Raw genomic sequence first — 57,005 nt, 5'->3', positions numbered from 1 at the left:
GGGGCGTCCCGCAGCTCCGTGGCGGCGGGGTGGTCCGCCGGGGCGAGGTGGCGCAGCGCCCCGTAGCCGATACCGCGCGCGGGCACCGCCCGCAGCTGCTCCTTGACGGACTTCAGGGTCTCGCCCCAGCCGCCCGCCGGAACGTCCAGGGCCACCGGGAACATGGTGGTGAACCAGCCGACCGTACGCGACAGGTCGGTGCCGTCGAGCAGATGCTCCTCCCGGCCGTGGCCCTCCAGGTCCACGGCGACCCGGCGGCGTCCGGTCCAGTCGGCCAGGACCCGGCCGAGCGCCGCGAGCAGCACATCGTCGATCCGGGTGCGGTAGACCTCGGGCACCTCCTGGAGCAGCGCGGTGGTCAGCTCGCGGTCCAGCCGCACGGTGACCGACTCCATGGCCGCCACGGTGTTCTCCCCGGCGCCGTCCACCGGCAGCCCGGTGGCGCAGTCCGCCACCACCGCCGTCCAGTGGGGGAGTTCGGCGTCGAAGCCGCCCGCTGCGGTGTGTTCGGCCAGCCGCAGCGACCAGTCGCGCAGCGAGGTGGTCCGGGCGCCGAGGGCGATCGGCTCACGCCGGGCCGCCTGGCGGTACGCGGTGTCCAGGTCCTCCAGCAGCACCCGCCAGGACACCCCGTCCACCACCAGGTGATGCACGGTAAGGAAGAGGGTGAGGGGTTCGCCGGGCGCCCCCCGTGAGACCACAGCGGCCAGCAGTGGTCCGTCCGCCAGCTCGAATCCGGCGTTGGCCGCGGCCACGGCCACGTCCCCGGCGGTCCGTCGCTCCGCCGCGTCCAGGCCCGACAGATCCACCTCGCGCAGCGGCACCGCGTCCGCCGGGTCCGGCGGCGGGCAGTACTGCCGTACGCCGCCGTCGGCCCGCCGCTCGAAGCGCATCCGCAGCGCGTCATGGTGGACCAGCAGCGCGGCCAGCGCCGCGCGCAGCGCGGGGAGATCGGTGTCCGGGGCGAGTTCGGCCGTCACGGACTGGTTGAAGTGGTCGGGCCGGGCGGTCTGGGTGGTGAAGAACCAGTGCTGGATCGGGGTGAGCGGCAGCTCTCCCGAGACCGGTCCGGTGTCGGTCACCGGACGGGTGTCGGCGTGCGCCACGGTGGCGAGCGACGCGATCGTGGGATGCCGGAACAGCTCCCGGGGGGTCAGCGAAAGTCCCGCCTGCCGGGCGCGGGAGGCCACCTGGATGCTGAGGATCGAATCCCCGCCCAGCATGAAGAAGTTGTCCTCGACCCCGATCCGGTCGCGGCCCAGCAGGGTGCCCCAGATCTCCGCGAGCGCCCGCTCGGCGTCGGTGCGGGGCGCCACATATCCGGCGCCGGTCGCCGCCGTCCAGTCCGGCGCGGGCAGCCGCCGGCGGTCCACCTTGCCGTTGCCGGTCAGCGGCAGTTCGTCCAGGGCGGTGAAGACCGCGGGCACCATGTAGTCCGGCAGTGTGGCGCCCAGGAAGGACCGCAGCTCCCCGGCCGCGGGCAGAGCGCCGCCGCGGACCGGGACCGCGTAGGCCACCAGCAGGGCGCGCTCGCCGTCCCGGGCGAGGGCCACCACCGCCTCCGCCACGGCCTCGTGGCGGACCAGCGCGGCCTCGACCTCGCCCGGTTCGATCCGGAAGCCACGGATCTTCAGCTGGTCGTCGGCCCGCCCCACGAAGGTCAGTTCGCCGTCGTCACTCCACGCCACGATGTCGCCGGTGCGGTACATCCGGGACCCGGGCGGGCCGAACGGATCGGCCACATACCGCTCGGCCGTGGCGCCGGGACGGTTGCGGTAGCCCCGCGCCAGACCGGCGCCCGCGATGTACAACTCACCCGGGATGCCCGGCGGCTGGGGCTGGAGGGCGGTGTCCAGGACATGCACCCGGGTGTTGTCCAGCGGCCGTCCGATGGGCAGTGCGCGCGGCAGCTCCTCCCCGGCATGGAAGGCCCGCCGGGTGGCGAAGGTGGTGGTCTCGGTGGGCCCGTAGCCGTCGACGACCGTCAGCCCCGGGCAGGCGTCGAGCACCCGGCGCACCGCCGCCGCGGGCACCACATCACCGCCGGTCCACACCTCCCGGGCGCCCCGCAGACACTCCGGCGCGTCCTGCGCCAGCAGCCGGAACAGCCCGGCGGTCAGCCACAGACAGCGCACGTCATGGGTGTCGATCGCCCGGCGCACGGTGTCCGCGTCCACGTCCCCCTCGGGTGCGAGGACGGCGGTGCCGCCCCGCAGCAGCGGCACCCACACCTCGTACGTGGAGGCGTCGAACGCCTGCGGGGAGTGCACCAGCACCCGGTCGTGCCCGGCGAAGGCACGGTCGGCCGCGAGCGCCGCCACATCCCGGTGGCGCACCGCGACCCCCTTGGGCCGCCCGGTGGAGCCGGAGGTGAACATCAGATACGCGGTGGAGTCGGGGAACACCGCCACCCGCGGCGGATCGCAGGGACCCTCCCCGTCGTCGCCGGGCGTCACCATCACGGTCCGCCCGCCGTGCGGGACCTCCCCGGCGGTGCGCTCCCAGGCGCGGTCGGTCAGCAGGACGTCCGCCGACGCCTCGGCCAGCACCGTGCGCAGCCGGTCCTCGGGCGCCCGGACGTCCAGCGGGACATACACCCCGCCCGCCTTGACCACGGCCAGCTGCGCCACGATCAGCTCCACCGAACGGTCCATCAGCACCGCCACCGGGTGCTCGGGCCGGACACCGAGCCCGGTCAGCCGGTGGGCCAGCCGGTTGGCGCGGACGTCCAGCTCCCGGTAGGTCACCGGGCCGCGGTCGCCGTCCAGCGCCACGGCGTCCGGGGCCTCGCGGACCCGCGCGGCGAACAGTTCGGGGAGGGCGGCCTCGGCCACCGGGACCGCGGTGTCGTTCCACTCCTGGAGCACCCGGCGGCGCTCCGGGGTGAGCATCGGCAGCCGGGCCGGTGCCCGGTCCGGGCTCTCCGCCATCCCGGCGAGCAGCACCGACAGATACTCCGCCATCCGCTCCACGGTGGCCGGGTCGAACAGCGCCGGGTCGTAGCCGAGCCGCAGCGTCAGCTCCTCGCCCGGGTAGACCACCAGGTTCAGCGGGTAGTTGGTGGTCTCGACGCCGTCGAGCTCCCGCAGCGCCAGCCCGTGCGCGGCGGCGAGATCGCCGCCCACCGGATAGTTCTCGAACACCACGATGCTGTCGAAGAGGTTGACCCGCTCGGCAAGCCCGGTCCACGAGCGCAGCCGGGGCAGCGGTACGAAGTCGAACCGCCGGTCCTCGGTCTGTGCCGACTGCACCTCGCGCAGCCAGCTCAGCAGGGTGGCGCCGGAGGGCACCCGCACCCGGGTGGGCAGGGTGGCGATGAAGAGCCCGTTCATCTCCGGCGCGCCCGGGAGTTCGGCCGGACGCCCGGACACCGTCGTGCCGAACACCACATCGTCGCGGCCGGTCTGCCGGGCCAGCAGCAGCGCCCACGCCCCCTGGAGGAAGGTGTTGACCGTCAGCCCCTCGTTCCGGGCCAGCTCCTCCAGCCGCCGTGAGACCTCGGCGGGCACCGTCGTCAGCACCGCCTCGGTGGACTCCGCGTGATGGGTCTCGGTGGGCTCCCGGTCGAAGGGCAGCGCGGTGGGTTCCGACAGCCCGGCGAGCCGCCCCCGCCAGTGCTGCTCGGCGCGCTCCCCGTCCTGCTCGCGCAGCCAGGCCACATAGTCGCGGAAGGGACGGCGGCTGGGCAGCCCGTCGGCCACGGCCGCACCGCGCGCGCCGTCCCGGGCCCGCGCATGGCAGTGGAAGACGTCCGACAGCACCTGGAACAGGCTCCAGCCGTCCAGGATCAGATGGTCGAAGGTCCACACCACCTGGACCTCGGTGGCCGACAGCCGGGCGAGCGCCAGCCGGGTCAGCGGCGCGGTGCCCGGGTCCAGACCGCGTTCCCGGTCCTCGGCGAGGAAACGCCGCAGCTCCTCCCGGCGGGCCTCCTCGGCCAGCCCCCGCCAGTCGAGGTGGACGACCGGCATCCGCACCGCGCGCTCCACCACCTGGAGCGGTTCGGCCACTCCGTCCCACACCGCGCGGCACCGTAGGACCTGCGTACGGTCGGCCACCCGCTGCCACGCCGCGGCCAGCGCCTCCGGGTCGGGCACCCCGTCGAGGACGAAGGCCAACTGCTGGAAGTAGACGCGCCCGTCGTCCTGGGACAGCCGGTGGAACAGCATGCCCGCCTGGGTGGGGGTGAGCGGGAAGATGTCCTCCACCGCACCGCCGTCGCCCGCCAGTTGGTCCACCATGGCCTGGTCGAGCGTGGCGAGCGGGAAGTCCGACGGGGTGCGGCCCCCGGCGCCGGGCGCGCTGCCGTACCGGGCGATCTCCACCAGCGCCCGGCGGAACTCCCCGGCCAGCCCGGCCACGGTCTCCTCGTCGTGCAGCTGGGCCGAGTAGAACCAGGTGAACTCCAGGGTCCGCCCCTCGACCCGGCCGACCACCTCCAGGGGGTGCGGCCGCTCACTCTCGGGGTCGGCGTCCAGGGACAGTTCGCGATGGGTGTCCCGGAACAGCCCGTCGCCACCGCCCGGCAGCTCGAACTGGCCCAGGTAGTTGAAGCTGATCCCCGCCGTGGGTCCGTCCGGGACGCCCCCGGACGGGCCGGACGCCGGCAGATGGCGCCGCACCCCATAGCCCAGACCGCGCCGCGGCACCGCCCGCAGCTGCTCCTTCACGGACTTGAGCACCGCGCCCCAGTCGCCGTCGGGCAGTTCGAGCGCCACCGGGAAACGGGTGGTGAACCAGCCGACCGTACGGGAGAGGTCCACCTCCTCGAAGAGCTCCTCGCGGCCGTGGCCCTCCAGGTCCACCGGGACCCGGGCCCGGCCGGTCCAGTCGGTCAGCACCCGTGCGAGCGCGCTCAGCAGCACATCGTTGACCTGGGTCCGGTACGCCTCGGGCAGGGTCTGGAGCAGTGCGGTGGTCTCGTCCTCGCCGAGCCGTATGGTGACCGAGCGGGCCGAGGCGTAGGTGTTGGCGCCCTGACGGTCCGTCGGCAGCGCCGGATCGCATCCGGCCGCCACCCCGGCCCAGTACGCCGTCTCGTCGTCGAACCCCCCGGACTCCGCGTGCCGGGTCAGCCGCAGCGCCCAGTGGCGCAGCGAGGACGACTTCGCGGGCAGCCGGACCGCGCCGCCCCGGGCCAGGGCGCGGTAGGCGGTGTCCAGGTCCTCCAGCAGGATGCGCCAGGAGACCCCGTCCACCACCGCGTGGTGCACGGTGAGATGGAGCACCGGCGGCCGTCCGCCGCCACTCTCCTCGAACACCGCGCGCAGCGGTGTTTCCGCCGCCAGGTCGAAACCGCCGAGGTGGCCGGTGTCGCCCCCGGCGGCACGGCGCAGCACCTCCGTGGACCCGACGCCCTCGATCCACTGGCTCCGGCCCGTGCCGCCCTCGCGCAGCGGGAAGCGGGAGCGCAGCGCGTCGTGGTGGGCCAGCAGCTCCGCCAGCGCGCCGCGCAGCGCTTCCTCGTCCACGTCCTCGCCCAGCACCATGGACACGGTCTGGTTGAAGTGTCCGGCCCGCCCCGGGTCGTGTGCGAAGAGCCAGTGCTGAATGGGCGTCAGCGGCAGTTCCCCGGTGGCCTCCGGCTCCGCCGACCCGCTCGGCCGCCCGGCGGGGGCGGAGGTGTCCAGATGCAGGGCGAGTGCGGAGATCGTCTGATGGCGGTAGACATCGCGCGAGGTGAGCGGCAGCCCGGCCTGCCGCGCCTGGGACACCACCTGGATACTGAGGATCGAATCGCCGCCGAGGGAGAAGAAGTTGTCCTCCACGCCGACCCGCTCCACCCGCAGGATCCCCGCCCACACCGCCGCGAGGGTCCGCTCGGTCGCCGTCCGCGGCGCCACATAGCCACCCGCCGCGGTGGCGCTCCAGTCCGGGTCGGGCAACCTGCCGCGGTCCAGCTTGCCGTTGGGGCTGAGCGGCATCCGGTCCAGCACCAGGACGGTGGCGGGCACCATGTAGTCGGGCAGTCCGCGACGCAGGAACCGGCGCAGCCCGGCCGGGTCCGGGGAGGCTCCCGGCGCCGCCACCACATAGGCGATCAGCCGTTTGACGTCGCCGGACTCCTTGGCCACGGCGGCCGCCCCGGCCACTTCGGGGTGGCGCAGCAGCGCCGTCTCCACCTCGCCCAGCTCGATGCGGAAACCACGGATCTTGACCTGGTCGTCGGCCCGGCCCATGTACTCCAGCTGGCCGTCGCCGGTCCACCGCACCAGATCGCCGGTGCGGTACATCCGGCTGCCCACGGTGCCGAAGGGGTCCGCCACGAACCGCCGGGCGGTCAGCGCGGGCCGGTTGAGATAGCCGCGCGCCAGGCTCTGGCCGCCGAGGTACAGCTCCCCGGTCACCCCGGGCGGCACCAGCCGCAGGGTCGGATCCAGGACATACGCGCGGGTGTCCGCCACCGGCCGGCCGATCGGCGGGGCCTGCTCGGGCGCCGCGCCGTCGCAGAACCACGCGGTGGCGTACACCGTGGCCTCGGTCGGCCCGTACAGATTGGCGATCCGGCACGAGGGCATGGCGGCCCGGACGTCCCGTACGGTCTGGGCGGGCAGCGCCTCGCCCGCCAGCACCACCGTCCCGGCGGCCCCCTCCGTCCAGCGCGCCGGATCCGCGCCCAGGACCCGGGCGAACACCGACGGCACCCCGCTGATCAGCCCGGGGGTGCGCGGCCGCTCCCGCGGATCGACGAGCGCGGGCAGATCCCGGACCACCTCGACACTGCCCCCGGCCAGCAGCGGGCACAGCAGCTCGAACACCGACACATCGAAGTTGAGCGAGGTGGAGGCCACCACATCGGTCAGCCTCTCCCGCCCCAGCTCCGCCTCGGCCCAGGCCGCGAGAGCCGCCACGCTGCGATGGGTGACCACCACGCCCTTGGGCCTGCCGGTGGAGCCGGAGGTGTAGATGACATACGCGGGGTGCGCCGGGTCCAGCGGCCGGACGCGCTCGGCGTCGGTGATGTCGCCGTCCTCGCGGGAGCCCAGATCGGCGCCGACCGCGGGATCGTCCAGGACCAGGATGTCCGCGCCCGGGGGCAGCGAACCGGCCGCCTCACCGGTGGTCAGCACCACCGCGGGCGCCGCGTCGTCCAGCATCAGCGCGATGCGCTGCGCCGGATAGCCGGGGTCCACCGGCAGATAGCCCGCGCCCGCCTTGAGCACCGCGAGCACCACCACGACCAGCTCGGCGGTGCGCGGCAGGGCCAGCGCCACCAGCTGCTCCGGCCCGATACCACGGGCGATCAGCAGCCGGGCCAGCCGGTTGGCGCGCCGGTTCACCTCTCCGTAGCCCAGCCGGACGTCCCTGTGGGCCACCGCCGGGGCCGAGGGACGGCGGGCCGCCTGGGCCTCGAACAGCTCGGGCAGTGTGGTGTCCGGCGCCGGACGCCCCCGCCCGTTCCAGGAGTCGAGCAGCGTGTGCCACTCGGTGTCGGTGAGCATCTGGAGCTCGATCAGGGGCGTTTCCGGGGCCGTCGCCATGCCCGTCAGCAGCCGGTGCAGATGGGTGGCCATCCGCTCCATCGTCCCGGCGTCGAACAGATCGGAGTTGTACTCCACCGTCAGACCCAGCGAACCGCTCTCCCGCGGCAGGAACTCCAGCACCAGGTCGAACCGCGCGGCGGGCCGCGGCAGCGCGTGCTCGGTGATCCGCAGGCCACCGGCATCGCGGGTCGGCACCATCGCGCCCTGCTGCACGACCAGCGCTTGCACCAGCGGATTGCGGCTGGGGTCGCGCTGCGGGGCCAGCTCCTCCACGACCCGCTCGAACGGCAGCTCGTCATGGCCGAACGCGTCCAGCACCGTTTCGCGCATGGTGTCGAGGAACTGCTCGACCGTGGTGTCCCCGTCCACCTCGGAGCGCAGCACCAGGGTGTTGACGAAGAACCCGGCGACGGACTCCAGTTCGCTGCGGTGGCGGCCGTTGGTGACCGTGCCGAAGGAGATGTCCCGCTGCCCCGAATAGCGCGCGAACAGCACCGACACGGCCGCCGCGAGCAGGGTGAACAGCGTGCTGGAACGCTCCCGGCCGAGCCGGACCAGCTCGGCCACCAGATCGGCGGGCAGCTCATGGCGGTGGACCGCGCCCGCGGTGGTGCGCACCGGCGGCCGGGGGCGGTCGGTGGGCAGCTCCAGCGTCTGCATCCCGGCGAGCCTGGTCCGCCAGTACTTCAGATCCGTCTCCTGCCGTGGCGGGGCCGGGCGGCTCCGCTCCCACACCGCGTAGTCCGGGTACTGGACGGGCAGCGGCGGCAGTCCTGCGTCCGCGCCCGTCGTCTGCGCCCCGTAGAGCGCGGCCAGTTCGGCCACCAGCACCCCGACCGACCAGCCGTCGGTGACGATGTGGTGCTGGGCCAGCAGCAGGACGTGGTCGTCGTCGGCGAGCCGGATCAGCAGCGCCCGGGTCAGCGGCCCCCGCTCCAGGTCGTAGGGGCGGTTGAGCTCCTCGGTCAGCAACCGGTCGACGGCCTCGGCGCGCCCCGCGGCGGGCAGCCCGCTCAGATCGGTGCGCTCCAGCGGTACGGTGCCCCGCTCGGCCACCCGCTGCACCCCGTGGCCGTCCACCGTGGCGAAGGTGGTCCGCAGCGCGTCATGGCGGGCGGCGAGCGCGTCCAGCGCACGGCACAGCGCCGCCGCGTCCAGCGGGCCGCTCAGCCGCAGCCCGGCCCCGGTGTTGTACTCGGTGCCGCCGGAGGTCAGATCGTCCAGGAACCACAGCCGCCGCTGGGCGGCGGACAGCGGCAGCGGGCGGTCCCGCGGCGCGGCCGGGATCGGCGGGTCCGCGGCCGGGGGCTCGGCGGGCAGCGCCCGCGCCAGCCGCGCCACCGTACGGGCGTCCAGCAGCTCACGGAGGGTCAGTTCGGCGCCCAGTTCCGCGCGGACCCGCGACAGCAGCCGGACCCCCAGGATCGAGTCGCCGCCGAGCCCGAGGAAGTCGTCCTCGACGCCCACGGTGTCCACCGGAAGCACCTCGGCCCAGATCCGGGCGAGGGCGGCCTCGGCCGGGGTGCGCGGGGCGATGTGCCGGGCGTCGCCGTCGGGGGCGGAACGCGGTGCGGGCAGCGCCGCGCGGTCGATCTTGCGGTGCGGGGTGAGCGGGAACGCGTCCAGCACCACATAGGCGGACGGCACCATATGGGCGGGCAGCGACCGGCCCACCGCGGCCCGCAGTTCGGCGGCGGTCGGCCGGGTCCCGCCACCGGCGGGCACCACATACGCCACCAGCCGCCGCTGCCCCGGCTCGTCCTCCCGGACGGTGACCACGGCGGCTCCGACCTCCGGATGGCGGGCCAGCGCGGCCTCCACCTCACCCAGCTCGATCCGGAACCCGCGCACCTTGACCTGGTGGTCGGTCCGGCCGAGGAACTCCAGCTGCCCGTCGGCGGTCCAGCGCGCCAGATCGCCGGTGCGGTACATCCGGGCGCCCGGTGGACCGGAGGGGGCGGCGAGGAAGCGCTCCGCCGTGAGCCCCGGCCGGTCCAGATAGCCGCGCGCCACTCCCACACCGGTCAGGTACAACTCCCCGGTGCTGCCGACCGGCACCGGCCGCATCGCCCCGTCCAGGACGTACACCCGGGTGTTGGGCAGCGGACGGCCGATCGGCGGGGTGCCGGAGCCCGCTTCCAGCGCACCGGTCCAGGTGGCCACCACGGTGGCCTCGGTCGGACCGTAGGAGTTGACCAGCCGCCTGCCGGGCGCCCACAGGTCCACCAGACCGGCCGGGCACGCCTCGGCGCCCACGATCAGGGTGCGCAAGCCCGGCAGCCCCCGGCGCACCTCCTCCGCGGGCACCGTCGCCAGCGCCGCCGGGGGGATCAGCGCGTGGGTCACCGCGTGCTCCCGCAGCACGGTGGACAACTCGGCGCCCAGCAGCGGCCCTTCCGGAGGCACCACCAGCGCGGCCCCCGCCAGCAGCGAGGAACACAGCTCCAGCACCGAGGCGTCGAAGCTGGGCGAGGAGAACTGGAGCACCCGGTCGCCGGGTCGTACGGCGTAGTGTTCGGCGGCCGCGGCCGAGAAGTTCCCCAGTCCGGCGTGGGCCACCAGCACCCCCTTGGGCACACCGGTGGAGCCCGAGGTGTAGATGACATACGCGGGGTGCTCCGGCAGCAGTGGCGCGAGCCGGTCCGCGTCGCCCGGCGCGTGACCCGGACCGGTCACGGAGCGGATGGCCACCGGATCGTCCAGCACCACGGCGGGCCGGGCGTCGGCCAGCATCATGGCCCGGCGCTCCCCGGGGTGGGCCGGGTCCACCGGGAGGAACGCGCCCCCGGCCTTGGCCACCGCCAGCTCCGCCACCACCAGTTCGGCCGAGCGCGGCAGCACCAGCGCCACCACCCGCTCCGGCCCCACCCCCTGCCCGATCAGCCGGTGGGCCAGCCGGTTCGCCCACTCCTCGACCTCACCGAAGGACCAGGTCCGGTCCTGCGCCACCAGCGCCGGGGCGTCCGGGGTGCGCGCCGCCCACACCGCGAACAGCGCGTCCAGCGGGGCGCGGGAGGCGTCCCGGCCGGTGGCGTTCCACTCCGCGGGAGGCAGGCCCGGTGCCTCCCGGGATGCGGCAGCCGAACCGGCGGTTGCCTGACCGGATGACGTCTCGTGGCGGTCCATCATGATGGGGCGGCCCTTCGGAGCGGTATGGGGCGGGGACGGTGTGGTGCGGTGCATACCGTGCGACCTGGAGTGAGCGTGGGGAGTTCGCCGCGGTGGGGAGTCCGGAGGCGGAGCTCAGACCAGGGCGCTCTTACGGGCCATCCGGCCCGAGAGCTGGATGCGGTCGACCGCGCCGGTCCGCGGATCGCGCACGAAACGGCCACCGGCGATCCGGCGCCCGGAGGACGGGTCCACCAGGTCACAGCTGAGGTCCTCGTGGCAGACCAGGGGCGCGGGCAGATCGCCGTCCACGGACAGGGCGAGACTGCCGCTGTCGTTCATCGTCACCTGGTACTCGATGTCGCCGTTCAGATAGATCCCGGTGCACTGGGCCGTCGCGGCCATGGGGGTGGCCGCGGCCGGGCGGGCCGGTGTCGCCGGCACCCGGATCCCGGTGATGTCCTCGAGCCCGTCGGCCAGTTCATACCACAGCTCGGTGCCACCGCTGGCGTTGCTGGTGAAGGCGACCACGGCACCGCTGACCGGATCGGCCCGCAGATGGCAGGAGGTCCCCTGGGCGTTGCCGTCGTGGCCGAACCACAGGGTGTCGTCCCGCCGGAAGAGCGCGAGCCCCAGGCCCCAGCCGTCGGCGAGCACACCGGGGTCCGCGCCGGGCACCGGGCGGCGCGCCCGCGCCGCGAGCTCCGGCGGCAGCAGCCCCGGCGGGCCGTCGCCGGTGTGCATCCGGGCCAGCGCCACCAGATCGAGCGCGCTGCACGCGAGGGCCCCGGCCGCGGCCTCCGCCGGGGCGAGGTTCTGGCGCACCGGCCGGGTTCTGCCGGTGGCCGTGTTCCCCGCGTGGCCGTGTGCCACCGGACGGCGTGGGGTGGCCGCGGTGGCGCCGACGAGACACGGCACGGTGCCCAGCGGGTCCAGCAGAACCGACCGTACGGCCTCCGGCCAGCTCATCCCGGTGACCGTCTCGATCAGCCGCCCCGCCGCCACGTAACCGGCGTTGGAGTAGGAGAAGTCGGTGCCGGGCGGCATCACCAGACTGCGGTCGGTGCAGTGGTCCAGCAGATAGCGCGACGCGGTCACCGCGGCCACCTGGTCGGAGTCGGGGCCGGACGGCAGCCCGGCGGTGTGGCTGAGCACCTGGCCCACCGTGCACCCGGACCGCCGCAGCTCCGGGACATGGTCGCCGAGCCGGTCGTCGAGTTCCACATCGCCGTCGGCCACCAGCAGCATCACCACCGTCGCGGTGTAGCACTTGGTGATCGAGCCGATGGGCACGGCCGCCCCGGCGGTGAACGGCTCTCCGGTGTCCGCGTCCAGCACACCGGTCTCGACGGCGAGCGTGGATCCGCCGGTGTGCACGGCGAGTTGGGCACCCGGCACCCGGTGGGCGCGGGCCAGGGCGGTCAGACGGTCTTCGAGGAGGCGGCGCTCCTTGGGGCGCCGCTCCTCTCTGGGAGCGGTCTCGGACCGGTCGGACACGGTGTACTCCTTGACGCAACGGGGACGGACGGCGTGCCGGGGGTTACGGCAGCCGGCTGGTGGCGGTCACATCGCGGGGGACGATCCGGAAGCCCTGCCAGTGGGTGGGCATGGGGTCCTCGTCCTCGTCCCGGGGCACATGGTGGAAGTCGACGCTGACCCAGGCGACCGGGTCGGTGAGCTTCTCGCCGCCTGTGTACTTGTCCACCGAGGCGGCGCAGCCGGAGGCGGCGGTGCCATACGCGTTCGCGGTGTTGCCGTAGGCAAGCCGCTCACACGCCCGGTACTGCGTGAAGTACATGTCGTGATGGGTGAAGTCCTCGGTGTGGTCCGGCCCCCGGTACTGGTCGCTCTCGTGGTTGTCGATCTCCCACGACTTCGGGTGGCCGTCGGCGTTCTCGGCGGTCGGGTTCACCACCCGCCAGAAGCGGCTGGGGGCGATGTCCGCCGCCGTCTCATGGGTGAGCACGGTGCGTTTGGTGGTGCGCTTCGCGGTACCGCTGCCGGGGAAGTCGTACTGCTCGACGACGTTCTTCCGCTCCCCGTCCACATCGAAGTCCAGCCGCCAGAAGATGTTGTGCGTGTGGTTCTCACTGAACCGGGTGGAGCCCACCCCGGTCGGCCAGCCACGGGCCGCGTCGGCGAACTGGAACGGCGACAGGGACCCGGTGGCGCCCGCCCTCGGGGTGATCGAACCGTCGTCGGCGAAACGCCACTCGACGATGTAGTCGTACCAGCCGATCTCCGAGACCGAGAAGACGGTCAGATCGCTGCCGTGCAACACCCCCTTCTCCACCGCGCTCTTGTACGCGAAGGGCCTCGGCTGCTCCTCGGCGCACACGACGGCGGTGTCCCGGAGGCTCCCGAGCCGCCCGGTGGGGCAGTCCTTCTTGGTGAGCGCGGTGAGGGTGCCCTGCTCCAGATCGCCGAAGCCGATGGAGGACACGTCGTAGAAGCGCGGCTGGCCACTGTCGTAGGGCACATGCACCTCGGCGAGCGCCGCGCTCTTCAGCACCCGGGTGGCGGTGCCGCGCAGCGGGGTGTACGTCACATCGCTCAGCACCACACCGGTGTTGCGGTCGACGTCCCAGCACATCTGCCAACGGGCGCCGTTCTTCAGGGTCTTGTCGATGCGGTTGGCCGCGGGGCACTCGGCGGCCGCCGAGCGCTCCCGGGGAGCGGCGGACACCGGACCCGGCGTCCCCAGCACCAGCAGAACCACGACGGCCACGAGCACACGGGCACGCCAAAGGACACGGAACACGAACGGGGCTCCCCTCAGAGGCCGATGACGGCGGCGCGCCGGGCCGACAGATCGATGACGATGCGGCTGGTGTCGATCCATGTGCCGCCGTCGCGGCCCCGCTCGCCCGGAACGCGGACGAAGAGCTGCACACACCGGTGGACTCCGCACCGGGACACCTGCCGGGCTCCCTCGACACCGTCGGCGCGGGCGGCCAGGAACGCCATTCCCTGGACCTTGAGTTGACTGGGCGAGGTCAGCTTCTTCTTCGTCGCGGACGCGTAGGACGCGCGCATCCCCGGGCCGAGGCGGCGGTCGGCGAGGAGGATCTTCACCGCCTGCCGGACCTCCGCGAGGCTGGGCGGCGGCTGCACACCGTGGCGGCGGATCGAGGCCAGCACCTTCCCGGAGCGCAGATCGACCCGACGGGTGATCAGGCTGTCCGAGGCGTAGTCGTAGAGCTGGACCTCGGCCTCACCGTCCGGCGCGGCCGACTTCGCCTTGGGCCGCGGCGGGCGGTGGGTGTCCAGCGGTTCGGCCCCGGCGGCGCCCGCGGCGTTCCGCTCGCGGGTGGTGCCGGTGTCCCCCCGGCGGGAGGTGGTGTGGCCGACGGCGATCCGGGCGGCCTCGCGGGACTCCTCGGAGGTCAGCGGGGTGTTATGGGAGGCGATCACGGCGGCGGGGGAGCTGCTGGGGGCGGATGACCCGGTGGCTTTCAGCACCGCCGTACCCCCGGCCGCCAGCAGGGCCGTCAGACCCAGGGCCATGGGTATTCGCCATCGTCGTGTGCGGCCGCCCTTCGCGTCGGCCGCACCCTTGTGCGTGGCGTCGCTTGTCATCAACCCAGCCGTTCCCGTCGTTTCGGTCGGTCGAGCCCGGGTCGGGCTCGGGAGGACAGCACGGCGATGGCCGTCCCACCGGAGCGATTCGAGACGCTTTCCGACGGCTCGCCCGGACACCTCCGAGGCTCTCCGCTGTCCACTGTCGGCTCACGTTTTCACCACTCCGGGCGGCATAACAGTTGCTTTTGTAATCAAGCGACTGTGAGAAACGCATGTTCCGGCCGGAAAGCGACCCCGACGGGGGAGACTTCAAAGCGACTACGAAGACGGTCCGCCCGCAACCTGTCTGCCATCATGCGCACATGAGCCATTGGATCATCATTCGATGTGACCTCTGTGGCGCCACCCATTCATCCCACGCGGCCGACAGCGTGAGCGCGGTACGGGAGGTGATGGCCCTCATGAGCTGGGCGCTGGCGCGACAGGACGGCCGAATGATCGATGTGTGCTCGGCGTGCACCACCCCGCGGAACTCACCGGAGAGCGCCGGTGGGAAACGCCGTTGCTCCTGTGAGGGCGGTGAACTCTTCGACGCTCTCGGCCACGACAGAATCGGGCACCGCCTCGCCAATACCCTGCTGCGGGCGGGCGTTGACAATCTTGAACTCCTGTCCAGCCTGTCCACGCGCCAACTCCTCAGCCTGGACGGTATCGGCGCCGCCGGGGCCCATCACGCGCTCAGCCGTCTGCGTCCCGAACCGGAACGGGACGAGGCGCGTTGAGGCGTTCTCCGAGCGGCCCCCGAGCGCGATCGGGAGCACGCCCCGAGCACGTTCCGCACACGCCGAGCACACCGCCTAGCACACCCCCGAGGGGCCGACGGCCGAGAGGTGACCGATGACCGATGTCCCCGCCCGCACGACCGCCACCTTCTACAGCACCCGCCGCGGCCGGGTGCTGTGGACGCTGGGCGTGGTGTTCTCCGCCGGGCTGCTCGGCCCGCCACTGTTTCTCGCCGCCGCCCGGAAGGGTGTCGTCCGCCCGGCCGTCCCCGCGGTGTACGCGGTGCTCGTCTACCCCATCGCGCTCGGCCGGAGCCGGCTGCCCAACCCCGGCGACTGGATCCCATGGGTGCTCGCGGCGGTGGTGCTGACGGCGGCGGCGCACGCCGCGCTGCTGGAGGCGGGGGAGCGGCGGGGCTGACGAACGGCCGGGAGCCGGGCCGGACCCCGCGGCGTGGCGGTGGCCCATACTGGTGCCATGAGCACCCGCGAGTTCGTGCGGGCCGCTCCCGGGCTCGGCGGCATGGTCGTGTCCGCGGTCGGCTACCGCTCCGCCGGGGTCCCTCCGGCGCTGCACCGCGGGCTGCCCTCGCCCTATCTGACGCTGATCTTCTCCTTCGGCGGCCCGGTGATCACCGGCCGTACCCCCGAGCAGGCGTACGGGGCCGATGCCGTGCGGACCGACATCGTGGTCGGCGGACTGCACCAGGACCCCGCGTACGTGGCCCAGGGCAGCCACGAGGCAGGTGTCCAGCTCGCGCTGCACCCCCTCGCCGCCCGTGCGCTCCTCGGAGTGCCCGCCGGTGAGCTCACCTCCCCGCCGGTCGTCTGCGGCACGGATCTCCTCGGCGCCCGGGCCGCCGAGGTGCGCGAGCGGATGTGTGCCCAGGACACCTGGGACGAACGGTTCGCCACGCTCGGCGGCTATCTGCGGCAGCGCGCGGCGTCGGTCCGGTACCCCGCGGTGCGCCCCGAGGTGGCAGGGGCGTGGGCCTGGCTGGCCCGCCACCGCGGGACCGGCACGCTGTCCGGGCTCGCGGACCACGTGGCACTCAGCCCGCGCCGGCTGACCACCCTGTTCCGCGCCGAGACGGGGCTCGGCCCCAAGCAGGCCGCCCGGCTGATGCGCTTCCAGCACGCCAGGTCGGCGGTGACGCGCGCCGTCGCCGCGGACCGGCCACCGGAGCTGTCCCGTATCGCCGCCGAGTGCGGTTACTGCGACCACTCCCACCTCGTCCGGGAGTTCCGCCAGTACACCGGCCTCAGCCCGACGGCCTGGCTCGCCGAAGAGTGCCGGAATATCCAAGCCGGGGCGCACCGCTACGGCGAAGAGTGGGAGGCATGAACACCACCCACACCACGGACAGTGCGCACACCACGCACACCACTGAGAAGCAACGGCTCCGGGCCCCCGATGTCTGGCCCACCTTCCAGGCGCATGACGCCCCCGCTCTGATCGACTTCCTGGTCGACACGGTCGGCTTCGAGCGCACGGTCGTCTATCGGGACGGCGACCGTGTCGCCCATGCCCAGCTCGACTGGCCCGAGGGCGGTGGCATCATGCTCGGCTCCCACGACCCGTCCGGCGAGAAGGGCTGCCTCCAGCCGGGCAGCTCCGGCGCGTACATCGTCACCGCACACATCGACGCGCTCCACGCACGGCTGACCGCCGCCGGGGCGACGATCGTCCGCGCCATCGAGGACCAGCCCTACGGAAGCCGGGAGTTCGCCATCGCGGACCCGGAGGGCAACACCTGGTCCTTCGGTACCTACCCCGGCGAACCCCGCGGCCAGGACTGACGGCTCCCCGACGGCTCCACGACGCCTCCTGGCGCCCCGGCGCCGGGAGGCTACGCGATGGGGCCGGTCCAGTGCGGGTCTTCGGCGAGGACCTCCGCGTCCTCGGTCATCCGGGTGACGGTGACGAGCAGCTGGGATCCGTACTGCTTGTCGAGCACACCGTCGCTGTTCTTGGTGTCGGACATACCGGGGGCGAGACGTCCGGCGATCTCCTTGGAGCCGGTGTCCCAGGTGGTGAACTCGCTGTCGCCACCCTTGGTGGCGCCCTGCCCGTTGACGCTGAACTCGTCGAGGTCGACGGGGTTCTCGCTCCGGTTGTCGAACGTGATGTTGATGCGGAAGGCGGTCTCGTCACCGCTGGGCGGGCTGTCGTACTCGGCGAACGTGGTCACCTTCTCGATCCCGGTGACGGTGACCTTGAGGCCGTCGTCGTAGCGGAAGGTGTCGCCGACCGCGAGCTCGGTCCCGGGCCGCTTGTCCTCCGGACCGGACTCGTCGACCGTGGCGTCCTCCTCGTCCTCGTCGACGCAGGTGTCCATCCACTCGTCCTGGGTGAGGTCCGAGTCGGGCCCGCATTCGGCCTTGCCGACCTTGCCGGCCTTGGTGGCGTCGGCCTTGTCCCGCTTCTCCGCGGCGTCGCCGCTCTTCCCCCGTTCGGCAGTGCCCTGCTCCTGACTGCCGCATCCGGCGGTGAGCGGCAGGAGCACGGCGGCGAGGACCGCGGCGGTGGTGAGACGGACGTGCATATGGCCCCCCAGGTTGACTCTGGTGTGTGAAGGACTTGTAAGAGGCCGGAATGGTTGCGTACTAAAGGAAGCTCTCTCCGGCGGAGGGTAAAGGGGATCACGGCGGAGGCCCATGGTTGGGGTCCCCGGCGCGGACGCGGATACTGGGCGGCATGCGTATCGACTTTGATCCCGAGGCCATGGACCGGACCCCCTTCTACAAGCTGCTGACCTCCGTCGTGGTGCCCCGGCCGATCGCCTGGGTGTCGACGATGTCGGCGGATGGGACGGCCAACCTCGCGCCGCACTCGTTCTACTCCGTCTCCTGTGTGTCCCCGCCGATCGTGCAGTTCACCTCCGTCGGGCGGAAGGACTCGCTGCGCAATGTCGAGGAGACCGGGGAGTTCGTCGTGAACTTCGCCCCCGAGCGGCTCTTCGAGCAGATCAACGCGACCGCGACGGACTTTCCGCACGGGGTCAGCGAGTTCGAGAAGGTGGGGATCGAGCAGGAGACGAGCCTGCGGGTGAAGCCGCCGCGGGTGGCGGCGTCGCCGGTGGCGCTGGAGTGCGTGCTGCACGGCACGCTGGGGCTGGGGGACTCCACGGTGGTGTTCGGCCGGGTGGTGCACGCCGTGGTCGACGACGCGGTGATGACCGACGGGCACCCCGAGATCGACCGGCTCAAGCCCCTGGCCCGGCTCGGCAAGAACGAGTGGGGCACGACGGGTGAGGTGCTGGACCGCGCCCGGATCCGATACCCGGACTGGCAGGACGGTCAGATCGGCTGATCCGGGCCAGCGGGGCAGCCGGGCCAGCGGGGCTAGCCGGGCAGCCGGGCCAGGGCGAGGGCTGACGGAGCGCCCACCGGGCGGAAGGGCCATGGGGCCGTAGGGTGCTACCGGTGATGGAGACCTTCGTGTTCGACGTCGGCTCGACCCTCATCCGTGAGGACCGCCACTGGGCCGCGTGGGCGGACTGGCTCGGCGCCCCGCGACACACCCTCTCCGCCCTGGTGGGCGCCGTCGTCGCGCAGGGGCGCGCGGACACGGACGCGCTCGGTCTGCTGAAGCCGGGGCTGGACATCGCCGCGGAGTGGCGGGCGCGCGAGGCGGCCGGGCACGGCGAACGGCTCGACGAGGCGGATCTGTATCCGGACGTCCGGACCGCGCTCGGCCGGTTGCGCGGTGCCGGGGCGCGGATCCTCGTCGCGGGGAACCAGACGGTCCGCATGGGCGAGCTGCTGCGGGCGCTGGAGCTGCCCGTCGATGCCGTCGCCACGTCCGGGGGATGGGGCGTGGCCAAGCCCGAGGCCGGATTCTTCCGACGGGTGCTGGAGCTCGCGGGCGGCGCCCCCGACCGCACCGTGTACGTGGGGGACCGTCCGGCGTTCGACATCCGTCCGGCCAGGGCCGCCGGTCTGCGGGCCGCGCATATCCGGCGCGGGCCGTGGGGACACCTCTGGTCCGGGACGTCCGACGCCGCCCTCGCGGACTGGCGGATCGACTCGCTGGACGAGCTGCTCGGCATCGCCACCGGATGACCTCGAGGGCGGGAAGAAGAGCGCAGCTCAGGGCAGGGATTCACGGTGTGTGATGCATTCACACCCCGTGTGACGAGAGCGCTTGCATATATCTACCGCACACCCTTCCCGGTCCGTACCGGGGGGCGATTGACTCTTCCCATGCCGCTCAGGGGGCGCCAGACCTGAGCGAAGGGGCCGCCGGACTCCTCCCTCCTCGGCCGGCGGCCCATCTTCCTGCCCGTGGCGCGGGTCCCCGCTCGCGTCACGGGTCCCCGTCCGCGTCGTGGGCGCCGGGCGGGAGGGGGTCAGCCCGAGGACTCGGCCGCGTGCGCGCTCAGCACGTCAAAGCCGACCAGGGCGAAGAGCAGCAGGCCCAGCGCGATCCGGTAGATCACGAACGGCATGAAGCTCTTGGTGGAGATGAACTTCATGAACCATGCGATGACCGCGTATCCGACCACGAAGGCGATCACGGTCGCGAAGATGGTGGGGCCCCAGGAGGTGTGTCCCTCGGACGCGTCCTTCAGCTCGAAGAGCCCGGACGCCAGGACCGCCGGTACGGCGAGGAGGAAGGAGTAGCGGGCGGCGGCCTCGCGGGTGTAGCCCATCAGCAGTCCGCCGCTGATGGTCGCTCCCGACCGGGAGACGCCCGGCACCAGGGCCATCGCCTGGCAGAGGCCGTAGATGAGCCCGTCCTTGGCCCGCAGCTCCTGGAGCGTCTTGCGCTGCTTGGCGACACGGTGCTTACCGCCCGTCTCGTCGCGCGCCGCCCGCCGGTCCGCGAAGCCCAGCACCAGGCCCATGACCACGAGGGTGGTGGCGATGAGGCGCAGATCACGGAACGGGCCCTCGATCTGGTCCTGGAGCGTGAGGCCGAGCACGCCGATGGGTATGGAGCCGACGATCACCAGCCAGCCCATCTGCGCGTCGTGGTCGGAGCGCGCCGCCTTGCTGTAGAGCGAGCGGAACCAGGCCGAGACGATCCGCGCGATGTCCTTGCGGAAGTAGATGAGCACCGCGAGCTCGGTGCCGATCTGGGTGATCGCGGTGAAGGCGGGCCCCGGGTCGTTCCAGCCCGCGAAGGCGGCCGTGAGCCGGAGATGGGCACTGGAGGAAATCGGAAGGAACTCGGTCAGCCCCTGGACAAGCCCAAGGATGAAAGATTCAAACCACGACATTGCGTCTACGCTATCCAGGCTGATCATGCCCTGGCCGGTACATGATGGGCACGACCGGGTCAGGCGGGGGTGGCCGACGGGAAGAAGCCGGTGGTCGACGATCAACCACCGGTCTCGTGGGGCAGCGTAGCGTCCCCGGGCGAGCGACGACCAAGGACCCGGTCCGCTCACCCGTTAATCGCATTGATCATGGGGTACCCGGCGGCTCGGCACACCACGTGCGCACACCACGTGCACACATCACGTTCGCACCCCGCGTCCGTACTCCGCGTGCGCGAGGCCGGGGACCTGCCGAGGAGCCGACCGTATGACCGTGACCGGGCAAGGAACACCAGGGGGCGGAAACGGCCGTGCGGCGGCCGGGACGGTGACGACCGAGGTTCCGGCGCGGCTGGACCGGCTGCCCTGGTCCCGCTGGCACTGGATGATCGTCATAGGACTGGGCACGGTGTGGATCCTCGACGGTCTGGAAGTGACCGTCGTCGGCAATATCGCCAGCCGCCTCTCCGAACCGGGCAGTGGGCTGCCCATCACCGATTCCCAGGTCACGGGCATGGCCGCGGCCCTCTACGTCGCCGGAGCGTGCTGCGGCGCCCTGTTCTTCGGCTGGCTCACCGACCGGTACGGCCGGAAGAGACTGTTCATGATCACGCTCGTGGTCTATCTCGCGGCGACGGCCCTGACCGCGATCTCCTTCTCCGTCTGGTGGTTCTTCCTCTGCCGCTTTGTCACCGGTCTGGGCATCGGTGGGGAGTACGCGGCCATCAACTCCGCCATCGACGAACTGATCCCGAGCCGGTACCGGGGCCGGGTCGACCTGATCATCAACGGCAGCTTCTGGCTGGGCGCGATGGGCGGCTCACTGCTGTCCGTCCTGATGCTGAACACCAGCTTCTTCCCGCGGGACATCGGATGGCGGCTCACCTTCGCCCTCGGAGTGGTCCTGGGCCTGGTGATCCTCCTGGTGCGCCGCCATGTCCCGGAGAGCCCGCGCTGGATGTTCATCCACGGCAGGTCGGAGGGGGCCGAGCAACTGGTCGCGGAGGTGGAACGGGGCATCGAGGAGGAGACCGGCCGCCCTCTCCCCGAGGCGGGCCGGTCCCTCACCATCCGAACCCGCAAGAGCACCGGCTTCCTCGACATCGGCCGGACGCTGTTCCGCTCCTACCCCCGGCGCGCGGTGCTGGGGCTGGCCCTCTTCGTCGGACAGGCGTTCCTCTACAACGCCATCACCTTCGGCTTCGGCTCGATCCTGGTGAAGTTCTTCCACGTGTCCAGCGGTGTCACCGGCTACTTCTTCGCGGTCATCGCCTTCGGCAACTTCCTCGGTCCGCTGCTGCTCGGCAGGCTCTTCGACACGGTCGGTCGGCGGCCGATGATCGCGGGGACGTATGTCCTCTCCGGGGCCCTGTTGTTCGTCACCGCCTGGTTCTTCGGTCAGGGATGGCTCACCGCGACGACCATGACCGCGTGCTGGTGCGTGGTCCTCTTCTTCGCCTCGGCCGGGGCCAGCTCCGCCTATCTGACGGTGAGCGAGATCTTCCCGATGGAGACGCGCGCGCTGGCCATCGCCTTCTTCTACGCGATCGGTACGGCGGCCGGAGGGATCACCGGCCCGCTGATCTTCGCGGATCTCACGGCGAGCGGTGTGGTCGCCGACACCGTGCTGGCCTTCTGTATCGGGGCGTCGCTGATGGTGGTGGCCGGACTGATCGCCGCGTTCCTGGCGGTACCCGCGGAGCGCCGCTCCCTCGAGGACATCGCCGAGCCCCTGTCCGTCCGCGCCGCGGCGGTGTCCCCGGCTCCCGGGGCGGGCGACGGCTGACCGTCCCGCCCCGCGCCACGGGTGCCCGGGCCCGGGATCAGAGGTGGGGCGCGGCGCCCTCGGCGGTCCGCGGGGTCCGGACGCCGCCGCGCTTGCGCCAGGCCACCACGACCCCGGCCAGGGCCGGAACGGCGACGCACGCCATCGCGATGAGGAAGACGGGTGAGGTGGGTGTGGTCGCGTGGCTGCCCGCCACGGCGTACGCGGCGGTGTTCGGCACACAGCCGGTACCGGTCGCCAGCAGGAACGAGGGCCAGCTCATCCGGGAGACCGCGGCACAGTAGTTGGCGGCCGCGAACGGTATGCCGGGGAAGAGCCGGATCGCGAGCATCGACCGGAAGCCGTGGTGGCTGAGCTGCCGGTCGGCCGAGGTCAGCCAGCGGCCCCGGAGAAGCGGACGGAGCGCGTCCTGGCCCAGCAGCCGGCCCAGACCGAAGGAGACTCCGGCGCCGATCACCGTACCGGCGACCGCCGCGGCCAGTCCGGCCTGCCAGCCGAAGAGCGCACCCGCCGCCAGGTTCAGCAGCGGTCGCGGCACCAGCGCCGCCGTGCACAGGCCGTATGCGACCGTAAACAGCACCACGGCCGCCGGGCCCGCCAGCTGGGGCGGCCAGCCGTGGGCGAGCAAGCGGTGCGGCTGCCACATCCAGACCGACGCCGCGGAGCCGACCAGCAGTGCGGCGAGCAGCCCCAGCCGCGACCACGGCGACAGCAGCACCGCGCGGGCGCGGCGCACGGCCGGTTTCGAGGCGGGGGCGGCGATATCGAGCATCGGTGGAGCCTAACCGACCGGCCCTGGCGTCCGCTGTGACGTCATCCTCTCGTCGCAGGACTGTCGGCCGATCGTCGGTTGGCCGTTGGCCGTTGGCCGTTGGACTTTGGCCGTCGGCAGCGGCCCTCTGTCGGCCGACCCGAACGGTGGGCCTTCGGCTGTCGCTCGTCACCAGGCAGAACAACCCCCGTGACACCAGAAGTTCGCTCGCGACGCACTGGCCCCACCCGCCCCGAAAACCATTCGACGCGGATCGTACGGTGCGCGATGATCAACGACATGTTCCGGTCCGCCTTCCTCCCGCCGACGTCCGCCTTCGCGGACGCGCCGAAGGCTGCCGCCGTTCCCCCGCCCGTGACCACGGCCACCGCCGCGACGGCCCCGGCCGCGAAGGCCCTCGCCGTCGTCACCGCCACCGCCTGCCTCGACGGCACCCGAAGCTGACCCTCCTCGGACAACTCCGACGGATCCCGAGAGGGGAGGGTCGGACAGGCCCGGGGGTCCGCGCTTCCACTGCTGTTCCGAGGAGGAACCGTCCGCATGTCCAAGCAGATGTATGTGCGCACCAAGCCGCATCTGAACATCGGCACCATGGGCCACGTCGACCACGGCAAGACCACCCTGACCGCCGCCATCACCAAGGTGCTCAGCGAGCGCGGCTCCGGCGGCACCTATGTGCCCTTCGACCGCATCGACCGGGCGCCGGAGGAGGCCGAGCGCGGTATCACCATCAACATCGCCCATGTCGAGTACGAGACCGACACCCGGCACTACGCCCATGTCGACATGCCCGGCCACGCCGACTTCATCAAGAACATGGTGACCGGCGCCGCCCAACTCGACGGCGCGATCCTCGTGGTCTCCGCGCTCGACGGCGTCATGCCGCAGACCGCCGAGCATGTGCTGCTCGCCCGGCAGGTGGGCGTGGACCACATCGTCGTCGCCCTCAACAAGGCCGACGCGGGCGATCCCGAGCTCACCGACCTGGTCGAGCTGGAGGTGCGCGATCTGCTGTCGGCGCACGGCTACCCCGGTGAGAGCACACCCGTCGTACGGGTCTCCGGGCTGCGGGCACTGGACGGTGACCCGCGCTGGACCGGTGCGATCGAGGCGCTGCTGGACGCCGTGGACATCTATGTCCCGACGCCCGTGCGCTACACGGACGCCCCGTTCCTGCTACCGGTGGAGAACGTGCTGACCATCACCGGGCGCGGCACCGTGGTCACCGGTGCCATCGAGCGCGGCACGGTGCGCGTCGGCGACCGGGTGGAGGTGCTCGGCGCGGAGGTGACGACCGTCGTCACGGGCGTCGAGACCTTCGGCAAACCGATGGAGGTCGCGGAGGCGGGTGACAACGTCGCGCTGCTGCTGCGCGGTGTGCCGCGCGACGCGGTGCGCCGTGGCCATGTGGTCGCGGAGCCCGGCAGCGTGGTGCCCCGGCGCCACTTCACCGCGCGCGTCTACGTCCTGTCCACGGACGAGGGCGGGCGGCGCACACCGGTCGCCACCGGCTACCGGCCGCAGTTCTACATCCGGACGGCGGACGTGGTCGGCGATGTCGACCTCGGGCTCACGGGGGTGGCGCGCCCCGGCGACACCGTCACCATGGCGGTCGAGCTGGGTCGCGCCCTTCCGCTGGAGCCGGGGCTCGGCTTCGCGATCCGCGAGGGCGGCCGTACGGTCGGCGCGGGCACGGTGACCACCGTTTCCGACCGGCCGTGACACCTTGGTGAACGATCTGCCCGCGTCCCGTGTGCTTCAGGGGGCGCGGGCAGATCAGTAGGAGGCAGGACCGGACAGGGACGGTCGAGAAGCGGTCGGGGGCGGTCGCGCACCGGGCCGGGCCGTGGCAGGTCGTCCCTCCCGGCACAATGGAGACCGTGGACGAGCCCATACCCGTGATCCGCGCCGTGGACGGCGGCACCGCCAGGCTGATGCCCGACCTCGACCGGCCGCACGCCTGGCTGCTCACGGTGGACGACGCCCCTCAGTCGTACGTCGACCTGGACGACCCCACCCATCTCGAGTTCGAGTACGCGCGACGGCTCGCGCACGTCCTCGACACGGCCGCCGAACCCGGGATCCCGCTCGATGTCCTGCACCTCGGCGGCGGGGCGCTCACCCTGCCGCGCTATCTGGTCTCGACCCGGCCCGGTTCACATCAGGAAGTGATCGAAGCCGATCGCGGGCTGCTGGAGCTCGTCGACGAACATCTGCCGCTGCCGCCCGACTCGGGAATCACGGTGCGCCGTGCGGACGCGCGGACCGCCCTGGAGTCCGCGCCCGAAGCCTCCGCCGACATCGTCATCGCCGATGTCTTCGGCGGCTCCCGGGTGCCCGCGCACCTCACCTCGGTCGAGTACGCGCGCGCCGCCGCCCGTGTGCTGCGGCCGGGCGGCCGGTACGCGGCCAATCTGGCCGACGGAGCGCCCTTCACCTTCCTCCGCTCGCAACTGGCCTCGCTGCGCGTCGCGTTCGCGCATCTGTGCCTGATCGCCGAGCCCGCGGTCCTGCGCGGCCGCCGGTTCGGCAACGCGGTGCTGGTGGCCTCGCAGGGCGAGCTGCCGGTCGCCGCGCTGGCCCGCCGCGCGGCGGCCGACGCCTTTCCCGCCCGGGTGGAGTACGCGGCGGCGCTGGAGCGCTTCACGGGCGGGGCGGCGCCGGTGGCGGACACCGACGCGGTGCCGTCGCCCGAGCCGCCGGGCGGGGCCTTCAGCGTGGGCTGACCCTTCCCCCGGCCGGAGTCCGTGGCAGCGGGACCCCCGAGCCACCGCGCTACCTAAGTCGCTTTCCGCGAGGGCGGATTCATCCCTTGGTCAGCGGGGCGCAGACCTTCGGCTGACGACAGCGCGCACCGCCGCTTGCCAGAGTGGAGTCATGCCGCGGCGCCGAGCGTGGGCCGCGGCCGACGGGACCACACGCAAGGCACGGCGGGGGAGAGATGGCGCGCAGCAAGGAGATCAGCCGGGCCGGATTTCTGGCCAGGGCGGGGGTGGTCGGTGTCGCGGGAGCGATGGGGGCGCCGCTGCTGGGAGGCCGGGCGAGCGCGGTGGGGGCGCCCGGACCTGGAGCGGCCGGAGCGCCGGACGGCACAGGCGGTCGGCCGGGGCTGACGTACCGCGGGGTGTCCTATGAGGTCATCGACGGGGAGACACCGTTCACCGGCTGGGACGCCACACGGATGCGCCGTGACATCCGGGCGATCAGGGATGAGTTGCATGCCGACTCGGTCTCGGTCTTCGGCACCGGTGTCGAGCGGCTCGCGGCCACCGCGTCGGAGGTGGCCGAGCGCGGGCTGCATGTGTGGCTCCAGCCGCGGCTGGCGGATGTTCCGCAGCGGGAGATACTCGACCATCTGGCCGAAACGGGCAGATACGCCGAGCGGTTGCGGCGGCAGGGGGCCGAGGTGCACCTCAGTGTCGGCGCCGAGTTCGTGCTGTTCGTGCCGGGCATCGTGCCCGGTGACTCGGCGGTGGAGCGCATCAAGAACCTGACAAGCGGAAACTACGATCCGAAGACGCTGATGCGGGAGCTGCGCTCCTTCACCGAGCGCGCCGCCAAGGTCGCCAGGTCCGTCTTCCAGGGCGGGATCACCTATGGTGCCGCGCAGGACGAGGAGGTGGACTGGAATCTCTTCGACCTGGTCGGCGTCAATTACTACGCGTCGTTCGCGCGGCGGTCCGAGCACATTCGTGAGCTGGCGAAGTACCGGCGATGGGGTAAGCCGGTGGTCGTCTCCGAGTTCGGCAGCTGCACCTACCGGGGAGCTCCGGCGCAGGGTGGGATGGGCTGGGACACGGTGGACTATGACAAACAGCCTCCCGAGATCATCGGCGATCTGGTCCGCAGCGAGCGCACCCAGGCCGCCTATCTCGCCGATCTGGTGGATGTCTTCGAGTCGATGGATCTGTACGCGGCCCTGGTGTACCAATTCGTCACTCCCGACGCGCCGCATCGCCATCAGCCGCGCTACGACCTGGATATGGCGAGCTACAGCCTGGTGAAGGCGGTCTGGAAGACGCCCGAGGAGCCGACCGCTCATTGGCACTGGGAGCCGAAGGAGGCGTTCCACGCACTGGCACGGCACTACGGCAGGGCGCGGTGCTGACCCTCGTCCGCCGTCGGTCCGGGGGTGGCGGGCCCCTCGCCGAGTGGCCCGTCCGCGACCGGCCCCTTGGCGGTGGGCCCGGGTTCACGCCGCCGCAGTCGACGGACGTCCGGCACGGTCAGCACCGCCAGGGTCAGCAGCAGGATCAGCGTCGAGCAGCCCCACAGCGAGGCCGTCCGGCCGAAGGCGTTCTCGGCGGGGCCCGCGAGGGACATGGCGAGGGGGAGGAGGGCGATCGAGCCGAGCATGTCGTAGGCCGCCACCCGCGAGAGCTTGTCCTCGGGGATCTCCTGGTGCAGCGCGGTCATCCAGGACACGCCGAACACCTCGATCGACACCCCGCTGACGAACATCACCACGGCCAGCAGCGGCACCGGAAGCGGAAGGGCGAGCGCGGCCGACGGCATGGCGATGGGCAGGACGCACAGGGTGCCCGCGAGCAGCAGACGACGTGGCCGCCAGCGCGTCATCAGAAGCCCGCCGAGGACGGTGCCCGCGCCGAACGCCGCCAGGGCAAGGCCCCAGGGGCGGGCCCCGCCCAGATGCTCTTCGGCGACCAGCGGACCGTAGACCGCCTCGGCCGCGCCTATCACGGCGTTCACGACGGCGAATTGGAGCACGATGCTCCAGAGCCAGGGCCGGGTGGCGAACTCCCGCCAGCCGTCGCGCAGATCGGCGAGCATCCCGCCGCCCGGCTCCCGCGGGGTCACGTCACGGACATCGAGGAAAGCCCGCAGCGAGCCCGCGACGGCGAAGGCGGCGGCGTCCACGGCCAGCATCCACCCCGGGCCCACGACCGCGATCAGGGCGCCACCCAGTGCGGCGCCGCCGATCTGCGAGCCGTTCACTCCCATCCGGAAGAACGCGAAGGCACGGCCCGCCTGTTCGCTGGTGACGGTGGACAGCAGCATCCCCTCGGCGGCGGGGGAGAAGAAGGCGTGCCCGGTGCCGCCGATCGCCGAGAGCAGGGCCATCTGCCACAGCTGTGCCTCACCGGACAGCACCAGCGCCGCGAAGGCCGCCTGCGACAGGCAGTTGGCGGCGTTGGCCGCCACCATCACCCGATGCCGGGGCAGCCGGTCCGCCAGCGCCCCGCCGATCAGCAGGAACACCACGAGCGGCACCGTGCGGGCCGCGGCCACCAGACCGACATCGCCGCTGTCCCCGCCCGCGTCGAGCACCGCGAACGCGGCCGCGATGAGGGCCCCGGCGTTTCCGAGGCCGGTCGCCACGGCGGCGGCGGTCAGCAGTGTGTAGTTGCGTCCGGCCCACGAGGGGCGGCCCGGTCGGGAACGCCGGGGCGGGGGAGTGGTCACCAGCGGACTATCCCCGGGCGCGGGCCCCGGCGTCCAACCGGATATCGGCCACGGCGATCAGAACCCGGACTCGGACTTCAGCGGACGCAGGGTGCTCATGATCTTCTTGATGGTCGTGTCCGGGACCTCGTTCTTGGTGCCCTTGACCGAGTAGAGCACCCAGGTGGCGAAGTCGCCGTTGGTGTCGGTGTAGGAGACGGTCACCGCCTTGCCGTCCGTGCTGCACTTGTCGGTCTTCTTGACCCCGGTGACGGTGGCCGAGGCGGTGTAGCCCTTGAGCCCGTGGTCACTGGTGAACTTCTTGGACTGGCCCACCTTGAGGTGGCCGGTCTTCTCCTGGTCGAAGGCGGCGAAGGCCCAGTTGCCCGCCTCGATCCTGGCGGCGGAGGCCTCGCTCTTGGCCCCCTGGGCGCCCTTGGAGCCCGCGGCGGCGGCATCGCTCTTGTTCTCGTAGCCGCCCTCGCGTTTCACCGAGCAGTAGTCCTTCTTGTAGATCCCCGGGGCGGACATGATGACCAGCGGCTTGCCCTTGTCGTCCTCGAAGCCGACGCTCAGGCCGGAGGACTCGACCACCCAGTTCCCGGGCACATCAAAGGCGTTGTGCCGCTTGGAGCTGACCACCGTCTTCCAGCCGGGTATGACGGGCTTGATGTCCTCGCCCCCGCTGCGCGGGTTGTCATCCCCCCGGCCGCCGTCCGCCGGATCCTCGGAGGGCTTGGAGGAGGACGGGGCGGGCGAGGAGGCGGCGGGCTTCTTACCGCTCGACGTGTCGTCCTCGCCGTCGTTCTTGTCGAGCACCAGCACGGCGGCGACCGTGGCGGCCGCCACGACCGCCACCGCCGTGACGATCGCGATGGTGGCCGTGTGCTTCTTGCGCGGCGGCTCGGGCGCCCCGGGTGGCGCGGAGGGGTTGCCCCACCCCTGCTGCTGATGCGGCCCGCCGTACCCCGGCTGCTGCTGCGGCGGCTGGCCGGGGTGACCGGGCTGGCCCGGCTGCGGCTGCTGCTGCGGTGGCTGCTGATACGGATTCGGCTGCTGATAGCCAGGTTGCTGATAGCCCGGCTGCTGATAGGGGTTGGGCTGTTGATACCCCGGCTGATGGTACGGGTTCTGATCCTGCGGGTTCGGCTCGCCACCGGGCGGCTGCTGTCCTGGCCACATGGCCAGTAACCATAAGGGTGGGTGCCGGTGGGGGCTACGGCTGCCCCTTTCCTCACTAGCTACTCGGTGGTAACTTCCGGGGTATGTCAGAGACCATGCCGTCCATCGGCGAGATGCTCGCCGCCACCGTGCCCATGGTGCGCACCCTGAACCTGGAGATCGTCGAAGCGACGGCCGAGAGCGCCGTGCTGCGCCTGCCGGACCAGCCCGACTTCCACAACCATGTCGGTGGGCCGCACGCGGGAGCGATGTTCACCCTCGCCGAGTCGGCGAGCGGCGCGATCGTGATCGCCGCGTTCGGCGACCAGCTCGGCCGTGCCGTACCGCTGGCCGTGCGCTCCGAGATCGGCTTCAAGAAGCTGGCCATGGGACCCGTCACCGCGACGGCCCGGCTCGGCCGCCCGGTCGCCGATGTGATCGCCGAGCTGGACGCCGGAGAGCGTCCCGAATTTCCGGTGAACATCGAGATCACTCGCGAGGACGGGGCGGTGACCGGCGAGATGTCGATCACATGGACCCTGCGGCCACAGGGCTGAGGCCCCCTGCGGTAGTACGCCGACGCGCCTCGGAGCACGACCTGGGGATGATGGCGACCGCTCGCTGATTGAGTAGGCTTCCCGGGCGTGTGCCGAAAGTGGTGCGCGCCCGGGATGGATCGGCACACGGGGAGGAACCGGCGTTGCACATCGAGGAATGGCTCGAGAGCGTACCCGCGGTCAGCGTCTACCTTCTTGTGGGTCTTGTCATCGGCCTGGAGAGCCTGGGCATCCCGCTTCCGGGAGAGATCATCCTCGTCAGCGCGACACTGCTGGCGGCCTCGCAGGACCACATCAACCCCTACATCCTGGGGGCCTCCGCCATCGCGGGCGCCGTGATCGGTGACTCCATCGGCTATCTGATCGGCCGCAAGGGCGGCGAACCACTTCTGGCGTGGCTGGGCCGCAAGTTCCCCAAACACTTCAGTGCCGAGCATGTGGCCACCGCCGAGCGCTCCTTCCAGAAGTGGGGCATGTGGGCGGTCTTCTTCGGCCGCTTCATCGCCCTGCTGCGGATCTTCGCGGGCCCGCTCGCCGGTGTGCTGCGCATGCCGTACTGGAAGTTCTTCATCGCCAATGTGCTCGGCGGCATCATCTGGGCGGGCGGCACCACCGCGGTCATCTACTCCGTCGGCAAGGTCGCGGAGGACTGGCTCAAGCGCTTCTCCTGGCTCGGCCTCGTCGTCGCCCTGCTCTTCGGCCTCGGCTCGATGCTCGTCATGAAGTGGCGGTCGAAGAGGGCCAAGGCGGCGAAGACCGCCGACGCCGGACCCGAGACGGCCGAGCCGGAGCCCGTCGCGGCCGGCGACTGACGCCGCCGACGAGATCGGTGGCAGGACGGCCTCCGATCCCGTGGCCGCCCCGGGCGCGCCGGTCTTCGGCCCTACCGGTCCTCCAGCCCTGCCGGTCGTCTGGCCGTACGGTCGTCCAGCCCTGCCGGTCTGCTAGCTCTGCCGGTCTGCTAGCCCTGCCGGTCTTCCTGCCGCGTCCACGTCCGCGCGGCCGCCTGGTGCTGGTGGGCCAGTTCGACATAGCCCGTCGCGTTGAACCGGATCGACTCGCGCTCCTCCTCGGTGAGCTCGCGCCGTACCTTCGCCGGGACGCCCGCCACCAGTGAGTTCGGCGGCACCCGCATGCCCTGCGGCACCAGCGCCTGGGCGGCCACCAGGGAGCTCGCGCCGATATGCGCGCCGTTGAGGACGGTCGCGCCCATGCCGATCAGCACATCGTCCTCGACGGTGCAGCCGTGCAGCACCGCGTTATGGCCCACCGACACCCGCTCACCGACGATGGCCGGGAAACCGGGGTCCGCATGCACGGTGCAGTTGTCCTGGATATTGCTCTGCGCTCCGACACTGATCGACTCGGCGTCCCCACGGAGCACGGCGTGGTACCAGACGCTCGCCTCCGCCCCCACCGACACCTCACCGATCACCACGGATGTCGGGGCGGTGAACGCCTCCGGGTCGACCTTCGGCTCTCTGTCGCCCACCCCGGCGATCAACGCCCGCTCCGTCACAGCATGTCTCCCTCGGTCCGTCCGGCCATGTCCCCGGCACGGTACCCCCGTACCGCATCGCCGCAACCGGCGGACCAGCGGAACCGATGGAACGAAGGGGACCAGGTGGAGCGAAGGGAACCAGGACAAACGATCATGCGTCCTGTGTTCCATGGGGACACAGGGAGCGGAAGCACAGGGCCGGGACGACCACGCCGTACCGCGGCGGTTCTTCGTGACGGGCGACGGTGAGCGGCTCGGCTGCGCCGCCTTCGAGCCCACCGGTCCGGCGGTGGGCGCCACCGCGGTGGTGCTGCACGGCGCCGGGACCAGTGACAAGGAGCGCATGCTCGGTCTGATGCGCGAGCTGGCCGCCCAGGGCCGCCGCGCCGTGGCCTGCGACTTCTCCGGGCACGGCGAAAGCTCCGGCGCACTGGGCGACTTGAGCCTGGAGCGGCGGTTCATCCAGGCCCGCGCCCTGATCGACCAGTGGGTGCCCGCCTCCGATGAACTGATCCTCATCGGGTTCAGCATGAGCGGTCAGACGGTCGCCGACCTGCTGGCCCACTACGGCCCGCGGGTGACCACGATCGGCCTGTGCGCACCAGCCGTCTACGCCCCTGACGCCTGGCCGGTGCCGTTCCGCAGCGGATCCGGTTTCACCGAGACCATCCGCACCCCGGACAGCTGGCGCTCCTCGGCCGCCCTCACCGCTTTCCGTGCCTACCGCGCGCGGGCGGTCCTCGCGGTGCCCGGCCGGGACGAGGTCATCCCGCCGGAGGTGACCGAGGCGATCGCGGGCGCGCTGGCCGAGCGCGCCGACCTCCATCACCTCGTCCTGCCCCGGGCCGAGCACTGGCTCGGCGCCTGGTTCCGCGACCAGGCGGAGGACCGTGGCCGGTTCGTCCGGGCGCTGCTGAGCGCGTAACCGTGCGGGGCCCGAAGGGCTCTCACGGCCTCAGGGGTTTCGCGGCCGCGCTCACCCCGTCGCCAGCAGCAGGGTGCCGACCAGGGCCAGTCCGGCACCGCCTGCCTGCACGGCACGCAGCCGCTCATTGAGCAGACCGCGGGCCGCGAGCGCGGTCACCACCGGGTAGAGGGAGGCGAGTACGGCGGCCACGGCGACCGGGCCGTGCTGGGCGGCCAGGTTGTAGGTGCCGTTCGCGGCGACATCGGCCAGACCCACGAAGGCGAGCGCCGGAAGCGACGCCCACAGCACACCGAAGCCCTCCTCGGGCAGCGCCGGGTTACCGCGCCGGACGGTGACGTACAGCGCGGTGCCGCCGACCGCCACATTGGCCAGGCGCTGGACGAACAGCGCGAGGAAGAGCCCGGTGAGGGTCGAGGACGCCTCGGCGATCAGTGCCATCACCGACCCGAAGCCGAGCGCGGCGACAAGCGTGAGCAGCAGGGTCTGCCGCTGGACGGGCGCACCGCCGGTCTGCGGTCCGCTCGCCAGGACAACACCGGCGACCGCCACCACGATCCCCGCGACCTGGAGCAGCCCCGGCCGTTCGCCCAGCACCAGTGCCACGCCGAGGGGCACCACCACTCCGCCGAGCGCTCCGAGCGGGGAGACCACGCCCATCGGGCCGAGCGCGAGGGCCTGGTAGAAGCAGAGCATCGCGACCGGTCCGACCACTCCCGCCGCGGCCGCGAACCACAGCTGCGGCCCGGCCTCGGACCAGCCGCCGGTGGCCACCACGATGGCGCCGAGGACGGCCACCGCGAGGGTCTGCGAGGCGACGACCACGGTGAGTGCGGGAGTTCGCCGGGTGAGCAGCCCTCCGCCGAAGTCGGCCAGCCCCCACAGCAGGCTGGTGGCAAGAGCGAAGAGTGCGGACATGGTGGAACCTCGCCGTACAGTGTGTTGGACGTGGGAGTACAGCCCACCGTAGTTCAATGAGCTCGACTACGCCATTCAAAATATTGGACGGACATCCGGACCGTGACGGACCTCGACCAGCTCACGCAGTCGCTCGCCCGCAACCTCAAGCGCTGGCGCAACGAACGCGGCTACACCCTCGACGCCCTCGCCGCCCGGGCCGGGGTCAGCCGAGGCATGATCATTCAGATTGAGCAGGCCCGCACCAACCCCAGCGTCGGCACCACCGTGAAGCTGGCCGACGCCCTCGGGGTGAGCATCACCACACTGCTCGACTACGAACAGGGGCCACAGGTGCGCCTCGTCCCCGCCGACCAGGCGGTGCGGATGTGGTCCACCGACGGGGGCAGCTACACGGCGCTGCTCGTCGGCACCGAGGCGCGGGGGCCGCTGGAGATGTGGGAGTGGCGGCTGATGCCCGGCGAGGGCAGCGATTCCGATCCGCACCCCGCGGGCACCTTTGAACTGCTGCATGTGACGGCGGGCGTCCTGACCCTGGTGGCGGGTGGCAAGGAGCACACGGTACCGGCCGGGACCTCGGCGGCCTTCGAGGCCAACACCCCCCACGCGTACCGCAACGACGGCACGATCCCGGTGGCGATGACCATGGCCGTATCGGTCCCGCCCGCGCACTGAAGCCGTGCCGTCCCCGGCTGCTAGCTTGGCCGTATGAGCACGCCGATGGATGCCTTCGACGACGTCCGCCCCGCCGTCGAGCGCCTGGACCTGCTGACCGGCCCCGTCGCCGCCGCCCTCCGCGACTGGCGCGGCACCGAGCCGGTGGAGCGGGTGCGCTACGTGGACACGGACCCGGACCGGGCCGACACCGCCGTACTCGTCGAGCACTACGGTTCGTGGCTGCTGGAACAGTCCGCCAACTGCGTGGTCGTGGCGGGCAAGCGGGGCGGTGCCGTCACCCTCGCCGCCTGCGTGGTGCTGGCGCACACCCGCGCGGACGTCAACGGTGTGGTCCGCCGTCATCTCGGCGCGCGGAAGGCGTCGTTCGCGCCGATCGAGACCGCGACCGGCGAGAGCGGGATGGAGTTCGGCGGCATCACCCCCATCGGACTGCCCGAGGGCTGGCCGCTGCTGGTGGACGCGGCCGTCGCCGACGCTCCCCACGCCCTCATCGGCAGCGGAAGCCGCCGCGGCAAGCTCATCGTGCCGGGCAAGCTGCTCGCCGGGCTGCCGGGTGCGGTGGTCCTGGAGGGGCTCGGCGTCTGAGCCCCCTCCGGACCGGTCGGCGGTCCGCCTCCCGATGCGCGACCGACCAGGATCAGCCGAGCCGGGGACCAGCCGAGCCGGGTATGAGTGGAGCCGAGGGATCAGCCGAGTCGGGGGATCTCGATGGCGGGGCAGCGGTCCATGATCATGTCCAGTCCGGCGGCACGGGTGCGCTCGTACGCGTCCGGGTCGATCACACCCAGCTGGAACCAGACGGCCTTGGCCCCGATGGTCACCGCCTCGTCCGCGATACCGCCCGCCTGCCCGGAGTTCACGAACACATCGACCACGTCCACCGGGAAGGGGATCTCGGCGAGTGAGGCGTAGCCCCGCTCGCCGTGCACCGTCTCGGCCTTGGGGTGCACCGGCACGATCCGCTTGCCGAAGCGCTGGAGAACGTCCGCGACCCCGTAGGCCGCCCGCTCCTGGTTGGCGGAGAGTCCCACCACGGCCCAGGTGTCACCCAGCTCCGTGAGGATCCTGCGGACCGTTTCCGGGTCGCCGTACATCGGTGCCTCCTGGATGGGTGTGCTGGAACGGACCGTTCCCGGGCTCTTCGCACGACAACGGTCACCGGCGCCCGGAGATTCCCGGTGCGGGCGGCAGCGGACGGACCCCGCACACCGCTCCCCGGGGCGCATAGGGTGGACGGATGCAGGAGCGGTACCGGACGGTCGCCCGCGCGGGCGTGCACGAGATCGAGATCAACAAGTCCCGTTTCCTCTGCTCACTCGCGCCCGCCGCGACCGAGCGGGAGGCGCAGGACGTCATCCAGCGCGTCCGGAAGGAGCACCCCACCGCCACGCACAACTGCTTCGCCTACGTCATCGGCGCCGACGGCGGGGTGCAGAAGGCGAGCGACGACGGCGAGCCGGGTGGTACGGCGGGCGTCCCGATGCTCCAGATGCTGGTGCGCCGGGAGGTGCGCTACGTGGTGGCCGTCGTCACCCGCTACTACGGCGGTGTGAAGCTGGGCGCGGGCGGGCTGATCCGCGCCTACGGCGGAGCGGTCGGCGAGGCGCTGGACTCCCTGGGCACCGTGGTCCGGCAGCGCTTCCGGCTGGTCACCGTCACGGTCGACCACCAGCGGGCCGGAAAGCTGGAGAACGATCTGCGCGCCACCGGGCGGGCGGTGCGCGAGGTGCGCTACGCCGAGGACGTGACGATCGAGGTGGGGCTGCCCGAGGCGGATGTCGAGGCGTTCCGCGCCTGGCTCGCGGACGCCACCGCCGGGACCGCCGTCCTGGTGCTGGGCGGGGAGGCGTACCAGGACGCGTAGGTGCCCGTCCGCACCTCGGAGCCCGGCCCGCCGCGCGGCGGATCCGGACCATCCGCCGCCCGGGCAGCCCTCTTCGACCACGGCGAGGTTCCCGAGGGCCCGCGGCCGAGGCCGATCCGGGCCGGGTGGGTCGCACCGGCGCGGCCCACCGGCCGCAGCCGGACCGCGGCGTCCAGGCCACTGCCGGGCGCCGCCGCCAACCTGGCCTCCCCGCCGCTCACATGGGCCGGCCGCTGCACCAGCGAGAGTCCGAGGCCGGTGCCGCCCTTGGCGGCGTCGGGGGCGCGCCAGAAGCGGTCGAAGGCACGACGCCGCTGCTCAGCGGTCATCCCCGGGCCCTCGTCGATCACATGCAACTCGACCCAGGGCGGGGGTGGGGCGCGACACGGGCGGGAGAGGAAAGGCCGCATTATGGCCGGGGCGTCGATCGCGGATACCGTGGTCGATGCCCGTACCGCCTACTCGGTGCGGGCGCGATGGTGACCGGGGGACCGGGGCCAATGGGGCGGGGAAAGGACAAGCGTGCGGGTCGGGGATGAACGGTGAGAATCCTGCACACCTCCGACTGGCATCTCGGGCGTTCCTTTCACCGGGTGAACCTCCTTACCGCCCAGCGTGAGTTCATCGACCATCTCGTCACCACCGTGCGGGAGCGCGAGGTCGACGCCGTCCTTGTGGCGGGGGACATCTACGACCGCGCGGTGCCGCCGCTCGCCGCCGTCGAGGTGTTCGACGACGCCCTGCACCGTCTCGCGGAGCTCGGTGTGCCCACCGTCATGATCTCCGGCAACCATGACTCCGCCCGTCGGCTCGGCGTCGGCGCCGGGCTGATCGAACGCGCCGGTGTCCATCTGCGCACCGACCCCGCCGACTGCGCCACCCCCGTCGTCCTCGGTGATGACCACGGCGAGGTGGCCTTCTACGGTCTGCCGTATCTGGAACCCCGTCTGGTGCGCGAGACGTTGGACGCCCCGACCGCCGGGCATACGGCGGTGCTGGACGCCGCCATGCGCCGGGTGCGCGCCGATCTCGCCGCCCGGCCGCCCGGCACGCGTTCCGTCGTCCTCGCCCACGCCTTCGTCAGCGGTGGCGCGGTCAGCGACAGCGAGCGCGACATCACCGTCGGCGGTGTCGCCTCCGTCCCCGCCGGGGTCTTCGACGGCGTCGACTATGTGGCGCTCGGACATCTGCACGGCTGCCAGTCCCTCACGGAGCGGATCCGCTACTCGGGTTCACCGCTCGCGTACTCGTTCTCCGAGGCCACGCACCGCAAGTCCATGTGGCTGGTGGAGCTGGGCGCGAGGGGTGCGGGGGGTGAGGCGGCACCGGGGAGTGCCACGCTGTCCGCCGAGCGTGTGGACTGTCCCGTACCCCGGCCGCTCGCCCGGCTCAGAGGCCGTATCGAGGACCTGCTCGCCGACCCCGGCCTCGCCCGGCACGAGGACGCCTGGGTCGAGGCGACCCTCACCGACGGCATCCGTCCACAGGAGCCGATGGCCCGGCTGACACGGCGTTTCCCGCATGTCCTCACCCTCGCGTTCGACCCCGAGCGGCCCCCCGAGGACCCGCTCGCCTCCTACGCCCAGCGGCTGCGCGGCCGCGACGACCAGCAGATCGCCGAGGACTTCGTGGCCCATGTGCGTGGCGGACGCGGCCCGGACGCGGCGGAGCGCACGGTGCTCGGCGACGCGCTCGAAGCCGTGCGGACCGAGGAGAGCGGCGCCGGACGGGAGACCCGGCGCGGCGTCGGCGCCGCGGAGGGGGCGCGATGAGGCTGCACCGGCTCGCCGTCACCGCCTTCGGCCCCTTCGGCGGTACCCAGGAGATCGACTTCGCCGAACTGTCCACCGCCGGGCTCTTCCTGCTCCACGGCCCGACGGGCGCGGGCAAGACCTCGGTGCTCGACGCGGTCTGCTACGCCCTGTACGGGCAGGTGCCCGGGGCCCGGCAGGGCAGCGGCCCATCCCTGCGCAGCGACCACGCCGATCCGTTCACCCCGACCGAGGTCGTCCTCGAACTCACCGTCGGCGAACGGCGCCTGGAGATCACCCGCAGCCCCGAACAGCCCCGCCCGAAGAAGCGGGGTACCGGTACGACGCGCGAGAAGGCGCAGAGCCTGCTGCGTGAATTCGTTCCCGCGACGGGGAAGTGGAAGGCGCTCAGCCGCTCGCACCAGGAGATCGGCGAGGAGATCGGGCAGCTGCTCGGTATGAGCCGGGAGCAGTTCTGCCAGGTGGTGCTGTTGCCGCAGGGGGATTTCGCGCGCTTCCTGCGCGCGGACGAGATGGCGCGCGGCAAGCTGCTGGGCAGACTGTTCGACACCAGTCGCTTCGCCGCCGTCGAGGAACGGCTCGCGGAGTCGCGGCGGGCCGCCGAGAAGCGGGTCATCGGCGGTGATGAACGGCTTCTGGCGCTCGCCCACCGGATGGCCCAGGCGGCGGGCCCGGCCCCGGGTGTCGCGGGGGAACCGCTGCCCGAACTGGCCCCCGGTGAACCGGGGCTGGCCGACGCCGTCCTGGAGTGGGCCGCCGTCGCCCGCACCGGTGCGCGCGAGCGGCGCGACATCGCGCTCGCCGCGGTGCGGGCCGCCGAGGCCGCGCATGACGCCGCCCAGCGCGCGGCCGAGACCGAGCGCGAACGGGCCGCGTCGCAGCACCGCCACGCGGAGGCCCTGCGCCGCGCGGACGACCTCGAACGGCAGCGCGCCGAACGCGACATGGTGCACCAGCGGCTGGAGCGCGCCCGCGCGGCGGACGCGGTCGCCCCGGCCCTCGAACTGCGCGCCACCGCGGAACACGAGAACCGGGCCGCCGCCCACGCCGAGCGCGCCGCCCGCGCCCAACTCGCCGCCGAACCGGGCCTCGACGCCCTGCCCGTCTCACTCCACCGCCCGGCCGAATCCGGCATTCCCGGCCAACGCCCTCCGGACGAGGGCGACCTCCCGGCATCACGGGTGCGTACCTCGGCCGCCCGCGACGATCACGCGGACGCACCCCGACCCCGGGGAACGGCACCGTTCGCGGCACGTGCCGACGGTCAACGGCGCCCCGCGCACGAGGACGCGGCTTCCGCGCCATCGACCGGGCCCGCCGCGGGCGGAAGCGTCGGTGCCCCGGGGGACGGCCCGTCGCCGGATGTCGGCGAGGAAGGTTCCGGTGGTGCCGGGTCGGCGGGCGCGCGGTTCGGTGTGCGGCGGGCGGCCCCGGGGCCGGATGGAGCCGTGCCGGGCTCGGGCGTAGCCCCCCTGGCGGCTGCCGAAGGGGACGGCCCGTCGCCGGACGGCGCCGTGCCGGGCTCCGGCACAACGCCCCCGGCGGCGGCCCATGGTGGCAGTGCGCCCGCCCCGCGGCGGGGTCGGGACGACCTACCGCCGCACGGACCCTCGTCGTCCGCCACGGCCGACGACGACCGCGGCCCCTCCCGCCTCTCCGAGGCGGACGCCGCCTCCTTGGCCCGGGCGGAGCGTTGGTTGCGCGAAGAGCTCGGGTCCCTGGCCGCCGCCCGGCGTGGTGAACGGCGGGCCGAGGCCGTGGCCGATGAGATCGCCGGTCTCGACCGGGAAGCGCGCGCCGACGACGAGGCGTTCGCGGAGGCCGCCCACTGGCTCGCCGGGTGGGAGACGGTCCGCACGGCGCATCAACGACGTATCGAGACCGCCCAGGACGCCGCGACCCGGACCGAACAGCTCGGCGGCCGGATCGAGCCCGCCGAACGGCGGCTCGAGGCCGCCCGGTTGCGTGATCGGCTCACCGGAGAGGCCGCTGAGGCACGGGAGAACCGGCTCCGGTGCCGGGAGAACGCCACCGCCGCCAAGCAGACCTGGCTGGACCTCAAGGAGGGACGACTACGCGGTATCGCGGCCGAACTCGCCGCCGAGCTGCGGACCGGGGAACCCTGCGCGGTGTGCGGATCGGCCGTGCACCCGGACCCGGCGCGCCCCGGGGCCGGGCATGTCGACCGGGCCGCCGAGGAAGCCGCGCTGGAGGAGTACCAGCGGGCAGACGCACACCGGGAGGAGGCCGAGCGCGTCCTGCACGGGTTGCGTGAGACCCTCGCCGGTGCCGAGGCCACCGCGGACGGCGGCGAGACCGGTGAACTCGCCCGTGCCGTGGCCGAGCTGCGGTCCGCGTACGCCGAGGCCCGTGAGGCGGCGGCGGACGCCCACCCCGCCCGCGAGGCCCTGGACCGTGCTGAGCGGGAGTACGAGCGGCGGCTCACCCAGCGGCAGGAGGCCGAACGCCGGGCGTCCGCGCGTACGTCGCACCGCGAGGCGCTGCTCCGCGAACGCACCGCGCTGCTCATCGAGTTGGAACAGACCCGGGCCGGCGCCGCCACCGTGGCGGAGCGCGCCGGGCGGCTGGAGCGGCAGGCCGGGCTGCTGGCGCGCGCCGCGGAGGCGGCGCGCGCGGCCGAGTACGCCGTGCGGCGGCTGAAGGAGGCCGACGCCCGGCTGGCCGACGCCGCGTACCGCGCGGGCTTCGCCACGCCCCAGGCCGCCGCGAGCGCTGTTCTGCCGCCCGAGCGGCAGCGTGAGGCGCGGCTGCGCGTCGAGCGGTGGCAGACGGAGGCCGCGGCCGTCGCGGCGGAACTGGCCGACGAACGGGTGCTCGCCGGTGCGCAGGGGCCGCCCGCCGACCCCGCGGGCGCGCGCGCCGCCGCCGAGGCGGCCACCCGGGCGCTGCGCGACGCCTCGGCCGCGGACGCCGCCGCCCGTGCCCGCTGCGACGACCTGGACGCACTGTCGGAACGGGCGGTCACGGACGCCCGCCGGATCGCCCCGCTGCGCCAGGAGTACGACCGCGTCGCCCGCCTCGCCACGCTCACGGCGGGCACCGCGGCCGACAACGAGCGCAAGATGCGGCTCGAGGCGTATGTGCTCGCCGCCCGGCTGGAACAGGTCGCGGCGGCGGCGAGCGCGCGCCTGGCGCGGATGTCCTCGGGCCGCTACACCCTGGTGCACTCCGACGCCCGCTCCAGCGGCCGCGGCCGCTCCGGCCTCGGGCTGCACGTGATCGACGCCTGGACGGGCCGCGAGCGCGACACCGCCACCCTCTCGGGCGGTGAGACCTTCTTCGCCTCGCTCGCGCTGGCGCTGGGGCTGTCCGACGTCGTCACGGACGAGGCGGGCGGGGTCCGCCTGGACACCCTCTTCATCGACGAGGGGTTCGGCAGCCTGGACGAGCAGACCCTCGACGAGGTGCTGGACGTGCTGGACTCGCTGCGCGAGCGGGACCGTACGGTCGGCATCGTCAGCCACGTCGCGGATCTGCGCCAGCGGATCCCGGCGCAGCTGGAGGTCGTCAAGGGCCGCCGGGGCTCGTCGGTGCGGTACCGCCTGGCGGCGGGTGTCTGAGTGCGACGCGGCGCTCCGCGCGGGCCTGGTGGCCTCGCGAGCGCGCGTCGCGGACCCCGCCCGTCCGTTGGCCCTGTCCCGCGGACAGGACTCCGCGTCCCCCGCCCACGCCCGGCTGCGGCGGACGCCCTCCGCGACGTGCGGGTACCGGTCGCCTCCCACGCATAAGCGGGGTGCAGCGTCGCTCCGTTGGGCGGTGGGGGCCGCCTCGGGCGGCGATGTGCGTCCCCTCAGCCGCCGGTCGACGCGTCGTTCACGGGTCGCCTTCCGTCCGCTCGGGCATCAGGCGTCCGTGGACGACGGGTCCGCCACCGGGGCGGCGTCTCGTCGGTAGGCGTACAGGTCGCCACGGGCGGGGGCGCGGGTGAAGCCCGCTCGGGTGAGGACGCCCTGGGACGGTGCGTTCGCCGGGTCGGTGGTGGCGATCACCGTGTGGACCTCGGGTCGTGCCAGCGCCCAGGCCACCAGTACCCGGACCGCGTCCGTCGCCCAGCCCGCGCCACGGGCCGAGGGGGAGAGGTCGTAGCCGATCTCGACCTCACCGTCCGGGGCGGAGGGCGGGCCGTGGAAGCCGATGCTGCCCAGGGCCGTGCCGTCCGACGACCGCAGGACGGCGAAGATGCCCCAGGGGGAGCCCAGATGGCCCGCGATCATGGCCCGTACGGTCATCGTGGCCGCGCCGACCGAATCCTCGCCCGGCCGACCGTCGATCCACTCAAGGCCCGCGGACTCGCCGTCCGCCACGGCCGCCGCGTCCTCGGGGGTGTGCTCGCGCAGGGTGACCCTCGCGCCCCGCAGAACGAGCCGACCGGCCTCGTACGACGCCTGGTACACCATGCGCTGAACCTCCGGCACCGGATGGCGCGGCGCGGGGCCGCGCGGCGCAGCGTGACTGTACCGGTCAGCGGGTGGCGGCCGCCGTCAGGGCCGTGAACAGGGGCCGCGCATCGGCGTCCCGGGGCAGACCGCTGACCTGTCCGTCCCCGACCTCCACCACACGCCACCGGCCGTCCTCCCGCAGCGCCAGATCCGTGGTGATGAAGCGGCAGCCCAACTCCCTGACCGCCGGTCCCACTTCCGTCAGATCCGGGGCGGGGCGCAGGGCGGGGGAGTCGGGGTGGGGCCCGATATGCACCGGCTCGCCGTCCAGCCACCAGACGCGCGCCTCGCCCACCGGCCGGTAGCGCTCGAAGCGGCGCAGCACCACACCGCCGGTGAGGAAGTCGTCCTGGAGCTCGATGAAACGGGTGGCGACGGCCGTGAGACGGCCGGTGTCGGCGAGGTCGGGGACGTAACAGGCCTCGTCCCACTCGTGTTTGCGGGATTTGACCCAGTCCTTCACCACGGCCGGGCCCGCGCCGCCGAGCCGGGCGGCCAGCCGGGCGAGCCGGGACTCCTCCGGCATCCGACCCGGCGCGGTGGGCAGCCATGCGCTGGCCGGGGTGAGGGGTGCGAAGACCTCGTACCAGCCGGGGAGTTCATGCGCGGTGCGATAGCGCTCGGGCGAGGTGAGCAGGGTGCGGCCGCGCTCGGCGAGGGCGGTGGCCAGCGCGGCGTAGCGGTCGCCGGGCAGCATCCAGCCGCGGTACCAGGCGGACCCGGCCTCCCGGGGCACCCGGGCCACCGCGGCCGCCGTATCCCCGGAGAGCAGGGCCTCGTGGTCGATCAGGGCGACGGTGGCCCCGGCCATGCGCACGGCGCGCGCCTCGTCGGCGAATTCGGGGTCGACGCGGCGCGGCGCGAGCGGATCGCGGGAGAAGAGGAAGGCGGGGCCCATGAAGCGGACCCTAGAAAGGGGGACGACCCCGCCACAAGCGCGTTTCCCGGCCGCTCATGATCGGAGGGACCCGGTCGGGTCACGATCGGCGGGGTCCGGCCGGGCCACCATGGGAGGAGTCCGGCCGAGCCCCACGCCGCCACCCGGCCGGGCCACACGCCACTACCCCGGCCGGGCCCCGCCCTACCCGCGCACGCCGCACCCCGTCCTCACAGCGCCGACAACTCCTCGACCAGATCGTCCAGTCCCAGCGACCCCTGCGACAGCGCCGCCATATGCCACTTCTTGGCGTCGAAGGCGTCGCCATGGGCCTTGCGGGCGGCCTCGCGGCCCGTCAGCCAGGCGCGCTCGCCGAGCTTGTAGCCGATTGCCTGGCCCGGCATGCCGAGGTAGCGGACCAGCTCGCTGTCGAGGAATTCGGCGGGGCGGCCGCAGTGCATCCCGAAGAACTCCCGTGCCAGCTCCGGGGTCCACCGCTCACCGGGGTGGAAGGGGGAGTCGGCGGGGATCTCCATCTCCAGGTGCATCCCGATGTCGACGATCACCCGCAGGGCCCGCATCATCTGCGCGTCCAGATAGCCCAGCCGCCGCTCCGCGTCGGAGAGGAAGCCCAGCTCGTCCATGAGCCGTTCCGCGTACAGCGCCCAGCCCTCGGCGTTGGCGCTGACGATGCCGACGGAGGCCTGGTAGCGGGAGAGCCGGTCGGCGACGTGGGTCCACTGGGCGAGCTGGAGGTGGTGGCCGGGAACGCCCTCGTGGTACCAGGTGGAGACCAGGTCGTAGACCGGGAAGCGGGTCTCGCCCATGGTGGGCAGCCAGGTCCGGCCGGGGCGGGAGAAGTCCACCGAGGGCTGGGTGTAGTACGGCGCCGCGGCGCCGCCGGGCGGGGCGATCATCGACTCGACCCGCTTGACCCGCTCGGCCAGGTCGAAGTGGGTGCCGTCCAGCTTCTCGATGGCCTCGTCCATCAGCTCCTGGAGCCAGACCCGGGTCTCCTCGACGCCCTCGATATGGGTGCCGTGCTCGTCGAGGTGGCGCAGCGCCTCCCACGGGGTGGCGCCGGGGAGGATCTTCCCGGCCTCGGTGCGCATCTCGGCGTGGATGCGGTGGAACTCCGACCAGCCGTAGGCGTACGCCTCGTCCAGGTCGAGATCGGTGCCGTTCCACAGCCGGACCCAGCGGCGGTAGCGCTCGCGCCCGACGACGTCCGGAGCGCCTGCCACGGCCGGCGCGTACTGGTCGCGCAGCCAGTCGCGGAAGGTGGCCAGCGCGCCGGTGGCGGCGGCCGCGGCCTCGTCCAGTTCCTCCCGCAGCCCCTTCGGGCCGCCCGCGGCGAACTCGGCGAACCAGCCGCCGTCGGTGCCGATCCACTCCGCCAGCTGCTCCAGCACGGTGGCCACCTGCCGGGGCCCGGCGGGCAGCTCCCGGCGCAGCCCCTCGGCGAGCGAGGCGCGGTAACCCTCGAGCGCCGCCGGTACGGCGCGCAGCCGGGCCGCGATGGCCGCCCAGTCGTCCTCGGACTCGGCGGGCATCACGGTGAAGATGCCGCGTACCGAGTGCAGCGGGGAGTGCAGATTGCTGACGGCGCGCAGCCCCTCGTGGGCGTGGTGCACGGCGAGCTCGGCGGTCAGCCGCTCCCGCAGCAGCCGGGCGCAGCGCCGCTCGGCGTCACTGTCCCCGCCGGGTCGCGCCTCGGCCTCGGCCAGCCGGTCCAGAGTGGTGCGGGCCAGATCGGCGAGGGCCTCGGCGCCCGCCGGGGAGAAGTCCGGGAGGCCGCGCGAGCTCTCGGGAACGCCCATATAGGTGCCGGTGATCGGGTCGAGGGCGATGAGGGCGTCGACATAGGCGTCGGCGACGTCACGGGGCAGGGCTGCGTTCTTGGTGTCGGACATGCGGCCATCCTCGTACGAGCCGGGTCACGGCGTCAGCAGCATTACCTGTGACATACCTGAACCCGCCGGTCCGGTGGCCGGATGCCCACCCGGACACCCCTAGGCCGTGTCGTTCGGATCTTTCGCGGGTCCGCGACGCCGGCTACGGCACCTCGCGGCGTTGTCGCCAGACCCGAGTACGCCCAGTACGCGGGTCAGGCTCCGCCTTGCGATGCACCGCATCCGACGCCGCGGCCTGATCCGCGAAGATCCAAACGACACGACCTAGCCGAGGGAGGCGCCTTCGTGGGCGGGGGGCAGCATCGGCCCGCACTCCCACTGCTGGAAGATCAGCCGGGTCTCCACCCGGGTCACCTCACGGCGTGAGGTGAACTCGTCCAGCACCAGCCGCTGGAGATCGGCGGTGTCGGCGACCGCGACATGGACGAGGTAGTCGTCGGGCCCGGCGAGGTGGAACAGCGCCCGGGACTCGGGCAGTGCCCGGATCCGTTCGACGAACGGTCCGACCAGCTCGCGGCGGTGCGGCCGCAGCTGTACCGAGAGCAGTGCCTCCAGTCCGCGGCCCAGCTTGGCGGGGTCGAGCCGGAGCTCATGGCCGAGAATGACTCCCGAGCGGCGCAGCCGGGTGACCCGGTCGAGGCAGGTCGAGGGGGCGACGCCCACTTGGGCTGCGAGATCCCGATAGGTGGTCCGGGCGTCGTTCTGCAAGAGCCGCAGAATCTGGAGATCCACCGGATCGAGAGCGACAGTTTCGGCCATCGGCCGAACGTAGCACGAACACCAGTCGGATTGAATCGGCGCTTGTTCACTCTGCTCCCATGGACTTCACGGAGAGCATGCGCAACGGCGGGAGCCACGCACTCGCCACCGAGGCCGTCCACGCCGGTCGCGAGGATCTCGCGGCCCAGGGACTGCACGCCGTGCCACTGGACCTGTCGACCACCTATCCCTCGTACGACAGCCGCCAGGAGGCGGCCCGGATCGACGACTTCGCCACCACCGGCGCCCGGCCGGACGGCCCGCCGGTCTATGCCCGCCTCGACAATCCGACCGTCGGCCGTTTCGAGACCGCCCTCGCCCGGCTGGAGGGCACCGAGAGCGCGGTCGCGTTCGCCAGCGGGATGGCGGCGCTCAGCGCCTGTCTGCTGGTGCGGGTGGCCCAGGGGCTGCGGCATGTGGTCGCGGTCCGTCCGCTGTACGGATGCAGTGACCATCTGCTGGACGCCGGGTTGCTGGGCACCGAGGTGACCTGGGTGGATCCGGCCGGAGTGGCCGACGCCATCCGCCCGGACACCGGTCTGGTGGTGGTCGAGTCCCCGGCCAACCCGACCCTGCGCGAGCTGGATCTGCGGGCCATCGCCCACTCCTGCGGCACGGTGCCGCTGCTCGCCGACAACACCTTCGCCACCCCGGTTCTCCAGCGCCCGGCCGAACAGGGTGCGAGTGCGGTCCTGCACAGCGCGACGAAGTACCTCGGCGGCCACGGTGATGTGCTGGGCGGGGTCGTCGCCTGTGACGAGGCCTTCGCGCGGTCGCTGCGGCAGGTGCGGTTCGCCACCGGCGGAGTGCTCCATCCGCTCGCCGGGTATCTGCTGCTGCGCGGTCTGTCGACCCTGCCGGTGCGGATACGGGCCGCCTCGGCGACCGCCGCGGAGCTGGCCCGGCGGCTGGCCGCCGACCCGCGGGTGGAGCGGGTCCACTATCCGCGGCTGGGCGGCGCGATGGTGGCCTTCGAGACGCACGGCGATCCGCATGAGGTGATCGCCGGGGTCCGGCTGATCACCCCGGCGGTCAGCCTCGGCAGCGTCGACACCCTGATCCAGCACCCCGCCTCCATCAGCCACCGCATCGTGGCCGAGGGCGACCGGCACTCGCATGGCATCAGCGACCGGCTGCTGCGGATGTCGGTCGGCCTGGAGGACGTCGAGGACCTGTGGGGCGATCTGGACCGGGCGCTCAGTGCCCGTGCGGCCGGGCGGGCGCCGGAAGCGGCGCCGGAGTCGGAGCCGGAGCGGGCGCCGGTGCCGGGCTGAGCCGGGCGGTGATCACGAGGGTGCCCTGCTCGATCTGGTAGTCCAGCGGGAGTTCGAGGGCGCGCATGGCGGCCACCATGCCGGTGTTGGCCGACTGGGTCACGGCGTAGACGCTCTCGCAGCCGGTCTCGGTGGCCATCGCCACCAGCCGCCGCAGCAGCTCGCCGCCGACACCGCGCCGCTGCCAGTCGTCCTCGACGATCAGCGCGACCTCGGTCTCGTCCCCGTCCCACAGCAGATGGCCGAGGGCCACCAGCCGTCCGGAGGCGGTATAGGCGGCAAGTGTCCGGCCGAAGCGCGGGCTCAGCAGATGGCCCAAGTAGCGGTCGGCGTCGCCGATCGGCCCGTGGTAGCGCAGACCGAGCGTCGCGGGGGAGCAGCGGCCGTGCATCGCGCGGGCGGCGGGCAGATCGCCGGTGCCCGCGCGGCGCACGGTGATCTCGTTCCCCTCCGGCAGGGTCAGCACATCGCTGCGGTGCGGGACGCGCGGGCCGAGCCGGGCGTCCAGCTCCACCAGGGCGCGGGCCCGGGCGAACTCGGTCGGCGTGAACGGAAGATGGGGCCGCTCGATGGTGATCGCACCCCCGGACGGGTCGCGCAGCCGCATGACGGTCTCCTCCAACACCCCCTCGACCGGCGGGGTGCCGTCCAGACGGCGGCCGGTGAGGGACTTGGCGGGCAGTGAGTGAATGGTGCAGCGGCCCAGCAACTGCCGCAGTGCCAGCGGGAGTTCGGCCCCGTCCAGCGCGGTGCGGGTGGCCAGCGTCAGCACGCGGGTGGGGGCGTCCACCAGATCGTGGGTGTCGGCCCGTTCGAGCCAGCTGTCGCGACCGCCCCCGGCCGCGACCGCCCGGGTCAGCTCGGCCGCAGGGAGCGACTCGGGGGAGCGCAGCAGGAACTCGTCCACCGTGCCGTCGGCCAGCGGATGGGTTTGCAGCGCGAGGATGTCCACCCGGTGCTCGGCCAGCGCCGCGCACAGCGCCGCCAGGGTGCCGGGCTCGTCCCGGACGGTGGTGCGCATCCGCCACAGCGCGGTGGCTTCGGGGCGCTCGGTCTCCGGGGCGCCCGCGGCGGCGGTGTGCGCGCCGCCCGCGGGCGAGGGTGAGCCGTCCGGTGGCGTACGGCCATGGCGTCGTGACCACCAGAGGTGGAAGGCGGTCGTGGCGAGCAGCGCCACCGCGGACGCGATGAGCACCACCGGCCCGTCCGGGCCGTGTACGACCGTGTTGGCCACCGCGTCGGCGACCGCCACCGCCGTGAACAGGGCGGCCAGCTCGACGAGTTCACGCCGCCAGTGGCGGCGGAGGTGCGAGGGGTGCGGGAATTTCGCCGGTGAGGTCATGGAAAACACCTTCGCGCAAGGGTGTTGCCTGATCACGAACACCATGTGTCCGAAGGGTTAAGTAGTGATTTGATGGGAGAGGATATTTTTGTCCGTAATCGAACCATTGAAGATGGAATCTCCCATTCCTAGGCGGCCAGTCGCCGCAGCACCCTGCCGCAGCGGCGTGCGTAGGCGCGCTGGAAGAGGGGCACCAGCGGCCCCGCCATGCGCGTGTACCACGTTGCCGGACGGCTGAACGCCGTGACCGTCAACACCACGGAATCGTCCGATTCCCGTCGCACCACGAACGACTCCTCGCCGCACTCCGGATGGCCCGGCAGCGTGCCGTAGCCGAAGCCGGTGCGGGTCCCGTCCGCGACCGTCCACACCACCTCACACGGTGCGCGCAGCCGCAGCGCTCCGGCGCCCAGCCCCACCACGACCGGCCGTCCCGCGGTGGCGACCGGCTCCCAGGAGCGGATGGAGACCCCGACCGCCCGGTGCATCCGCCAGTCCAGCACCGCCCGTCCGGCCCGCTCGAACACCGCGGGCCCGTGGCCGAGCGCGGTGCTGACCCGCAGGTGGCGGTAGCCGTCCGGCAGCGGCCACCGCCGGGTGGCACCCGCCTCCGGATAGGTGAGGCGGGACGCCGGGGCGGGGCTGCCGGGGCCGCCGGTGGACGTCATATCCGTACCGTACGCCGCGCGGTGGGCACCCACCGCGCGGCGTACCGCCAAGGCGGCTACTGGCCGACCAGACCCGGCCGCAGCACCTTGGTGAACAACACCTTTCCGCCGTCCTCGCAGAGCCGGACGGTCATCTCACCGCTGTCCCCGTCGATGTCCACCTCGCCGTAGAACTGGAAGCCCTCGGCGGGCGACACATTGGCCCGGGTCGGCGCCTTGACGAAGGGCTGCTCGGGCCCGAAGGTGCCGTCGAGCTTCACCGCCGGGAAGGCGCCCGCGTTCAGCGGCCCGGTGACGAACTCCCAGAACGGCGCGAAGTCCTTGAACGCCGCCCGCGAGGGGTCGTAGTGCTGCGCCGAGGTGTAGTGCACATCGGCCGTCAGCCATACCGTGCCGGTGATCTTCCGGTGGTTGATATGCCGCAGCAGCTCGGCCAGCTGGAGTTCACGGCCCAGCGGCGCACCCGGGTCGCCCTGTGCCACTCCCTCGATATCGGTGGTGCCGTCCGGTACCACCAGGCCGAGCGGCATATCGCAGGCGATCACCTTCCACACCGCGCGCGACCGCGACAGCTCCCGCTTGAGCCAGGCCAGTTGCTCCGCGCCCAGGATGCCCTGGGTGTTCTCCGGCTGGCGGCCGGGCGAGTTGGCGTCGCGGTAGGTACGGCAGTCCAGGACGAAGACATCCAGCAGCGGACCGTGCCGCAGCACCCGGTAGACCCGGCCCTGGGCGTCGGGCCGCAGGGTGCCGACCGGGGCGTACTCGGCGAACGCCCGCCGGGCGCGGGCCGCCAGCACATCCACGTTCTTCTCGGTGTACCGGGCGTCGGTCAGGATCTCGCCGGGGTACCAGTTGTTGAGGACCTCGTGGTCGTCCCACTGGGAGATGACCGGCACCTGCGCGTGGAACCGGCGCAGGGCGGTGTCCAGCAGGTTGTAGCGGAAGGCGCCGCGGAACTCGTCGAGGCTCTCGGCCACCTTGGTCTTCTCCGGGGTGACCACGTTCCGCCAGGTGGAACCGTCCGGCAGGGTGACGCTCTCGGTCAGCGGGCCGTCGGCGTAGATGTTGTCACCGCTGCACAGGAAGAAGTCCGGGTCCCGGCGGCGCATCTCCTCGAAGATGCGGAAGCCGCCGTGGTCGGGGTTGATCCCCCAGCCCTGGCCCGCCAGATCGCCGGACCATACGAAGCGCACGCCCTCGCGGCGGCGGGCGGAGACGGTGCGGAACGTGCCGTACACCGGCTCACCGGTGCGGCGGGGGTCGTCCGGGTCGGCCAGCACCACCCGGTAGTGCACCTGGCTGCCGGACGGCAGTCCACGCAGCGCCGTACGGCCGGTGAAGTCGGTGCCGGGGCCCACCACCGGGCCCTGCCAGCGGTGCGGCCGGGTGAAGGACTCGGTCGCGGAGGTCTCGACGATCATCCGGGCCGGGCGGTCGGCGCGTACCCACACCAGCCCGGACGACGTGGTCACATCGCCCACCTGGACGCCCCACCGGGCGTTCGGCCGGCCGGACAGCGCCTGCGCGGGCGCGGCCGGTGCCACGGCGGGAAGGCTGAGCGCGGCCGAGGCGGCCGCCGAACCCCGCAGTACCGCCCGCCGCCCCATCCGCCTGCCGGAATCCCGCGCCATGTGGAACCTCCTGTGTGATCGAAGAACCGCTGTGCCCTGCGTGGCCGATGTGTGGTCGTGCCGCTGTCGTTGCTATCGGTGCGAGATGCCCCGCGCCCGAACGGACAGTGAACAACCGGCCCCCGTACCGGGGGAAGTGGGCGGCGCCGGACGGTCCCCCGCCCGGCGGTCGTCCGCCGGGCGGCGTCGGTCAGCGGCTGCCGTCCAGGATCACGCGGGCCACCAGCGCCGGGTCGTCGCTCATCGGGACATGGCCGCAGCCGGGCAGCCGCACCAGCCGCGCCCCGGGGATCACCCGCTTGGCGCGCACACCCTGCCGGCGCAGCAGCAGCCGGTCGCGGGACCCCCAGCCGATGGTGACCGGCACATCCGGCACATCCTCGGTGAACGGCCCCGCGTCCCCGGCGGCGAGCGTCGCCTCGAAGCCCACCGCCTCGCGCATCGCCCGGGTCTCGGCCACCACCGCCTCGGGTGAACGCCGCCCGGGGCGGGCATAGATGGTGCCGGTGAGCGCCGCCCGCCCGGCCGCGCTGCGGGCCAGCCGCTCCACCATCGGGGGCGGCAGCCGCCGTGCGCCCACTCGCATGGCGTTCAGCACCCCGAAGGCGTAGCGGCGCTCGGCCTCGTTCCAGAACCGGGCCGGGGAGAGCGCGGTGACGGACCGTACGAGCCCGACCCGGCCCAGCTCCAGGGCGAGCAGTCCGCCGAGGGAGTTCCCGGCGACATCGGGGCGGTCGACGTCCAGCGCCTCGAAGAGCGCCCCGAGCACCGGCACCACACCGTCCAGGTGGTACGGGACGCCGTCGGGCAGCGCGGGCGAGGCGCCGAAACCGGGCAGGTCGACGGCGATGACATCGCGCTCCACCGCCAGGATGTCCAGGACCGGTTCCCATGCCTGCCAGTGGTGGCCGATGCCGTGCAGCAGCACCAGCGGGCGCCCCGAGCCGCGCCGCTCGTGGACGATCCGGGCAGTGCGGGGGCCGCCGGGGGTGTCGACGGGGAAGGAGAGGGTCGCGGCCATGGGAGGCTCCTCGGGTCGGCTTGTCATGATCTGCCGGGCAGGCGTATGAGACAGCATGTCAGCAGGAGTTACCGCCGGGTAGACCCGAGCGGGGGCCGGGTCCGGTCCGCCTGGACAACCCGCCCGGTGTCGGGTGGGATGGGGCCGTGGCCCTCGACTCCGCGACCGACGTCTTCGAAGCGCACCGCTCCGTTCTGACGGGAGTGGCCTACCGCATGCTCGGCCGGGTCGCCGACGCCGAGGACGTCGTGCAGGAGACCTGGCTGCGCTGGTCCGGCACCGACCGCGAGCAGGTGCGCGAGCCGCGCGCCTTCCTGGTGCGGATCACCACCCGGCTCGCCATCGACCGGCTGCGCCAGATCACCTCCCGCCGGGAGTCCTACGTCGGGCCGTGGCTGCCCGAGCCGATCGCCACCGACCTCGGCCACACCGTCCCGGACGCCGCCGAGCGCGCCCTGCTCTCCGAGACGGTCTCCCTCGCGGTGCTGGTCGTCCTGGAGTCGCTGTCGCCCCTGGAGCGCGCGGTGTTCGTGCTGCGCGAGGCGTTCGGCTTTCCGTACGGCGAGATCGCCGAGACGCTGGACCGCAGCGAGGCGGCGGTGCGGCAGCTCTCCGGCCGGGCCCGGCGCCATGTGGAGGAGCGCAAACCGCGTTTCGAGGTGGACCAGCGGCAGCGGCGGGAGCTGACCGAGAAGTTCCTCGCCGCCTCCACCGGCGGCGACATCGAGCAGCTTCTCGCGCTGCTCGCCCCCGACGCCCGGCTGGTCGGCGACAGCGGCGGCAAGGCCAAGGCGCCGCTGCGGGTGCTGGAGACGGCGGACAAGGTCGGGCGCTTCCTGATCGCCGTGGCCCAGCAGCCGATCGAGGAACCGGAGTTGGTCATCACGGAGATCAACGGCGGGCCGGCGGTAATGCTGTACTCGCGCGGTGTACCGGACGCGGTGATGAGCCTCGATGTGGCGGACGGCCGGATCCAGTCGGTCTACATCGTGCGCAACCCCGACAAACTGGCCTCGTTCGCCCGCTGAGCCCCCGCCGGGCCGGGTCGCCCGACGGGAGCGGGTCCACCTCGCGGAAGCGCGGACTCAACTCGCGGGGCGCCGCGGGCTCACAGCCCGCCCGCGACCCGCAGCACCGCGCCGGTGGTGTACGACGCCTCCGGCGACAGCAGCCACGCCACCGCCCCCGCGATCTCCTGCGGCTCACCCGGCCGCCCCATCGGCACCCGGCCCGCGACCTTCCACGGCCGCTCCGGGTCGCCCATCCGCGCATGGATATCGGTCACCGTCATCCCGGGCTGGACCGAGTTGACCCGGATGCCCTCCTCGGCCAGCTCCTTGGACAGCCCCACGGTCATGGTGTCCACCGCCGCCTTGCTGGCCGCGTAGTGGACGTACTCCCCGGGGCTGCCGGTGGTCGCCGCGCCCGAGGAGATATTGACGATGGCGCCGCCCCGGCCGCCGTGGCGCGTGGACATCTCGCGCGCCGCTCGCCGTGCGCACAGCATCGCGCCGGTCAGATTGACCTCCACCACCCGGCGCATCACCTCGGGCGGGGTCTCGGTGAACCGGCCGAGACGTCCGGTGATCGCCGCGTTGTTGACCAGCCCGGTGATCGGGCCCAGCTCCGCCCGGGCGGTGTCGAACAGCGCCTCGACCTGGCCCTCGACACTGGTGTCCAGCTGGACGACGACCGCGGCGACGCCCTCGGCGCGCACCGCCGCCGCACTGCGCTCGGCCGCGTCCCGCGCGCGCTCGTAGCCGATGGCGATGTGGTGCCCGGCGCGGGCGAGCCGTACGGCCACCGCCGCCCCGATCCCGCGACTCCCGCCGGTGACCACCGTGACCTGGTCCATCGTTCCGCTCCCGCCCCGCTCCGGCCCTCAGAACTAGTGATCACCGACCCTAGCCGACCGCGGATTGGTCTTGACCAAGTACCCACACCGCCTTATGGTCGCATTGATACTGCAACAACCTTTAATAAAGAAGTACGCATAACCGGTGCCGCGTCACCGGTGCGGGAACAGGGGGACAGGGTGGGGACCACGGAGCTGGAATCGGTGCCGGAGCCCAAGTACTGGCACCTGAAGACCGTGCTCAGCGACGCGCTCGACACCGAGTTCGCCGTCGGGGAGATCCTGCCGAACGAGCGTGAGCTCGCGGCCCGCTTCGGGGTCGCCCGCGCCACCCTCCGGCAGGCCCTGGAACAGCTCGAGCTGGAAGGCAGGCTCCAGCGCCGCCGCGGTGTCGGCACCACTGTCGCCCCGCCCCGCGTCGGTGTGGCCGTCGGCGACTCCACCCACGGCTGGACCGACGGCGGCGCGGACGCCTGGCAGTCCGTCGACAGTGTCGAGGTGGTGCCCCCGGCCGCCGTCGCCCGGCTGCTCGACACCGACCCCGACACCCCCGTGCACCGGGTCCGGCGCACCCGGATCAGCCAGGGCCTGCCGCTCGCCGCCGAACTGCTCTACATCCCGGCCGAGTCGGTGCCCGGCCTCGCCGCCATCGACACCACCGGCGGGCTGGCCCGCGCCCGCGCCGTCCTGCGCGAGCTGCGCCGGTTGGAGCTGGAGGGCCGTGAGCGCTCCGTCGAGCTCGGCTCGGCCCGCGCGGACGACGCCAAGGAGCTGGACCGGCTGCCCGGCGCCCCGGTGCTCGTCGTCACCACCCGCTATGCCGCGGCCGGGCGCACCGCCGCCGTCGCCGTGGCCACCTACCGGGCCGATGCCTGCCGGCTCACCTTCGGCGATCCGCAGGACTCCGAGGAGCTGCTGGCGGGTTGAGCGTTCGCCCGTCCACCGCCGGTCAGCGGCCCGCACGCCGGGCCGTGACCGTGCCCTCCACCGCGAACAGCTCCGCCTCCACATGGTCCAGAGCCAGCCGCAGCGCGCCCATGCTCACCGCCGCCTCACCCAGCAGCGACAGCGCCACCTGCGGCGGCCGCAGACAGTAGCGGGCCAGCTCGTCGCGCAGCGGATCCAGCATCCCGTCGAGCCCCGCGGCCCAGCCGCCCACCACCACGACCTCGGGATCCAGCGCCAGCACCAGCGCCGCCACATCGTGCACCAGCCGCCGTACGAACCGCTCCACGGCGGCCCGCGCCCGGACGTCCCCCTCCCGGGCCAGTGCGAAGACCCGGGCCACCTGCTCCTCGTCCAGCGGGCTCAGCGGCTCCCCGGTGGTGGACAGCACCTCCTCCGGGGTCGCCTCCCGGCCCAGCAGATGCAGTGCCCCGATCTCCCCGGCCGCGCCGCCGAACCCCCGGTGCAGCCGCCCCCCGATCAGCGAACCCGCGCCCGGACTCAGCCCGGCCAGCACGAACACCACATCGTCCGAGCCCAGCGCCGCGCCCTTCCAATGCTCGGCCACCGCAGCCGTGTTGGCGTCGTTCTCGACCAGCACCGGACAGCGGAACGACCGCCGCAGCCGCTCGCCGAGCCGTAGCCCGGTCCACCCCGGCAGGGCGGTGCACAGATGCACCGAGCCGTCGTCCTCCACCACCCCCGGGCTGCCCACCCCGACCGCGCGCAGCGAGTGGCGGGCCACCCCGGCCGCGCGCAGCAGATCCGCGACGGCGCCGCGCACCCGCTCCAGCCGCTCCTCCGCCGACGCCCTTTCGGACACCTCGCGCACCGTGGAGCCCAGCGCCCGGCCGTCGAGGTCGGACAGCAGCGCGGCGACCCGGTGCGCCCCTATCTCGATGCCCAGCAGATGTCCGGCCTCGGCCCGGAAGCGGAACCGGCGCGCGGGACGGCCCTGGCGGCGTACCCCGCCCTCCTCGGCGGGTACGTCCACCGCCAGCCCGCTGCCGATCAGTCCGTCGATCACACCCTCGACGGTGGGCCGGGAGAGCCCGGTGACCCGGGTCAGATCGGTGAGGGTCGCGGCCCCGGGGCTACGGGAGGCGCTCCCCGACCCGGTCGCTGTCGCCGCGCGCAGCGCGTGCAGCACGACGGCGGAGTTGATGCGCCGCAGCAGAGACGGATCCCCGCCGGTGAGCCGCCCCACGTCGTCGGCCTCCCTCGCTGTCCGTGTCTGGCGGATCGTATCCGCTGGGGGCGCACCCGGCGAGTGGCCCCCGGCACGGCGCCGGGCGGGCCCGATCCGCTCCGCGGCCGACCGTCAGGCGTCCCGCCGGACGCCCGGACCCTGACGGAGGGCCACATGTCCGACCCGCGTTGTTTACTGACCGCATGACCAGCAGCACCACCGCCCGATATCTGGCCACGATCGACCGGCTGCGCGCCGACGCCCTGCCCGCGCAGCGCGGTTCGGGGTGCCGGGTGGCCGACCTGAGGGTGAGCGAGGAGTTCTGGGACGCGGACCTCACACGGGTGGAGGAGGTCGGGGAGGAGTTCGAGGCCGAGCTCCTCGTGCTCGTCCACGTCCTGTCCTTACGATGGGGCGCCCCCGAAGTCCTCGATCTCACGGACCACTTGGAGCGCTCAGCCATGGGCGAGCCGGTCCCGCCGCCGCTGGACACGCTGTGCGGCTATGTCCCCGAGCTGCACACCTGGCGGGTGGACGGGCGCTGGGTGGCGCTGGGAGTGGGGCAGGGAGACCGGGAGCTGCCGCTTCAGCTGGTGGTGGCCATAGCGGAGGATCCCGGCCCCGGGGCGGAGCCGCGCTAGCCCTCCGCCGCGGCCCGCAGCCGGGCGTACTCCTCGGCCATCGTCGCCAGGGTCCAGTGGGCGTTGAGCCCGCTGGGGTTCGGCAGCGCCCAGATCCGCGTCTCCCCTATCGTCCGCGGCTGCGGACCGATCTTCGCGCGCTTGTCGCCGAAGGCGACCCGGTAGGCGGTCACCCCGGCGACCGCCAGCCACCGGGGCCGCAGCCGCTCCACCTTCTCCTCCAGGACCCGGCCGCCCTCCCGGTACTCCTCGTCGCTCAGCTCATCGGCCCGCGCGCTCGCCCGCGCCACCACGTTCGTGATGCCCAGCCCGTACTCCACCAGCTCCGACTGCTCGGACGGGTGGAGGAGGCGCGGGGTGAAACCCGAGGCGTGCAGCACGGGCCAGAAGCGATTGCCGGGACGGGCGAAGTGGTGGCCCGTCGCGGCCGTCATCAGCCCCGGGTTGATCCCGCAGAAGAGCACCCGCAGACCGTCCGCGACCACATCCGGCACCAGACGGTCGCGGGCGGCCGCCAGCTGCTCGGGCGTCAGCGAAGGGGACACCGGGTCGCCGCCGCGGTCAGAGGATCGACCCGGGCGTGTACGCCGCGGCCTCGGGGTGCCGCTTGGCGATCTCCTCGATCCGGGCCACCACCGCGCCGACCTGGTCGGCGGCGGCGCCAGTGAAGGACAGCTTGTCCGCCATCAGCCCCTCCAGCGCGGCCCGGTCCAGCGGAATCCGCTCATCGGCGGCGAGGGAGTCCAGCAGCTCATTGCGCTCGGCGCCGCGCTCGCGCATCGCCAGCGCCGCGGCGACCGCGTGCTCCTTGATCGCCTCATGCGCCACCTCGCGCCCCACCCCGGCCCGCACGGCGCCCATCAGCACCTTCGTCGTCGCGAGGAACGGCAGATAGCGGTCCAGCTCACGGGCGATCACGGCGGGGAAGGCACC

The 57,005-nt window shown here is 73.0% G+C and carries 48 protein-coding genes and 1 pseudogene (2 of these 49 running past the window's edge); 24 read left to right on the top strand and 25 right to left on the bottom strand.

From position 1 onward, the window contains the following. The 4 genes from AB0C66_RS26720 to AB0C66_RS26705 all read right to left on the bottom strand — a co-directional run. Positions 1–10,613, bottom strand: partial view of a non-ribosomal peptide synthase/polyketide synthase gene (locus AB0C66_RS26720; RefSeq protein WP_362443643.1) — the 5' portion only. It extends 8,068 nt beyond the left edge of the window; the window shows 10,613 of its 18,681 coding nt (coding positions 1–10,613); it begins with the start codon at positions 10,611–10,613; its stop codon lies beyond the left edge, outside the window. 114 nt (positions 10,614–10,727) lie between these two features. Continuing rightward, complete coding sequence (locus AB0C66_RS26715) at positions 10,728–12,089, bottom strand: serine hydrolase domain-containing protein (RefSeq protein WP_362443641.1); 1,362 nt, start codon at positions 12,087–12,089, stop codon at positions 10,728–10,730. A 43-nt stretch (positions 12,090–12,132) separates the two neighbouring features. Next, positions 12,133–13,353 (bottom strand): copper amine oxidase, encoded by a 1,221-nt coding sequence (locus AB0C66_RS26710; RefSeq protein ID WP_362443638.1) that lies wholly within the window; start codon positions 13,351–13,353, stop codon positions 12,133–12,135. Positions 13,354–13,367: 14 nt separating this feature from the next. Next, positions 13,368–14,171, bottom strand: a complete 804-nt coding sequence (locus AB0C66_RS26705; RefSeq protein WP_362443635.1) for a hypothetical protein — start codon at positions 14,169–14,171, stop codon at positions 13,368–13,370. A 305-nt stretch (positions 14,172–14,476) separates the two neighbouring features. Here AB0C66_RS26705 and AB0C66_RS26700 point away from each other — a divergent pair, with 305 nt between their 5' ends. The 4 genes from AB0C66_RS26700 (at position 14,477) to AB0C66_RS26685 (ending at position 16,696) form a co-directional block, all read left to right on the top strand. Further along, positions 14,477–14,896, top strand: coding sequence for a hypothetical protein (locus tag AB0C66_RS26700; RefSeq protein WP_362443632.1), 420 nt, complete (start codon positions 14,477–14,479; stop codon positions 14,894–14,896). A gap of 115 nt (positions 14,897–15,011) precedes the next feature. After that, positions 15,012–15,317: a hypothetical protein gene (locus AB0C66_RS26695; RefSeq protein WP_362443629.1), complete on the top strand. Its 306-nt coding sequence runs from the start codon at positions 15,012–15,014 to the stop codon at positions 15,315–15,317. Between the two features lie 57 nt (positions 15,318–15,374). Then, the gene (locus AB0C66_RS26690) at positions 15,375–16,241 is read left to right on the top strand and encodes a helix-turn-helix domain-containing protein (RefSeq protein WP_362443626.1); all 867 of its coding nucleotides are present in this window, start codon (positions 15,375–15,377) and stop codon (positions 16,239–16,241) included. Continuing rightward, positions 16,238–16,696, top strand: a complete 459-nt coding sequence (locus tag AB0C66_RS26685; protein ID WP_362443623.1) for a VOC family protein — start codon at positions 16,238–16,240, stop codon at positions 16,694–16,696. The genes AB0C66_RS26690 and AB0C66_RS26685 overlap by 4 nt, the downstream gene beginning before the upstream one ends. 50 nt (positions 16,697–16,746) lie before the next feature. Here the strand turns inward: AB0C66_RS26685 and AB0C66_RS26680 are convergent, their stop codons facing one another. Beyond that, positions 16,747–17,442: a hypothetical protein gene (locus AB0C66_RS26680; RefSeq protein ID WP_362443620.1), complete on the bottom strand. Its 696-nt coding sequence runs from the start codon at positions 17,440–17,442 to the stop codon at positions 16,747–16,749. A 152-nt stretch (positions 17,443–17,594) separates the two neighbouring features. On the opposite strand from AB0C66_RS26680, the gene AB0C66_RS26675 reads away from it, so the two are divergent. Further along, positions 17,595–18,209 carry a flavin reductase family protein gene (locus AB0C66_RS26675; RefSeq protein WP_362443617.1) on the top strand — a complete coding sequence of 205 codons (615 nt, stop codon included), beginning with the start codon at positions 17,595–17,597 and terminating at the stop codon, positions 18,207–18,209. Between the two features lie 113 nt (positions 18,210–18,322). After that, positions 18,323–18,961, top strand: a complete 639-nt coding sequence (locus AB0C66_RS26670; protein ID WP_362443614.1) for an HAD family hydrolase — start codon at positions 18,323–18,325, stop codon at positions 18,959–18,961. A 287-nt stretch (positions 18,962–19,248) separates the two neighbouring features. On the opposite strand, the gene AB0C66_RS26665 is transcribed toward AB0C66_RS26670, so the two are convergent. Next, positions 19,249–20,121: an undecaprenyl-diphosphate phosphatase gene (locus AB0C66_RS26665; RefSeq protein ID WP_362443611.1), complete on the bottom strand. Its 873-nt coding sequence runs from the start codon at positions 20,119–20,121 to the stop codon at positions 19,249–19,251. A gap of 307 nt (positions 20,122–20,428) precedes the next feature. Between AB0C66_RS26665 and AB0C66_RS26660 the strand changes: the two genes are divergently transcribed. Continuing rightward, the gene (locus AB0C66_RS26660) at positions 20,429–21,946 is read left to right on the top strand and encodes an MFS transporter (RefSeq protein ID WP_362443608.1); all 1,518 of its coding nucleotides are present in this window, start codon (positions 20,429–20,431) and stop codon (positions 21,944–21,946) included. A 37-nt stretch (positions 21,947–21,983) separates the two neighbouring features. Here AB0C66_RS26660 and AB0C66_RS26655 read toward each other — a convergent pair whose 3' ends face one another. Further along, entirely contained in the window at positions 21,984–22,718 is a 735-nt protein-coding gene (locus AB0C66_RS26655) for a TVP38/TMEM64 family protein (RefSeq protein WP_362443605.1), read from the bottom strand. A 267-nt stretch (positions 22,719–22,985) separates the two neighbouring features. Between AB0C66_RS26655 and AB0C66_RS26650 the strand changes: the two genes are divergently transcribed. From AB0C66_RS26650 to AB0C66_RS26635, 4 genes are all read left to right on the top strand, one after another. After that, complete coding sequence (locus AB0C66_RS26650) at positions 22,986–23,162, top strand: hypothetical protein (RefSeq protein ID WP_362443602.1); 177 nt, start codon at positions 22,986–22,988, stop codon at positions 23,160–23,162. A 96-nt stretch (positions 23,163–23,258) separates the two neighbouring features. Further along, positions 23,259–24,440, top strand: a complete 1,182-nt coding sequence (gene tuf, locus AB0C66_RS26645) for an elongation factor Tu (RefSeq protein WP_362443599.1) — start codon at positions 23,259–23,261, stop codon at positions 24,438–24,440. A 158-nt stretch (positions 24,441–24,598) separates the two neighbouring features. Beyond that, on the top strand, positions 24,599–25,444 hold the full coding sequence (locus AB0C66_RS26640) for a fused MFS/spermidine synthase (RefSeq protein ID WP_362443596.1): 846 nt from the start codon (positions 24,599–24,601) through the stop codon (positions 25,442–25,444). Between the two features lie 215 nt (positions 25,445–25,659). Beyond that, on the top strand, positions 25,660–26,826 hold the full coding sequence (locus tag AB0C66_RS26635) for an abortive phage infection protein (RefSeq protein WP_362443593.1): 1,167 nt from the start codon (positions 25,660–25,662) through the stop codon (positions 26,824–26,826). Here AB0C66_RS26635 and AB0C66_RS26630 read toward each other — a convergent pair. Continuing rightward, a complete protein-coding gene (locus AB0C66_RS26630; RefSeq protein WP_362443590.1) occupies positions 26,805–28,142 on the bottom strand; it encodes an MFS transporter in 1,338 nt (445 codons plus the stop codon). The two genes, AB0C66_RS26635 and AB0C66_RS26630, sit on opposite strands and share 22 nt — an antisense overlap. A 57-nt stretch (positions 28,143–28,199) precedes the next feature. Then, a complete protein-coding gene (locus AB0C66_RS26625; protein WP_362443587.1) occupies positions 28,200–28,979 on the bottom strand; it encodes a hypothetical protein in 780 nt (259 codons plus the stop codon). Positions 28,980–29,072: 93 nt separating this feature from the next. Between AB0C66_RS26625 and AB0C66_RS26620 the strand changes: the two genes are divergently transcribed. The 3 genes from AB0C66_RS26620 to AB0C66_RS26610 all read left to right on the top strand — a co-directional run bounded on the left by AB0C66_RS26620 (position 29,073) and on the right by AB0C66_RS26610 (position 30,651). After that, positions 29,073–29,312: a hypothetical protein gene (locus AB0C66_RS26620; protein WP_362443584.1), complete on the top strand. Its 240-nt coding sequence runs from the start codon at positions 29,073–29,075 to the stop codon at positions 29,310–29,312. A gap of 74 nt (positions 29,313–29,386) precedes the next feature. Further along, entirely contained in the window at positions 29,387–29,839 is a 453-nt protein-coding gene (locus tag AB0C66_RS26615; RefSeq protein ID WP_362443581.1) for a DUF4442 domain-containing protein, read from the top strand. 143 nt (positions 29,840–29,982) lie between these two features. Further along, the gene (locus AB0C66_RS26610) at positions 29,983–30,651 is read left to right on the top strand and encodes a DedA family protein (protein WP_362443578.1); all 669 of its coding nucleotides are present in this window, start codon (positions 29,983–29,985) and stop codon (positions 30,649–30,651) included. A gap of 149 nt (positions 30,652–30,800) precedes the next feature. Here AB0C66_RS26610 and AB0C66_RS26605 read toward each other — a convergent pair whose 3' ends face one another. Then, positions 30,801–31,358, bottom strand: coding sequence for a gamma carbonic anhydrase family protein (locus AB0C66_RS26605; RefSeq protein WP_362443576.1), 558 nt, complete (start codon positions 31,356–31,358; stop codon positions 30,801–30,803). Positions 31,359–31,509: 151 nt separating this feature from the next. On the opposite strand from AB0C66_RS26605, the gene AB0C66_RS26600 reads away from it, so the two are divergent. Beyond that, positions 31,510–32,265 carry an alpha/beta fold hydrolase gene (locus AB0C66_RS26600; protein WP_362443573.1) on the top strand — a complete coding sequence of 252 codons (756 nt, stop codon included), beginning with the start codon at positions 31,510–31,512 and terminating at the stop codon, positions 32,263–32,265. A 51-nt stretch (positions 32,266–32,316) separates the two neighbouring features. Here AB0C66_RS26600 and AB0C66_RS26595 read toward each other — a convergent pair whose 3' ends face one another. After that, positions 32,317–33,183 (bottom strand): EamA family transporter, encoded by an 867-nt coding sequence (locus AB0C66_RS26595; RefSeq protein ID WP_362443570.1) that lies wholly within the window; start codon positions 33,181–33,183, stop codon positions 32,317–32,319. 102 nt (positions 33,184–33,285) lie between these two features. Here AB0C66_RS26595 and AB0C66_RS26590 point away from each other — a divergent pair, with 102 nt between their 5' ends. Together AB0C66_RS26590 and AB0C66_RS26585 are read left to right on the top strand one after the other, a co-directional pair. Beyond that, a complete protein-coding gene (locus AB0C66_RS26590) occupies positions 33,286–33,858 on the top strand; it encodes an XRE family transcriptional regulator (RefSeq protein ID WP_362443569.1) in 573 nt (190 codons plus the stop codon). Between the two features lie 33 nt (positions 33,859–33,891). Beyond that, positions 33,892–34,446: a YbaK/EbsC family protein gene (locus AB0C66_RS26585; protein WP_362443566.1), complete on the top strand. Its 555-nt coding sequence runs from the start codon at positions 33,892–33,894 to the stop codon at positions 34,444–34,446. Positions 34,447–34,547: 101 nt separating this feature from the next. On the opposite strand, the gene AB0C66_RS26580 is transcribed toward AB0C66_RS26585, so the two are convergent. Continuing rightward, complete coding sequence (locus AB0C66_RS26580) at positions 34,548–34,955, bottom strand: CoA-binding protein (RefSeq protein WP_362443563.1); 408 nt, start codon at positions 34,953–34,955, stop codon at positions 34,548–34,550. Positions 34,956–35,098: 143 nt separating this feature from the next. On the opposite strand from AB0C66_RS26580, the gene AB0C66_RS26575 reads away from it, so the two are divergent. Continuing rightward, a complete protein-coding gene (locus tag AB0C66_RS26575; protein WP_362443560.1) occupies positions 35,099–35,725 on the top strand; it encodes a YigZ family protein in 627 nt (208 codons plus the stop codon). Between the two features lie 155 nt (positions 35,726–35,880). On the opposite strand, the pseudogene AB0C66_RS26570 reads toward AB0C66_RS26575, so the two are convergent. After that, a pseudogene (locus AB0C66_RS26570) lies at positions 35,881–36,096 on the bottom strand (ATP-binding protein); the annotation flags it as partial. Between the two features lie 171 nt (positions 36,097–36,267). On the opposite strand from AB0C66_RS26570, the gene AB0C66_RS26565 reads away from it, so the two are divergent. After that, positions 36,268–37,497 carry an exonuclease SbcCD subunit D gene (locus AB0C66_RS26565; protein WP_362443557.1) on the top strand — a complete coding sequence of 410 codons (1,230 nt, stop codon included), beginning with the start codon at positions 36,268–36,270 and terminating at the stop codon, positions 37,495–37,497. Then, positions 37,494–41,078: an AAA family ATPase gene (locus tag AB0C66_RS26560; RefSeq protein ID WP_362443555.1), complete on the top strand. Its 3,585-nt coding sequence runs from the start codon at positions 37,494–37,496 to the stop codon at positions 41,076–41,078. The genes AB0C66_RS26565 and AB0C66_RS26560 overlap by 4 nt, the downstream gene beginning before the upstream one ends. Before the next feature lie 282 nt (positions 41,079–41,360). On the opposite strand, the gene AB0C66_RS26555 is transcribed toward AB0C66_RS26560, so the two are convergent. From AB0C66_RS26555 to AB0C66_RS26540, 4 genes are all read right to left on the bottom strand, one after another. Further along, the gene (locus AB0C66_RS26555) at positions 41,361–41,915 is read right to left on the bottom strand and encodes a GNAT family N-acetyltransferase (RefSeq protein ID WP_362443553.1); all 555 of its coding nucleotides are present in this window, start codon (positions 41,913–41,915) and stop codon (positions 41,361–41,363) included. 64 nt (positions 41,916–41,979) lie between these two features. Then, positions 41,980–42,855, bottom strand: coding sequence for an ATP-grasp domain-containing protein (locus AB0C66_RS26550; protein ID WP_362443550.1), 876 nt, complete (start codon positions 42,853–42,855; stop codon positions 41,980–41,982). A 209-nt stretch (positions 42,856–43,064) separates the two neighbouring features. Then, positions 43,065–44,747, bottom strand: a complete 1,683-nt coding sequence (locus tag AB0C66_RS26545; protein ID WP_362443547.1) for a DUF885 domain-containing protein — start codon at positions 44,745–44,747, stop codon at positions 43,065–43,067. A gap of 264 nt (positions 44,748–45,011) precedes the next feature. Beyond that, entirely contained in the window at positions 45,012–45,506 is a 495-nt protein-coding gene (locus AB0C66_RS26540) for an Lrp/AsnC family transcriptional regulator (protein ID WP_362443544.1), read from the bottom strand. A gap of 59 nt (positions 45,507–45,565) precedes the next feature. On the opposite strand from AB0C66_RS26540, the gene AB0C66_RS26535 reads away from it, so the two are divergent. Further along, entirely contained in the window at positions 45,566–46,780 is a 1,215-nt protein-coding gene (locus AB0C66_RS26535; protein ID WP_362443541.1) for a PLP-dependent transferase, read from the top strand. On the opposite strand, the gene AB0C66_RS26530 is transcribed toward AB0C66_RS26535, so the two are convergent. The 4 genes from AB0C66_RS26530 to AB0C66_RS26515 form a co-directional block, all read right to left on the bottom strand. Continuing rightward, positions 46,704–48,122 (bottom strand): GNAT family N-acetyltransferase, encoded by a 1,419-nt coding sequence (locus AB0C66_RS26530; RefSeq protein ID WP_362443539.1) that lies wholly within the window; start codon positions 48,120–48,122, stop codon positions 46,704–46,706. The genes AB0C66_RS26535 and AB0C66_RS26530 overlap by 77 nt on opposite strands. 128 nt (positions 48,123–48,250) lie before the next feature. Beyond that, positions 48,251–48,790, bottom strand: coding sequence for a DUF1990 domain-containing protein (locus AB0C66_RS26525; protein WP_362443537.1), 540 nt, complete (start codon positions 48,788–48,790; stop codon positions 48,251–48,253). 56 nt (positions 48,791–48,846) lie between these two features. Then, positions 48,847–50,421 (bottom strand): alkaline phosphatase D family protein, encoded by a 1,575-nt coding sequence (locus AB0C66_RS26520; RefSeq protein ID WP_362443534.1) that lies wholly within the window; start codon positions 50,419–50,421, stop codon positions 48,847–48,849. 190 nt (positions 50,422–50,611) lie between these two features. Then, on the bottom strand, positions 50,612–51,442 hold the full coding sequence (locus tag AB0C66_RS26515) for an alpha/beta fold hydrolase (protein WP_362443532.1): 831 nt from the start codon (positions 51,440–51,442) through the stop codon (positions 50,612–50,614). A gap of 146 nt (positions 51,443–51,588) precedes the next feature. Between AB0C66_RS26515 and AB0C66_RS26510 the strand changes: the two genes are divergently transcribed. Then, complete coding sequence (locus AB0C66_RS26510; RefSeq protein ID WP_362443529.1) at positions 51,589–52,470, top strand: RNA polymerase sigma-70 factor; 882 nt, start codon at positions 51,589–51,591, stop codon at positions 52,468–52,470. An 80-nt stretch (positions 52,471–52,550) separates the two neighbouring features. Here the strand turns inward: AB0C66_RS26510 and AB0C66_RS26505 are convergent, their stop codons facing one another. Then, a complete protein-coding gene (locus tag AB0C66_RS26505) occupies positions 52,551–53,297 on the bottom strand; it encodes an SDR family oxidoreductase (protein ID WP_362443526.1) in 747 nt (248 codons plus the stop codon). 180 nt (positions 53,298–53,477) lie between these two features. On the opposite strand from AB0C66_RS26505, the gene AB0C66_RS26500 reads away from it, so the two are divergent. Next, complete coding sequence (locus AB0C66_RS26500; protein WP_362443523.1) at positions 53,478–54,224, top strand: GntR family transcriptional regulator; 747 nt, start codon at positions 53,478–53,480, stop codon at positions 54,222–54,224. Positions 54,225–54,246: 22 nt separating this feature from the next. On the opposite strand, the gene AB0C66_RS26495 is transcribed toward AB0C66_RS26500, so the two are convergent. Further along, complete coding sequence (locus tag AB0C66_RS26495) at positions 54,247–55,449, bottom strand: ROK family protein (protein WP_362443520.1); 1,203 nt, start codon at positions 55,447–55,449, stop codon at positions 54,247–54,249. Between the two features lie 185 nt (positions 55,450–55,634). Between AB0C66_RS26495 and AB0C66_RS26490 the strand changes: the two genes are divergently transcribed. Further along, positions 55,635–56,072 carry a hypothetical protein gene (locus AB0C66_RS26490; protein ID WP_362443517.1) on the top strand — a complete coding sequence of 146 codons (438 nt, stop codon included), beginning with the start codon at positions 55,635–55,637 and terminating at the stop codon, positions 56,070–56,072. On the opposite strand, the gene mug is transcribed toward AB0C66_RS26490, so the two are convergent. Both mug and purB read right to left on the bottom strand, forming a co-directional pair. Continuing rightward, entirely contained in the window at positions 56,069–56,605 is a 537-nt protein-coding gene (gene mug, locus AB0C66_RS26485) for a G/U mismatch-specific DNA glycosylase (protein ID WP_362443861.1), read from the bottom strand. The two genes, AB0C66_RS26490 and mug, sit on opposite strands and share 4 nt — an antisense overlap. A 28-nt stretch (positions 56,606–56,633) precedes the next feature. Next, positions 56,634–57,005, bottom strand: partial view of an adenylosuccinate lyase gene (gene purB, locus AB0C66_RS26480; RefSeq protein WP_362443514.1) — the end only. Its footprint extends 1,071 nt past the window's final position; only the last 372 of its 1,443 coding nucleotides appear in the window; the start codon falls outside the window, past its right edge — the gene reads right to left on this strand; the stop codon is at positions 56,634–56,636.

The sequence above is a fragment of the Streptomyces sp. NPDC048636 genome, from assembly GCF_040650655.1.
GTDB lineage: Bacteria > Actinomycetota > Actinomycetes > Streptomycetales > Streptomycetaceae > Streptomyces.
This window is presented reverse-complemented; position numbering and strand designations above follow the sequence as displayed.

What these genes read in the sequence shown, in the direction of transcription:
- AB0C66_RS26705 (WP_362443635.1), bottom strand. Translation starts at nt 14,171, where the DNA reads ATGACAAGCGACGCCACGCACAAGGGTGCGGCCGACGCGAAGGGCGGC.
- AB0C66_RS26700 (WP_362443632.1), top strand. Translation starts at nt 14,477, where the DNA reads ATGAGCCATTGGATCATCATTCGATGTGACCTCTGTGGCGCCACCCAT.
- AB0C66_RS26695 (WP_362443629.1), top strand. Translation starts at nt 15,012, where the DNA reads ATGACCGATGTCCCCGCCCGCACGACCGCCACCTTCTACAGCACCCGC.
- AB0C66_RS26690 (WP_362443626.1), top strand. Translation starts at nt 15,375, where the DNA reads ATGAGCACCCGCGAGTTCGTGCGGGCCGCTCCCGGGCTCGGCGGCATG.
- AB0C66_RS26685 (WP_362443623.1), top strand. Translation starts at nt 16,238, where the DNA reads ATGAACACCACCCACACCACGGACAGTGCGCACACCACGCACACCACT.
- AB0C66_RS26680 (WP_362443620.1), bottom strand. Translation starts at nt 17,442, where the DNA reads ATGCACGTCCGTCTCACCACCGCCGCGGTCCTCGCCGCCGTGCTCCTG.
- AB0C66_RS26675 (WP_362443617.1), top strand. Translation starts at nt 17,595, where the DNA reads ATGCGTATCGACTTTGATCCCGAGGCCATGGACCGGACCCCCTTCTAC.
- AB0C66_RS26665 (WP_362443611.1), bottom strand. Translation starts at nt 20,121, where the DNA reads ATGTCGTGGTTTGAATCTTTCATCCTTGGGCTTGTCCAGGGGCTGACC.
- AB0C66_RS26660 (WP_362443608.1), top strand. Translation starts at nt 20,429, where the DNA reads ATGACCGTGACCGGGCAAGGAACACCAGGGGGCGGAAACGGCCGTGCG.
- AB0C66_RS26655 (WP_362443605.1), bottom strand. Translation starts at nt 22,718, where the DNA reads ATGCTCGATATCGCCGCCCCCGCCTCGAAACCGGCCGTGCGCCGCGCC.
- AB0C66_RS26650 (WP_362443602.1), top strand. Translation starts at nt 22,986, where the DNA reads ATGATCAACGACATGTTCCGGTCCGCCTTCCTCCCGCCGACGTCCGCC.
- tuf (WP_362443599.1), top strand. Translation starts at nt 23,259, where the DNA reads ATGTCCAAGCAGATGTATGTGCGCACCAAGCCGCATCTGAACATCGGC.
- AB0C66_RS26635 (WP_362443593.1), top strand. Translation starts at nt 25,660, where the DNA reads ATGGCGCGCAGCAAGGAGATCAGCCGGGCCGGATTTCTGGCCAGGGCG.
- AB0C66_RS26620 (WP_362443584.1), top strand. Translation starts at nt 29,073, where the DNA reads ATGCGGCCCGCCGTACCCCGGCTGCTGCTGCGGCGGCTGGCCGGGGTG.
- AB0C66_RS26615 (WP_362443581.1), top strand. Translation starts at nt 29,387, where the DNA reads ATGTCAGAGACCATGCCGTCCATCGGCGAGATGCTCGCCGCCACCGTG.
- AB0C66_RS26600 (WP_362443573.1), top strand. Translation starts at nt 31,510, where the DNA reads ATGGGGACACAGGGAGCGGAAGCACAGGGCCGGGACGACCACGCCGTA.
- AB0C66_RS26595 (WP_362443570.1), bottom strand. Translation starts at nt 33,183, where the DNA reads ATGTCCGCACTCTTCGCTCTTGCCACCAGCCTGCTGTGGGGGCTGGCC.
- AB0C66_RS26585 (WP_362443566.1), top strand. Translation starts at nt 33,892, where the DNA reads ATGAGCACGCCGATGGATGCCTTCGACGACGTCCGCCCCGCCGTCGAG.
- AB0C66_RS26580 (WP_362443563.1), bottom strand. Translation starts at nt 34,955, where the DNA reads ATGTACGGCGACCCGGAAACGGTCCGCAGGATCCTCACGGAGCTGGGT.
- AB0C66_RS26575 (WP_362443560.1), top strand. Translation starts at nt 35,099, where the DNA reads ATGCAGGAGCGGTACCGGACGGTCGCCCGCGCGGGCGTGCACGAGATC.
- AB0C66_RS26560 (WP_362443555.1), top strand. Translation starts at nt 37,494, where the DNA reads ATGAGGCTGCACCGGCTCGCCGTCACCGCCTTCGGCCCCTTCGGCGGT.
- AB0C66_RS26555 (WP_362443553.1), bottom strand. Translation starts at nt 41,915, where the DNA reads ATGGTGTACCAGGCGTCGTACGAGGCCGGTCGGCTCGTTCTGCGGGGC.
- AB0C66_RS26550 (WP_362443550.1), bottom strand. Translation starts at nt 42,855, where the DNA reads ATGGGCCCCGCCTTCCTCTTCTCCCGCGATCCGCTCGCGCCGCGCCGC.
- AB0C66_RS26545 (WP_362443547.1), bottom strand. Translation starts at nt 44,747, where the DNA reads ATGTCCGACACCAAGAACGCAGCCCTGCCCCGTGACGTCGCCGACGCC.
- AB0C66_RS26540 (WP_362443544.1), bottom strand. Translation starts at nt 45,506, where the DNA reads ATGGCCGAAACTGTCGCTCTCGATCCGGTGGATCTCCAGATTCTGCGG.
- AB0C66_RS26535 (WP_362443541.1), top strand. Translation starts at nt 45,566, where the DNA reads ATGGACTTCACGGAGAGCATGCGCAACGGCGGGAGCCACGCACTCGCC.
- AB0C66_RS26530 (WP_362443539.1), bottom strand. Translation starts at nt 48,122, where the DNA reads ATGACCTCACCGGCGAAATTCCCGCACCCCTCGCACCTCCGCCGCCAC.
- AB0C66_RS26525 (WP_362443537.1), bottom strand. Translation starts at nt 48,790, where the DNA reads ATGACGTCCACCGGCGGCCCCGGCAGCCCCGCCCCGGCGTCCCGCCTC.
- AB0C66_RS26520 (WP_362443534.1), bottom strand. Translation starts at nt 50,421, where the DNA reads ATGGCGCGGGATTCCGGCAGGCGGATGGGGCGGCGGGCGGTACTGCGG.
- AB0C66_RS26515 (WP_362443532.1), bottom strand. Translation starts at nt 51,442, where the DNA reads ATGGCCGCGACCCTCTCCTTCCCCGTCGACACCCCCGGCGGCCCCCGC.
- AB0C66_RS26505 (WP_362443526.1), bottom strand. Translation starts at nt 53,297, where the DNA reads ATGGACCAGGTCACGGTGGTCACCGGCGGGAGTCGCGGGATCGGGGCG.
- AB0C66_RS26490 (WP_362443517.1), top strand. Translation starts at nt 55,635, where the DNA reads ATGACCAGCAGCACCACCGCCCGATATCTGGCCACGATCGACCGGCTG.